Origin of the sequence: Sphingobium lactosutens DS20, assembly GCF_000445105.1 — a bacterium.
GTDB lineage: Bacteria > Pseudomonadota > Alphaproteobacteria > Sphingomonadales > Sphingomonadaceae > Sphingobium > Sphingobium lactosutens.
This window is the reverse complement of sequence record NZ_ATDP01000089.1, coordinates 112,095-168,232: the sequence shown is the minus strand read 5'-3', so window position 1 is coordinate 168,232 and position 56,138 is coordinate 112,095. Positions and strand designations below refer to the sequence as shown.

53 protein-coding genes and 5 pseudogenes (1 of these 58 only partly in view) are annotated in these 56,138 nt (G+C 60.6%); 29 read left to right on the top strand and 29 right to left on the bottom strand.

Features of this window, described 5'->3' with window-relative positions; genetic code table 11:
• Positions 1-112: 112 nt before the first annotated feature.
• From istA to RLDS_RS55970, 3 genes are all read left to right on the top strand, one after another.
• Positions 113-1,636, top strand: a complete 1,524-nt coding sequence (gene istA, locus RLDS_RS40770; protein ID WP_009823850.1) for an IS21 family transposase — start codon at positions 113-115, stop codon at positions 1,634-1,636.
• Positions 1,626-2,432 (top strand): IS21-like element helper ATPase IstB, encoded by an 807-nt coding sequence (gene istB / locus RLDS_RS40765; protein WP_009821099.1) that lies wholly within the window; start codon positions 1,626-1,628, stop codon positions 2,430-2,432. The genes istA and istB overlap by 11 nt, the downstream gene beginning before the upstream one ends.
• Positions 2,433-2,666: 234 nt before the next feature.
• The gene (locus RLDS_RS55970) at positions 2,667-2,924 is read left to right on the top strand and encodes a hypothetical protein (RefSeq protein ID WP_021226191.1); all 258 of its coding nucleotides are present in this window, start codon (positions 2,667-2,669) and stop codon (positions 2,922-2,924) included.
• On the opposite strand, the pseudogene RLDS_RS56995 reads toward RLDS_RS55970, so the two are convergent.
• A pseudogene (locus RLDS_RS56995) lies at positions 2,924-3,184 on the bottom strand (transposase); the annotation flags it as partial. The gene RLDS_RS55970 and the pseudogene RLDS_RS56995 overlap by 1 nt on opposite strands.
• Before the next feature lie 136 nt (positions 3,185-3,320).
• Here RLDS_RS56995 and RLDS_RS56990 point away from each other — a divergent pair.
• Positions 3,321-3,530: pseudogene (locus RLDS_RS56990) on the top strand (transposase); the annotation flags it as partial.
• Positions 3,531-3,957: 427 nt separating this feature from the next.
• On the opposite strand, the gene RLDS_RS40755 reads toward RLDS_RS56990, so the two are convergent.
• Entirely contained in the window at positions 3,958-4,410 is a 453-nt protein-coding gene (locus tag RLDS_RS40755; RefSeq protein WP_021226189.1) for an EAL domain-containing protein, read from the bottom strand.
• Positions 4,407-4,589: a hypothetical protein gene (locus tag RLDS_RS56690; protein ID WP_021226188.1), complete on the bottom strand. Its 183-nt coding sequence runs from the start codon at positions 4,587-4,589 to the stop codon at positions 4,407-4,409. The genes RLDS_RS40755 and RLDS_RS56690 overlap by 4 nt, the downstream gene beginning before the upstream one ends.
• 104 nt (positions 4,590-4,693) lie before the next feature.
• Here RLDS_RS56690 and RLDS_RS40745 point away from each other — a divergent pair, with 104 nt between their 5' ends.
• Complete coding sequence (locus RLDS_RS40745; RefSeq protein WP_031298193.1) at positions 4,694-5,587, top strand: LysR family transcriptional regulator; 894 nt, start codon at positions 4,694-4,696, stop codon at positions 5,585-5,587.
• Between the two features lie 23 nt (positions 5,588-5,610).
• Here the strand turns inward: RLDS_RS40745 and RLDS_RS56290 are convergent, their stop codons facing one another.
• Complete coding sequence (locus tag RLDS_RS56290) at positions 5,611-5,862, bottom strand: zinc-binding dehydrogenase (RefSeq protein WP_021226186.1); 252 nt, start codon at positions 5,860-5,862, stop codon at positions 5,611-5,613.
• An 81-nt stretch (positions 5,863-5,943) separates the two neighbouring features.
• On the opposite strand from RLDS_RS56290, the gene RLDS_RS40735 reads away from it, so the two are divergent.
• The 5 genes from RLDS_RS40735 (at position 5,944) to RLDS_RS40720 (ending at position 12,112) form a co-directional block, all read left to right on the top strand.
• Positions 5,944-6,426, top strand: a complete 483-nt coding sequence (locus RLDS_RS40735; RefSeq protein ID WP_236616855.1) for an RNA polymerase sigma factor — start codon at positions 5,944-5,946, stop codon at positions 6,424-6,426.
• Between the two features lie 104 nt (positions 6,427-6,530).
• A complete protein-coding gene (locus RLDS_RS40730; RefSeq protein ID WP_040603789.1) occupies positions 6,531-7,502 on the top strand; it encodes a FecR family protein in 972 nt (323 codons plus the stop codon).
• A gap of 120 nt (positions 7,503-7,622) precedes the next feature.
• Positions 7,623-10,043, top strand: coding sequence for a TonB-dependent siderophore receptor (locus tag RLDS_RS40725; RefSeq protein ID WP_021226183.1), 2,421 nt, complete (start codon positions 7,623-7,625; stop codon positions 10,041-10,043).
• Positions 10,044-10,045: 2 nt separating this feature from the next.
• The gene (locus RLDS_RS55325; protein ID WP_084514799.1) at positions 10,046-11,146 is read left to right on the top strand and encodes a PepSY-associated TM helix domain-containing protein; all 1,101 of its coding nucleotides are present in this window, start codon (positions 10,046-10,048) and stop codon (positions 11,144-11,146) included.
• A 228-nt stretch (positions 11,147-11,374) separates the two neighbouring features.
• A complete protein-coding gene (locus tag RLDS_RS40720; protein WP_021226181.1) occupies positions 11,375-12,112 on the top strand; it encodes an energy transducer TonB in 738 nt (245 codons plus the stop codon).
• A gap of 229 nt (positions 12,113-12,341) precedes the next feature.
• On the opposite strand, the gene RLDS_RS55315 is transcribed toward RLDS_RS40720, so the two are convergent.
• Positions 12,342-12,503 carry a transposase gene (locus RLDS_RS55315; RefSeq protein WP_201767486.1) on the bottom strand — a complete coding sequence of 54 codons (162 nt, stop codon included), beginning with the start codon at positions 12,501-12,503 and terminating at the stop codon, positions 12,342-12,344.
• A 124-nt stretch (positions 12,504-12,627) separates the two neighbouring features.
• Here RLDS_RS55315 and RLDS_RS40715 point away from each other — a divergent pair, with 124 nt between their 5' ends.
• Entirely contained in the window at positions 12,628-13,029 is a 402-nt protein-coding gene (locus RLDS_RS40715; RefSeq protein WP_021226179.1) for a VOC family protein, read from the top strand.
• 295 nt (positions 13,030-13,324) lie between these two features.
• Here RLDS_RS40715 and RLDS_RS40710 read toward each other — a convergent pair whose 3' ends face one another.
• The 5 genes from RLDS_RS40710 to RLDS_RS40695 are packed head-to-tail and all read right to left on the bottom strand — an operon-like array spanning position 13,325 to position 19,796.
• A complete protein-coding gene (locus tag RLDS_RS40710) occupies positions 13,325-13,855 on the bottom strand; it encodes a lytic transglycosylase domain-containing protein (RefSeq protein WP_021226178.1) in 531 nt (176 codons plus the stop codon).
• The gene (locus RLDS_RS0128225; protein ID WP_021226177.1) at positions 13,852-14,427 is read right to left on the bottom strand and encodes a restriction endonuclease; all 576 of its coding nucleotides are present in this window, start codon (positions 14,425-14,427) and stop codon (positions 13,852-13,854) included. Before RLDS_RS0128225 ends, RLDS_RS40710 begins: the two co-directional genes overlap by 4 nt.
• Positions 14,428-14,437: 10 nt before the next feature.
• Positions 14,438-17,404 carry a MobF family relaxase gene (gene mobF, locus RLDS_RS40705; RefSeq protein WP_021226176.1) on the bottom strand — a complete coding sequence of 989 codons (2,967 nt, stop codon included), beginning with the start codon at positions 17,402-17,404 and terminating at the stop codon, positions 14,438-14,440.
• A complete protein-coding gene (locus RLDS_RS40700; protein WP_021226175.1) occupies positions 17,401-19,500 on the bottom strand; it encodes a type IV secretion system DNA-binding domain-containing protein in 2,100 nt (699 codons plus the stop codon). Before RLDS_RS40700 ends, mobF begins: the two co-directional genes overlap by 4 nt.
• Positions 19,497-19,796, bottom strand: coding sequence for a hypothetical protein (locus RLDS_RS40695; protein ID WP_021226174.1), 300 nt, complete (start codon positions 19,794-19,796; stop codon positions 19,497-19,499). The genes RLDS_RS40700 and RLDS_RS40695 overlap by 4 nt, the downstream gene beginning before the upstream one ends.
• A gap of 341 nt (positions 19,797-20,137) precedes the next feature.
• On the opposite strand from RLDS_RS40695, the pseudogene RLDS_RS40690 reads away from it, so the two are divergent.
• Positions 20,138-20,323: pseudogene (locus RLDS_RS40690) on the top strand (IS3 family transposase); the annotation flags it as partial.
• Between the two features lie 181 nt (positions 20,324-20,504).
• Here the strand turns inward: RLDS_RS40690 and RLDS_RS40685 are convergent.
• Positions 20,505-20,879, bottom strand: a complete 375-nt coding sequence (locus RLDS_RS40685; RefSeq protein WP_021226171.1) for a carboxymuconolactone decarboxylase family protein — start codon at positions 20,877-20,879, stop codon at positions 20,505-20,507.
• On the opposite strand from RLDS_RS40685, the gene RLDS_RS40680 reads away from it, so the two are divergent.
• Entirely contained in the window at positions 20,878-22,455 is a 1,578-nt protein-coding gene (locus RLDS_RS40680; protein ID WP_021226170.1) for a TonB-dependent siderophore receptor, read from the top strand. The genes RLDS_RS40685 and RLDS_RS40680 overlap by 2 nt on opposite strands.
• Before the next feature lie 19 nt (positions 22,456-22,474).
• Here the strand turns inward: RLDS_RS40680 and tnpA are convergent, their stop codons facing one another.
• The gene (gene tnpA / locus RLDS_RS40675) at positions 22,475-22,888 is read right to left on the bottom strand and encodes an IS200/IS605 family transposase (protein ID WP_052034127.1); all 414 of its coding nucleotides are present in this window, start codon (positions 22,886-22,888) and stop codon (positions 22,475-22,477) included.
• A gap of 34 nt (positions 22,889-22,922) precedes the next feature.
• Here tnpA and RLDS_RS40670 point away from each other — a divergent pair, with 34 nt between their 5' ends.
• The 5 genes and pseudogenes from RLDS_RS40670 to RLDS_RS57290 all read left to right on the top strand — a co-directional run bounded on the left by RLDS_RS40670 (position 22,923) and on the right by RLDS_RS57290 (position 28,430).
• Positions 22,923-24,287 carry a transposase gene (locus tag RLDS_RS40670; protein WP_013039168.1) on the top strand — a complete coding sequence of 455 codons (1,365 nt, stop codon included), beginning with the start codon at positions 22,923-22,925 and terminating at the stop codon, positions 24,285-24,287.
• Positions 24,288-24,599: 312 nt separating this feature from the next.
• Positions 24,600-26,153, top strand: a pseudogene (locus RLDS_RS56985) (M16 family metallopeptidase).
• A gap of 1 nt (position 26,154) precedes the next feature.
• Positions 26,155-27,495, top strand: coding sequence for a M16 family metallopeptidase (locus RLDS_RS56675; protein ID WP_201767484.1), 1,341 nt, complete (start codon positions 26,155-26,157; stop codon positions 27,493-27,495).
• Between the two features lie 52 nt (positions 27,496-27,547).
• A pseudogene (locus RLDS_RS57295) lies at positions 27,548-27,874 on the top strand (pyridoxal-phosphate dependent enzyme); the annotation flags it as partial.
• Between the two features lie 34 nt (positions 27,875-27,908).
• Entirely contained in the window at positions 27,909-28,430 is a 522-nt protein-coding gene (locus tag RLDS_RS57290) for a pyridoxal-phosphate dependent enzyme (RefSeq protein WP_330217101.1), read from the top strand.
• Here the strand turns inward: RLDS_RS57290 and RLDS_RS40655 are convergent.
• Positions 28,399-29,064 carry a TetR/AcrR family transcriptional regulator gene (locus RLDS_RS40655; protein ID WP_021226166.1) on the bottom strand — a complete coding sequence of 222 codons (666 nt, stop codon included), beginning with the start codon at positions 29,062-29,064 and terminating at the stop codon, positions 28,399-28,401. The genes RLDS_RS57290 and RLDS_RS40655 overlap by 32 nt on opposite strands.
• A gap of 93 nt (positions 29,065-29,157) precedes the next feature.
• Between RLDS_RS40655 and RLDS_RS40650 the strand changes: the two genes are divergently transcribed.
• On the top strand, positions 29,158-30,060 hold the full coding sequence (locus tag RLDS_RS40650) for an SDR family NAD(P)-dependent oxidoreductase (protein WP_021226165.1): 903 nt from the start codon (positions 29,158-29,160) through the stop codon (positions 30,058-30,060).
• Between the two features lie 39 nt (positions 30,061-30,099).
• Here RLDS_RS40650 and RLDS_RS40645 read toward each other — a convergent pair whose 3' ends face one another.
• Positions 30,100-30,363 carry a hypothetical protein gene (locus RLDS_RS40645; RefSeq protein WP_021226164.1) on the bottom strand — a complete coding sequence of 88 codons (264 nt, stop codon included), beginning with the start codon at positions 30,361-30,363 and terminating at the stop codon, positions 30,100-30,102.
• A 67-nt stretch (positions 30,364-30,430) separates the two neighbouring features.
• Between RLDS_RS40645 and RLDS_RS54550 the strand changes: the two genes are divergently transcribed.
• The 7 genes from RLDS_RS54550 to RLDS_RS40615 all read left to right on the top strand — a co-directional run bounded on the left by RLDS_RS54550 (position 30,431) and on the right by RLDS_RS40615 (position 36,015).
• A complete protein-coding gene (locus RLDS_RS54550) occupies positions 30,431-30,631 on the top strand; it encodes a hypothetical protein (protein ID WP_021226163.1) in 201 nt (66 codons plus the stop codon).
• Positions 30,632-30,691: 60 nt separating this feature from the next.
• Positions 30,692-30,838 (top strand): transposase, encoded by a 147-nt coding sequence (locus tag RLDS_RS57400; protein ID WP_161626728.1) that lies wholly within the window; start codon positions 30,692-30,694, stop codon positions 30,836-30,838.
• A 134-nt stretch (positions 30,839-30,972) separates the two neighbouring features.
• Complete coding sequence (locus tag RLDS_RS40635; protein WP_021226162.1) at positions 30,973-31,443, top strand: MarR family winged helix-turn-helix transcriptional regulator; 471 nt, start codon at positions 30,973-30,975, stop codon at positions 31,441-31,443.
• A 2-nt stretch (positions 31,444-31,445) separates the two neighbouring features.
• Positions 31,446-33,428 (top strand): FUSC family protein, encoded by a 1,983-nt coding sequence (locus RLDS_RS40630; protein ID WP_021226161.1) that lies wholly within the window; start codon positions 31,446-31,448, stop codon positions 33,426-33,428.
• Complete coding sequence (locus tag RLDS_RS40625; protein ID WP_021226160.1) at positions 33,425-33,637, top strand: DUF1656 domain-containing protein; 213 nt, start codon at positions 33,425-33,427, stop codon at positions 33,635-33,637. Before RLDS_RS40630 ends, RLDS_RS40625 begins: the two co-directional genes overlap by 4 nt.
• Before the next feature lie 10 nt (positions 33,638-33,647).
• On the top strand, positions 33,648-34,556 hold the full coding sequence (locus RLDS_RS40620) for an efflux RND transporter periplasmic adaptor subunit (protein WP_021226159.1): 909 nt from the start codon (positions 33,648-33,650) through the stop codon (positions 34,554-34,556).
• A 4-nt stretch (positions 34,557-34,560) separates the two neighbouring features.
• Complete coding sequence (locus RLDS_RS40615) at positions 34,561-36,015, top strand: efflux transporter outer membrane subunit (RefSeq protein ID WP_021226158.1); 1,455 nt, start codon at positions 34,561-34,563, stop codon at positions 36,013-36,015.
• Positions 36,016-36,403: 388 nt separating this feature from the next.
• Here the strand turns inward: RLDS_RS40615 and RLDS_RS40610 are convergent, their stop codons facing one another.
• The 9 genes from RLDS_RS40610 to RLDS_RS40570 form a co-directional block, all read right to left on the bottom strand.
• Positions 36,404-37,210, bottom strand: a complete 807-nt coding sequence (locus RLDS_RS40610) for a phospholipase A (RefSeq protein WP_330217100.1) — start codon at positions 37,208-37,210, stop codon at positions 36,404-36,406.
• Between the two features lie 397 nt (positions 37,211-37,607).
• Complete coding sequence (locus RLDS_RS40605; protein WP_021226156.1) at positions 37,608-38,888, bottom strand: NAD(P)/FAD-dependent oxidoreductase; 1,281 nt, start codon at positions 38,886-38,888, stop codon at positions 37,608-37,610.
• Positions 38,889-38,928: 40 nt separating this feature from the next.
• Positions 38,929-39,474 (bottom strand): HdeD family acid-resistance protein, encoded by a 546-nt coding sequence (locus RLDS_RS40600; protein WP_021226155.1) that lies wholly within the window; start codon positions 39,472-39,474, stop codon positions 38,929-38,931.
• On the bottom strand, positions 39,474-39,953 hold the full coding sequence (locus RLDS_RS54545; protein WP_021226154.1) for a CsbD family protein: 480 nt from the start codon (positions 39,951-39,953) through the stop codon (positions 39,474-39,476). Before RLDS_RS54545 ends, RLDS_RS40600 begins: the two co-directional genes overlap by 1 nt.
• Positions 39,950-40,618 carry a TetR/AcrR family transcriptional regulator gene (locus tag RLDS_RS54540; protein WP_084514790.1) on the bottom strand — a complete coding sequence of 223 codons (669 nt, stop codon included), beginning with the start codon at positions 40,616-40,618 and terminating at the stop codon, positions 39,950-39,952. Before RLDS_RS54540 ends, RLDS_RS54545 begins: the two co-directional genes overlap by 4 nt.
• Before the next feature lie 2 nt (positions 40,619-40,620).
• Positions 40,621-41,292 carry a TetR/AcrR family transcriptional regulator gene (locus RLDS_RS54535; RefSeq protein ID WP_084514788.1) on the bottom strand — a complete coding sequence of 224 codons (672 nt, stop codon included), beginning with the start codon at positions 41,290-41,292 and terminating at the stop codon, positions 40,621-40,623.
• Between the two features lie 7 nt (positions 41,293-41,299).
• A complete protein-coding gene (locus RLDS_RS40580) occupies positions 41,300-42,715 on the bottom strand; it encodes an efflux transporter outer membrane subunit (RefSeq protein WP_031298179.1) in 1,416 nt (471 codons plus the stop codon).
• Positions 42,716-42,992: 277 nt separating this feature from the next.
• A complete protein-coding gene (locus RLDS_RS40575) occupies positions 42,993-46,133 on the bottom strand; it encodes an efflux RND transporter permease subunit (RefSeq protein ID WP_021226150.1) in 3,141 nt (1,046 codons plus the stop codon).
• Between the two features lie 13 nt (positions 46,134-46,146).
• On the bottom strand, positions 46,147-47,214 hold the full coding sequence (locus RLDS_RS40570; RefSeq protein ID WP_021226149.1) for an efflux RND transporter periplasmic adaptor subunit: 1,068 nt from the start codon (positions 47,212-47,214) through the stop codon (positions 46,147-46,149).
• A gap of 249 nt (positions 47,215-47,463) precedes the next feature.
• Here RLDS_RS40570 and RLDS_RS40565 point away from each other — a divergent pair, with 249 nt between their 5' ends.
• Positions 47,464-48,027 (top strand): TetR/AcrR family transcriptional regulator, encoded by a 564-nt coding sequence (locus RLDS_RS40565; RefSeq protein ID WP_021226148.1) that lies wholly within the window; start codon positions 47,464-47,466, stop codon positions 48,025-48,027.
• A 135-nt stretch (positions 48,028-48,162) separates the two neighbouring features.
• On the opposite strand, the gene RLDS_RS40560 is transcribed toward RLDS_RS40565, so the two are convergent.
• The 5 genes from RLDS_RS40560 to RLDS_RS0128195 form a co-directional block, all read right to left on the bottom strand.
• Entirely contained in the window at positions 48,163-49,449 is a 1,287-nt protein-coding gene (locus RLDS_RS40560; RefSeq protein ID WP_021226147.1) for an NAD(P)/FAD-dependent oxidoreductase, read from the bottom strand.
• Between the two features lie 79 nt (positions 49,450-49,528).
• On the bottom strand, positions 49,529-49,846 hold the full coding sequence (locus tag RLDS_RS40555; protein ID WP_031298174.1) for a 2Fe-2S iron-sulfur cluster-binding protein: 318 nt from the start codon (positions 49,844-49,846) through the stop codon (positions 49,529-49,531).
• Between the two features lie 157 nt (positions 49,847-50,003).
• A complete protein-coding gene (fdhA, locus tag RLDS_RS40550; RefSeq protein WP_021226145.1) occupies positions 50,004-51,194 on the bottom strand; it encodes a formaldehyde dehydrogenase, glutathione-independent in 1,191 nt (396 codons plus the stop codon).
• Between the two features lie 45 nt (positions 51,195-51,239).
• Entirely contained in the window at positions 51,240-52,328 is a 1,089-nt protein-coding gene (locus RLDS_RS40545; protein ID WP_021226144.1) for a Rieske 2Fe-2S domain-containing protein, read from the bottom strand.
• 71 nt (positions 52,329-52,399) lie between these two features.
• Entirely contained in the window at positions 52,400-53,470 is a 1,071-nt protein-coding gene (locus tag RLDS_RS0128195) for an aromatic ring-hydroxylating dioxygenase subunit alpha (protein WP_201767481.1), read from the bottom strand.
• Positions 53,471-53,643: 173 nt separating this feature from the next.
• Between RLDS_RS0128195 and RLDS_RS40540 the strand changes: the two genes are divergently transcribed.
• Both RLDS_RS40540 and RLDS_RS40535 read left to right on the top strand, forming a co-directional pair.
• On the top strand, positions 53,644-54,561 hold the full coding sequence (locus tag RLDS_RS40540; protein ID WP_201767480.1) for a LysR family transcriptional regulator: 918 nt from the start codon (positions 53,644-53,646) through the stop codon (positions 54,559-54,561).
• Between the two features lie 232 nt (positions 54,562-54,793).
• On the top strand, positions 54,794-55,480 hold the full coding sequence (locus RLDS_RS40535; protein WP_201767479.1) for an alpha/beta fold hydrolase: 687 nt from the start codon (positions 54,794-54,796) through the stop codon (positions 55,478-55,480).
• Between the two features lie 140 nt (positions 55,481-55,620).
• On the opposite strand, the gene RLDS_RS40530 is transcribed toward RLDS_RS40535, so the two are convergent.
• Positions 55,621-56,138 carry the 3' portion of a zinc-dependent alcohol dehydrogenase family protein gene (locus tag RLDS_RS40530; protein ID WP_021226140.1) on the bottom strand. 490 nt of this gene lie beyond the right edge of the window, so the window shows 518 of its 1,008 coding nt (coding positions 491-1,008); its start codon lies beyond the right edge, outside the window; it ends in the stop codon at positions 55,621-55,623.

The window sequence follows — 56,138 nt, the reverse complement described above, 5'->3', positions numbered from 1 at the left end:
TGTTGATTTCCACTGAGAAGTGACCCGGGTAGGGCGTAAATTTCCACTGAGAATTGACCCATGTTGAACTCGTCCCTGGCTTTGACAAGCGAGGGTATATGGAGTGTTGGACATGGCGTTATTGAGCGTTATCCGGCGCTGGCATTTTCGCGATCATCTACCGATCCGGGAGATAGCGCGGCGCACCGGACTATCACGCAACACGATCCGCAAATATTTGCGGTCCGAGACGATCGATCCGCGGTTCAAGGTGCCTGATCGACCAAGCAAACTGGACCCATTTGCTGAGCATCTGGCGGCCTGGCTGCGGCGCGATATGGGCCGATCGCGCAAGCAGAAGCGCACGATCAAGCAGTTTCACGCCGATTTGGTGAGCCTGGGTTATGAAGGATCCTACAACCGGGTTGCCGCTTTTGCTCGGGACTGGCGCGAAGATTATCGGCGCCAGCAACAGATTGGCGGGCGTGGGACATTCGTGCCCCTGTCGTTCGCGCCGGGGGAAGCTTTCCAGTTTGATTGGAGTGAGGACTGGGCAATCATCGCCGGGGTTCGGACCAAGCTGCAGGTCGCGCATTTCAAGCTCAGTTACAGCCGGGCATTCATCGTGCGCGCCTACCTGCTGCAAACCCATGAGATGCTGTTCGACGCCCATAATCACGCCTTCCGCGTGCTGGGCGGCGTGCCGCGCCGGGGTATCTATGACAATATGCGCACGGCCGTCGACAAGGTCGGGCGTGGCAAGGAACGCACCGTCAACGCACGCTTCCTGACGATGGTCAGCCACTATCTGTTCGAAGCTGAGTTCTGTAACCCGGCTGCGGGATGGGAAAAGGGGCAGGTCGAGAAGAATGTCCAGGATGCGCGGCACCGTCTGTGGCAACCCACGCCGCAGGTCGAAAGCCTTGATGCGCTGAACCTGTGGCTGGAGGAGCGCTGCAAGGCGTTATGGGAGGACATCCCTCACGGGATCGAACCCGGATCGGTTGCCAATGCCTGGGCCGATGAATCTGAGTGTCTGATGGTTGCGGGCAGGCCCTTCGATGGTTTTGTGGAATATCGCAAACGGGTATCGCCGACGTGCCTCATCCACTTTGAGCGCAATCGCTACAGCGTACCGGCCTCTTTCGCCAATCGCACTGTCAGCCTGCGCGTCTATCCTGATCGCTTCCAGGTCGTCGCCGAGGGGCAGCCAATCTGCGCACATCAGCGCATCATCAACCGCTCTCACGACGGTCCAGGTCATACGGTTTATGACTGGCGCCATTATCTGGCGGTCGTGCAGCGCAAGCCCGGCGCCCTGCGCAACGGTGCGCCCTTCCTTGAGCTACCCGATGCGTTCCAGCGTCTGCAGCGACATCTGTTGCGCAATCCCGGCGGCGACAGGGAAATGGTCGAAATACTGGCGCTGGTTCTTCATCATGATGAGCAACTGGTGCTGACGGCGGTCACCATGGCGCTGGAGGCTGGCGTTCCGACCAAGACCCATATCCTCAATCTGCTCTATAGGCTGGTCGACGGAAAACCGATCTCCACGCCGCCGGTGACGGCGCCCCAGGCGCTCAAGCTGGTCAGCGAACCGATGGCCAATGTCGAACGCTATGATGATCTGCGCAAGGAGAAGCGTCATGCGTCATGACCCTGCCAGCGGCGCCATCGTCGTCATGCTCCGCAGCCTCAAGATGCATGGCATGGCGCAGGCCGTCACCGATCTCATGGAACAGGGATCTCCAGCGTTCGAAGCCGCCATCCCGATCCTCTCCCAGTTACTCAAAGCCGAGACAGCAGAACGGGAGGTTCGGTCTGTGGCCTATCAGCTCAAGATCGCGCGCTTCCCTGTCTATCGCGATCTGGCCGGCTTCGACTTTACCAGTAGCGAGGTCAATGAAGCTCTGGTGCGTCAGTTGCATCGCTGCGACTTCATCGACATCGCCGACAATATCGTGCTGGTCGGCGGTCCTGGCACCGGCAAGAGCCATGTGGCAACGGCGCTGGGCATCCAGGCCATCGAACATCATCGAAAGCGCGTCCGCTTCTTCTCGACGGTCGAACTGGTCAATGCGCTCGAGCAGGAAAAAGCACAGGGCAAGGCCGGTCAGATCGCCAATCGCCTCCTGCACTCCGATCTCGTTATCCTGGATGAGCTTGGATATCTGCCGTTCAGTGCTTCAGGTGGCGCGCTGCTCTTCCACCTGCTGAGCAAACTCTACGAGCGCACCAGCGTCATCATCACCACAAACCTGAGCTTCAGCGAATGGGCCACCGTGTTCGGCGACGCCAAAATGACCACGGCGCTCCTCGATCGGCTTACCCATCACTGCCACATCCTGGAGACCGGCAACGATAGCTTCCGCTTCAAAAACAGCTCTGCCAAGCAGGCCAGAACCCAAAAGAGAAAACCACGGGTTGACCCACCCGTGACACCCGAAACATAATCCGCAGACGGGTCACTTCTCGATGGAAAACCCGGGTCACTTCTCAGTGGAAATCAACACGTTGGCCTTTCGCAGGAGTGTCTCGAGTCTGGCGAAGCCCTAGAGCGGGTTCACGATGGGCGTAATCGCGAGGGATTTTTTTGCTGATCGTGTGATTCATAGTTGTCCGTCACAACGGAGGCAGCGATGGGTGGGCGATCTGGGCAGAGTTACTCGCAGGATTTGCGTGATCGGGTGCTGGCGGCGGTGGACGGCGTGCTGCCGGTTCGCGAGGCAGCAGCGCTCTTCAAGGTCAGCGTGGCCTATGTCTACAAGGCGCGGATTCGGCGGCGGCTGACCGGCGATGCCGGGCGCTTCTGCGCCAGCAGCCAGCCAGAACCGTCGATGCTCTTGTCCAGCGCATCGGCGAACTGCTTGATCACTTCCCGCCCTGCGAATGTGCCGCCTTCTTCCAGGCCGCTGGATATCAACCGTCAATGTGAATTGCTCTAATCGATCGGGTTGAAGTCGGGGCTATATGGCGGAAGGAACAGAAGCCCGGTCCGGCAATTGCGGATGGCCTGGCCTTTGTAGCTACCCAGATTGTCCATGATGATAACGTCGCCGGCAGCCAGCATGGGTGCGAGGGGAACTGCTCGACATAGGCGAGAAAGAGCAGGCCGTTGATCGGCGCGTCGAGCGCGCAGGGCGCGGCCATGTGTGCGAGTCATGTCGGTCTTGGCCCAGGTCTCGTCGATGAAGCCGGTTCTGGTACTTGCGCTATTGCATCCGCCTGCGGGTAATGACGGGGCGATTTGGTGGATACCGAGATAGAATGGGTCCACCTATCGGAGGTCCACGATGTAATGAAAGAAGTTCAGCCGCGAGTTCAAGCCTGAGGCGGCAAGGTTGGTGCGCGGGCTTTGTGTCGCAGTCTTCGAGGCCTCTCGCGATTCGGCTGTGCACGAGAACAGGCTGCGCAAGTAGGTGAAGGAGTTCGCTAACGATATAGGGGACGCATTTGCCAGGCCTGAGCATATGAAGCCGGAACAGTTGGAGATCGATCGTCTGCGTCGCGAAGCGGCCAAGCTAAAGGTGGAGCGCGACATCTTAAAAAAACATCCCCCAACGACAATCCATGTCGGCCCGGGAAGATGACGTGATGATGGGAGCCAGGCGCCTTGCCCAAGCTTCACAGGCGGGGGGCGGTAGACGCAGGAAAGCCGCCAGCGCTGGGCGTTGGCGGTATCGTTGTGATTGATGTTGGTTGCGGGGACTGGGTTAAACCGAGGCCGACATTCGCCCCAAATGTCGGTTCCGGTGGTTGCGGGGATGCGCAGCTACCGAAGCCAACTTTTGCTGCAGGTTCTCATTTAGCGGTACGATATCCCAGCACGATCGGCCTTTCAGTCCCAATAGCCTTTTACGTGAGCACGACCGCGTATCGACGGCGGGCAGCCATCGATACGGTCACTGGTTCGAAGCCATATTTGGATGGTGTTTTGCCGTCGTGGTGTGATTGGCTGCCTTCGGCGCACTCATGTGGTCATGGTCTTGCAACCCTTGTTCTCTTATTGTTCAGTTCGGTAACGATTGCCGCATCATTCTCGCTTGGCATTGGGCGGCTGAAGAAATAGCCCTGCACTTCAATACATCCTTCCTTTTTCACCCGATCGAAGTGAGCTTGGGTTTCGACGCCTTCTGCGACAGTGGTCACGCCAAGGCTCTTTCCGAGGTCGGCGATAGCCCTGACCACAGCGGCGCAATCCGGACGCTCGACTGCGTCTTTAACGAAAGAGCCATCGATCTTGATCTTGTCGAATGGGAAGGCGCGCAGATGGGCCAGTGAGGAATATCCGGTTCCGAAATCGTCGAGCGCCACCCTCACACCCATGTCGCGAAGCCGGCGCAGATCGCCGATGGCGTCGTGTTCCTCGTTGAGCAGCGCGGTCTCGGTAACTTCGATTTCCAGTCGATCTAGAACGAGGCCGGAACTCACCAGCGCTTCCAGTACGGTTGGCGCGAGCCTACCCTTACCGACGCACCGTTGTCGAGGAACGCATAATAAGGCGTCGCCAGTTCCTCGAACCAGAGGCCGGTCGGCTTGTCGCTGACGCCCATGGTGCTGGCGGAGGTGAGGATGAACAGGATTTTGATCTGGGAAATAAGTTCGGTCATGGGGCCGCTCCTTGAATGGGTCGCGTGAGCCTGCCCGATCCAAAGCCATGACAGAAATCGTTCCTTATGCTATCAGCCATAGATATTCCTATGGCTTGTCGAGCATGAACCACCTCATCTACCTGCGCACATTTCTTGACGCCTATCGCGCTGGTTCGCTGACGCGGGCGGCGCAGCGGCTCGGCATTACCCAGCCGGCCGCCTCGGCACATATCGCGGCGCTGGAAACGATGTTGGGCAAGCCGCTGTTTGTCCGGCAAGCGCGCGGCGTCGCCCCGACGCCGGCGGCCGAGGATCTTGCGCGTTCGGTCGCAGCCCATCTCGATGGGATCGAGGCGACCATGGGCGCGGCGCAGGCGCGCTCTTACCGCCTGAGCGGCACGGTGCATATCGTCGGCCCGGTCGAATATCTGTCGCTGCGGATTGCGCCCAGGCTCGCGCCTCTGACGTCCGAAGGCTTGCGGCTGCGCATCCAGACCGGGGATCGCGCGCGCATCTATGCCGCGCTCGATGAAGGCCATGCCGATCTGGCCGTCACCGCTTCACCGCCCGAAGGCAAAGCGCATGGGTTCGCGGAATTGGGGCGCGAACGCTTGCTGCCGGTGGCGGCTCCGGGTCTCGCCGAGCGGGCGAAGGCCAGGAGCGTGACGGCCGACTTTCTATGCGGCCTGCCGTGCATCGCCTATGGCGAGACCCTGCCGTTGGTGCGCGAGTTCTTCGAGCGGATATTCGACAAAACCCCCGACATGCAGGCCGTTGCGACCGCGCCAGACTTGCGCCTTCTGCTGGAGATGGCGAAGGCCGGTGCGGGCTGGACGATGCTTCCCGACTATCTCTGCGCGGATGCGGTCACGGCGGGCCAGCTCGCCGTGCTGTCGACGCCGGGCGGGATACCGGAAAACACGCTCTATCTCGCCTGGAACAAGCCTGCACTGCGCCATCCCCGTGTCGTCTATGTGCGGGATTTCCTGCTGAGGGACACCGATCGCCGGGCCTAGCGTCAGCGAGCGTGACCGTCGCATCAGGGCATCAGCAACAGGCTTCCAGTCGTGCGGCCCGCCTCCAGATCCGATTGGGCCTGTGCGGCGTCAGCCAAGGCGTATTCACGACCAATTTCGGCCGAGACGCCCTTCTGCATCATGTCGAGCAAGGCTTCGAGCGACTGACGGTATACCGACAGGTCAGTGGCATATGCTCTCTTACATGCGCGCGCGACGTCTCGGTGATTTTGACGAATATAAATCCATCTCGGCCATAGAAGGGCCGCAAACATCGATCGCTTTTTTATTGCGAGTAATTCGCAATTTGTTAAGGCTGTGCAGCAATGTCGTCGAACGCCGTTGCCCTGTCCCGAATGCTGATCGCCGAGCGCCCTTCGCTCGTGCGCCGGCTCGCGCGGTTGCTCGGCAGCGAGCCGGCGGCTGAAGACTTGACTCAGAACCTTTATTTCAAGGTCCAACGGGTCGAGGATGATCCACCAATCCTGAACAAGCGTGCTTTCCTCCATCGGCTCGCCACCAATCTCGCAATGGACTGGCTGCGCGCGGAAAAGCGCAATTATGCCCTATTCGATGTGATCGCCCCCGTGCCGGACGTGGCATGCGAAGCGCCGCTGGCGGATCGCCAGATGCTTGATCGCGAACAGCTTGAGCGGCTGCTGGCGGGCGTCGAGGAGCTAACGCCGCGCTGTCGCCAAGTGTTTTTAATGCGCAAGTTCGAGGAATTGCCGGTGAATGAGATCTCGCGACGCCTCGGCATCACCCGGAGCATGGTCGCGCGCCACATGGACAATGCGCTCCGGCATCTGTTGGCGCGGATTCAAGAAACCGACGAATGATCGATATTTCACGGTGGTCACGTCTACATGGGCCATTTCCAAACGTCATAGTCTATGAATGGCTCGTGCTGTCACGCTTGGCTGTGTGACAGGGGAGGCAAGACTTGGCAGCGGATCAACCCATATCGAAGGAACTCAGAGACGCGGCCTCGCGCTGGGTGACGGCGCGTGACGCCGGCACTATGACGGACGCCGATGAGGACGAGCTGGCGGAATGGCTCGCGGCCGACCCCCGTCACGCCAGCGCTTTCGCCCAGGTAGAATCTTATTGGCGGGCTATGAGCGGCAGGCAGGTCAAGTCTGCGCTGCGCGACCGTTATGGCATCGCAGCCTCACGTCCGAAACCACGGCCAAGGCGCTCACTACGTTGGATGGGGCCGGCGTTGGCGGCGAGCCTCGCCCTCATCGTGATCGGTGCTGCGGATGATTGGCCGACCCGGCTGCGCGCCGATGCCATGACTGCGACTGGCGAGCGGCGCACCATTCCACTTAGCGACGGATCGGTCGTCCAGCTCAATACCGACAGCGCGATCGCGATCGACTACAGCGGCAACCGCCGTGTCATTCGCTTGCTCAAGGGCGAAGCCGCTTTCACAGTCGCGCCCGATCGGGGCCGCCCCTTTACGGTCGAGGCGGGCGGCGGATCGACGACGGCTTTGGGCACGCGCTTCATCGTCCGCCGCGAAGGCGACGAAACGCAAGTGACGGTGACAGAGCATCGTGTTCGCGTCGCTTGGCCCGCGCCACCGGAAGGCAGCCGCGTCGTTCCCGAGGGCGAAGCGACACGCTACGGTCCAAGCGGTATCGAGCCGGCGCATGGCGTCGATGCCATCGCAATCGCGGCCTGGACGCACGGCACGCTGGTATTCGTTGATCGGCCGCTCGGCGAGGTCGTGGCCGAGTTGAACCGCTATCACCCCGGCTATATGCGGGTGCTGGGCTCGGACCTTCGGGCGCGTCGGGTAAGCGGTGGCTTCAGTACCGATGATCCGGTGAGCGCGGTGGATACTCTCCAGCGCACCCTTGGCATCCGCTCGACGCGGCTCACCGATCGGCTGATCTTCCTCCACGGCTGATGCCAGAAAAAAAGTGCGTGCCAACGTCTACATCGGACAGCCCCCGAGCGTCTGAGATTTGAGGATCGTTCTCAATAGCGAGAGTCGGTCCCCTCATTTCATATTGGGGGATAAGGAACGTTGCGGATTTTCAATGGCACGGCAGCCAATGGGCTGCGAGGGGTGATAGCGTCGAGCCTGTTGGCAACGACCGCGCTCGGGGTGAGCGTGACACTTGTGACGCCAGCGATGGCGCAGGAGACACGAAGCTATGACATCCCGGCAGGGCCTCTCCCGGCCGTTCTCAGCCGCTTCATCGAAGCGAGCGGTGTGGCCGTGGTCTATGATGCCCCGCTGGCGCAGAACGCGATCAGCGCCGGCCTTAAGGGCAGCTATGGACCGGCGGAAGCTCTGTCACGCGTTCTCGCGGGCAGCGGTCTGACCTATCGCCAGACTGGGCCCGGCGCGTTTACGCTGGAACCCGCGCCAACTGCGGCAGCCGGCACGATACAACTAGGAGCAGTACGCGTCGCGGGAGACGATCAGGGTGGCAACGCCATCGCAACTCCGAAGACGGATGTAGCCGCTACCGACCGTTCGCGCAGCTATGCAGCGCGGGCTGCAACCGTCGCCGGCAAGAGCGCGCAATCGCTGCTCGACATTCCGCAATCAGTGAGCGTTATCACGCGACAGCGGATGGACGATCAGAATATTGTCTCACTAGAAGATGCGCTTCGCCAGACCACCGGCGTAACCGCCGTGACTTACGGTGATGGCACGGCCTATTTTCAAATTCGGGGATATCCGGCCGAAGTGCAGTTCGACGGGCTGCCCGCAAACAGCGCCATCCAGTATCTGCGCCAGTTCGACCTTTCCATCTACGATCGCGTCGAAGTATTGCGCGGGCCTTCTGGCTTACTCCAGGGCTCCGGCGAACCGGCGGGCACCGTGAACCTCGTTCGCAAGCGCCCCCATGATAGGTTCGGATGGGCAGCCAGCCTAATGGGTGGCAGCTGGAACAACTTTCATGGCGATTTCGACGTGACCGGCCCACTCAACGCCGCAGGCACGATCCGGGGCCGGGCTGTTGTCAGCGGGCAGGATCGCGACTTTTTCACCGACGAAGCGCATGAGCGCCACGGACTGGCCTACGGCATCCTTGAATTTGATCTCGACCCGGCGACCATCTTCACTTTATCGGGCACGATCCAGGATCAAAAGCAGGCTCCATTCGATTACGGTCCCGGCGCCTATGTTAACGGAACGGCAGTCGAGCGCGATCGATCGACCTTCTTCGGTGTCGACTGGGCCCAAAGCTACACCAGGACCCGCGAAGCCTACGCGTCTCTGGATCACCATTTCGCAAATGGCTGGGCCGCCAAGATCAGCGCTAACTATCGCTATCAAGGTGGAAACAGTGGTTATGGTTATGTCGGCGGCCTAGTCAACCTGAACAACAGCGCCGCTTATACGCTACAGAGCCAGAGCGGCTCGCGAGAGTGGTTCGGTGCTGACGCCAATGTCAGCGGCCCAATCGATCTGTTCGGCCGAACGCACGAATTATTGATCGGCGCCAACTATGCCTGGACCGACAACCTTAGCCGCTCCGGATCGTTCGGGACGACGGTCGCGAATATATTCGACATCGCCGTGCCTGAGCGAGCCATCCCATTTACCTACGCGTCGGATGCTCGGACCGAACAATATGGCGCCTACGGCCAAGCAAGAATAAGTCTCGCCGATCCTCTGACGCTCGTGCTAGGCGGCCGGTTGACGACCTATCGCAGCAAGACCCGCACGGGCGTTGCACAGACCGGTCCGTATACGAATGGCGCGGAGGCCACAGGGCATTTCACGCCGTCCGCAGGGGTCATTTGGAAGGTGACGCCTGCCATCAGCCTCTACGGCAGCTATTCCAGCATCTTCGTGCCCCAGAATAGTCTGCGCTTCAGTGGTAGCATGATCGATCCTCGGGAAGGCGATCAATTCGAGGTTGGCGCCAAGGGCGCTCTGTTCGATGGCGCCCTCAATCTCTCGGGCGCGCTCTTCCGCCTGACCGACAACAATCGAGCTTATCTCGATCCAGATCACCCCGGGACACCGGCTTATTACATTGCAGCCGGAAAGGTGCGCAGCCAGGGTATCGAGTTGGAGGCCAGTGGCGAACCCTTGCCGGGATGGAGCCTGTTTGTCGGATACACGTATCTCGAAAGCAAGACGCTGAAGGCAGTAACCGGACAAGGCAATATATTCGACACGGAGGAGCCCAAGAACAGCTTCAAGTTCTGGAACACCTACCGAATTGGCAATGTCGACAGGCCGGGATTCCAGATTGGTGGCGGCCTGCGCGCCCAGAGCAAGACATCGCGTGGCGGTCCGGTCCAGAGCTCATATGCTGTCGCAGATGTGCAGATCGGCTACCGGCTTGATCAGCAATTGTCGGCTACGCTTAGCGTCACCAACCTCTTCGACAAGACGTATTTCGCACGGGCGCCTGCCCGCTTTTACAGCATATACGGCGAGCCACGGGCATTTACCCTCACTCTCCGCAAGGGCTTCTGATTATGTCAGGCAGGTCTTTGCGGCGGTGGCGATGGATTCACGAGTGGAGTAGCCTCGCTTGTACGCTGTTTCTCCTGATCCTCTGCTGCACTGGCCTGCCACTAATCTTCAGTGACGAGATCGAGGGGAGCGGGAGTGCGATGGTTGCCCCGGTAACCGCCTCGCTTGACGCAATCGTTCGTCGAAGCGGAGTGGAGCCGTCCTTCGTTCGTGCCTCCGAAGACGAGGGGGTGGTTTATCTCGGTCGCATGGGCGGGGGCAGGCCGCTTCTGTTCGACGGGCAGAGCGGCCTCCCAAAGGATGCTGGCCAGTCCAAACCGCCGGGCATAACCGGCCTTCTTCTCGCCCTACATGGTGAATTGTTCGCGGGACTGCCGGGACAATTGTTCATTGCCGGTGTAGGACTAACGGCTCTGCTGTCGGTCATCTCCGGCATCATGGTCTACGCGCCGTTCGCAGGCAGCAGGCCATTTGGCGACATTCGAGGGGGACGCAGCCGCCGTCTTGCATGGCTCGATCGACACAATGTCATGGGAATTTCATCAGCTGCTTGGCTCTCGGTCGTAACCGCAACGGGATGCATGAACGCAATCGAACGTCCGCTGTTCAACGCGTGGCGAAATGAGATCAGCCAGACGCTTCCCTCTGTCGAAGCGAAGGCCTTGACGATCGGTCCGGATCAAGCGTTGGCGTCGGCGCGGCGGGTCGCGCCGGATATGCGGTTCGAAACGGTGATCTTCCCCGGGAGGGCGCCTGGCATTCCAGGCTATTATCTGGTGTGGGGGAGCGGCACCACGACGCTCACGAAGCGTCTGACGGCGCCCGTCGCCGTCAACGCACTGACCGGGCAGCAAAACGGGATAGGTGTGTTGCTGATGCCTTGGTATCTGCGCCTCCTCGATATGTCGCGGCCACTGCATTTCGGGGACTATGGCGGGATGCCGCTCAAAGTCCTGTGGGCGCTGCTCGACGTGATAGCCATCGCCGTTTTGGGTAGCGGCGTCTATCTCTGGTTCGGCAAGCGCAAACGCGCAGGTTGTAACGCGCCGCGCGAACTTTACTCGGCTCCCCAATCCGTCGATCTACTGAAAGCTACCGAATGAAACGGCGCACCTCTATTTTTTATCAGCAATGGAGCTGGCCGATCAGTCTCGCATTGCTGACAGTGTTCGGTCTGCTTTTTGCTTTGGTCGGTGATGATGGTATCTTGTGGTGGCTATCCTGGGCGGCGCTCGCCGCTCCACTGCTGGTAATAGTCAATCATATTCGCCGCGTTCGTCCAGGGAGGCACCATGCTCGCGCTCGTTCGTCCTGAACCACAGGAGGATGCGATGGCAGACGACTACGAGCCTGATACCGCGCCCATCGTCCTGTCGCTCCCCGCCGAACGGTATGGTTACGCTCCGTCCTCTGGCCGGCGTGTACTCGGCTTCTTGGGCACAAGCGTCATCTATGCGCTGGTAGGGGCGGCCCTATTCCTGTTGTTCGAGTCCCCCCCGCCAATACCCAAGCCTAGCGCGTCGCTGGTTGTGACGCTGCTCCCCCTCGCCTCCCCTCCCGAGACGCCTCCGAAACCGAAAGAAGCACCCAAGCCGGTCGAGAAGCAGGAAAAGGAGCCGACCCCGTCAAAAGTCGATTCGATCATCCGGCCGATCCCGCTGATACCCACTGTCCAGACAGCACAGCTCCAGCCCGTCGCGACACCCGCACCAGCGCCATCGCAGCCCGTGACAGCGGCGCCTAAAACCGCGCCGGCACCCCCAGCGCCGCAGGCGGCCAGTAATGCCCCCGACACTTGGGAAGGGCGTGTGCTGGCACGATTGGAAAAGTTCCGACGATATCCAGGTTCTGCGCGTAGCGCGCGCCAGCAGGGCGTCGTCTATATCCGCTTCCGCCTCGGCCGCGATGGCCATGTTTTATCATCGGCGTTGGTGCGCAGCTCGGGCTATACGGTGCTCGATCAGGCTGCGCTCGAGACGCTACGGCGCGCCGGTCCGATGCCCAAAATCCCTGCCGATCGGCCCGACGAAGTCGAACTGTCGGTCCCGATCGAGTTCTACATGAAATGACGGTCCATTCGGTGCCACTGCGCCGGCGACCGAACGCCACGTAATGGCGATACTTGCTGTGGTCGCCGGTCACGATCCCGCGGCTTGGTCAAATTTCGGGCATGCACCGAATTTTTAGCCTTGAAGTCGACTAATGAGACCTGTGCGCGGGTGGGCGTAGAGCTTTGAAATTCGCGCAGATATTCGATGAGTTATCGATCCGGCCTGCGCTTGGCGGTCGAATGCGATATCATGCTGGAACGGAGAGAATATTCATCGTGCGCTTGAGGTTGTAGGCAATGGCGGTGAGGTGGATTTGGACGGCGGCTTTGGCGAGACCTCGCCATCGCATTCGGCGCAGGCCGTAGCATCGCTTCCATGTATCGAAGATCTTCTCGATGCGGGCGCGCACGCGCACAGGTCTCATAATACCTAGGACAAGCTACTGGCCGGAGCACCGATCCGTACCAACGTGGCAAACCGCCTCATTGAGCGCTTCGGAAGAAGCGCAGAAATCAACTGAAGGAGCACAAACAGTGGCAGTCATTTCCGGTGATGACATCTTTTCGCATGTGTTTATCGGCGCAGCCGACGCCGATCTCCCGGCGAAGTCCTACGATGCCACCCTTGGCGCGCTGGGCATTCAAAATCTTGGCCCATTCGGCCCCAGCTGGATTCTCTACGGAAAAAACAAGCCTGCGTTCATAATCGCACGACCAGGCAATGGCGAAGTGCCCTGGAGCAACGGTGTCACCATCGGCTTCGCCGCAGACGGCCCGGCAGACGGCGACGCCTTTCACGCCGCCAGCCTTGCCGTTGGTGGTGCGGACGAAGGGGCACCCGGACCAAGCAACCACCTTCCCGGAGCCTATGCCGCTTATCTGCGCGACCCGGCTGGCAACAAGATCTGCAGCTACACTTTCACCGGCGACGACTGATGTGGTGATCTGCGGTTTGCTCGCAGCAAGCGTGACAAGGCAAGGGCGTTGGTGGACTGGTGTCACGCATACACCATTTTGCGAATCAAGCGCAACAACAGCACTGGAACTGGCGAGTGCTGAACTTCGCCGTTCCTGGCGAGCGTCGCACTTCGTTACAAAGTCCGAGCAGGTCGCCATAGCGCCTTGCGTGGCAAAGTTGGCGAAGCGCCAAGATCGCGAGGAAGTACCCTCCGGCTTACAGTGACCTCTGGGATCAGGAGCGAGGCAGCTCTGAGACTGGTCTGGAAATATGCTATTCCTGAACATCGATCTTTTGCGGTGAGACGAATATGTTTGCGCCGAAGCGGCTTCGGAGATGGTCGACAACCGAGGCCGTGTAACGGCGTTGCCGCCAGGCCGTGGGACTGTGATAGACGCCCACGGCTTTCCAATAATCGCCTGTCGCCCGTAAAGCCGACAGGAATACCCAGCGAGCCGCTTCTGCGTTGAAGCAGGCGTCAAACTTTAACCAATGGCGGACTTGGGCTGCAGGCTTCCCGACTTGCGCTGCAAGTCGCGTGATCCACCAACTATTCACCTGCATAGGTCCGAGATCATGACTTCCGTTCGTGTTTTCGACCTCCGCGCCGATCCAACCTCCTTCTTGGTCGCGCAGTCCCCAAAGGGTTTTTTCCAGCCAAGGTCGCCCCAGCGACGCATGGTGGATGCATGCTGCAATGACGCGCTCATCCTGCGCACTTCGCGATTTCGCCGAAGCGGGTTGCGGTAATAGCGCCGCTAAAAGCATGGCCGGCCACAAGAGTTTGGATATGGCCCACATCATATCTGTCTCCTGTTCGGGTATTTTGGGGAGCGTAACAGCTGCGGGGCCGTCAGATCTGGCATGGGGCCGCCGGTCACAAGAGACAGGAGCGTGCGGCCGGAGACGATAGCAACCCGGTCGCTGCCGGCCGTCATCACGCGGCTTTGCGGGCCTGTGCGGCCGGTATGGATGAACAGGCCTCGTCGCCCTTTCGCACGGCACAGTGCTTCGAAGGCTGCGACATGCTCCGGACGGATAGCGTCAGCATAGCGTTTGGCCTGGATCAGCCAGATCTCGCCCTCGATCATGACCTGCCCATCAATTCCGCCATCACCAGTGTAGCGGCGGCCTCGAACAACCCCATGCCCGCGTCGCTCGAAACATTCGAGCAGTAGTTCCTCGAATGCCAGGGGATCCATGGCCCGTAGGCGCGCATAGAGAAGCTGGGGTGGCTGCAGACGATCTTTCCCACTGAGTTGAAGCGCCATGGTCCTCGCCTGTCGACGGCGCCAGCGATGGCGTATCGGCACGCGGGCGCGGTGGAGCAACAGAACCAGCAGGGCGACGACAATAGCGGAAAGGGCAAGCAGCATGGCGGTGACCTTATCGTTCGGGCCCATGGGCAGGTTCGGAATGAGGCTGTGGTGATCGCGGTTGCTCTGCCACCGGGGCCGGCGCCTCGATGTGAGGGGCATCGCGCTGCGCACGCGCATGATCGAGGATGCCGCCCAGAAACCGGTCAAGTACCTGCGCGATACTTCGGGCGCCTTCGGCGAGATGTTCGGCTGTCCCTCGCGGCGGCGCATCCCGACGGTTGAGGTAACCTTCGAGCGCACGATCGCGACGCTGCGTGCGCATCTGTTCCTGTTCGGTCTTGAGTGTTGCGAGGCGTCCTTCATGGCGCGCACCGAGGGCAACGACCTGATTTTGCTTCATACGCCCCAGCCCTTCGGCGGAAGAGGTCTTCTCCCCGGACTGGCGTTCCAGCTTGGCGATCAATTCCTTGACGTCATTGGTCCATAGCCGCACGCCGTACATCGCGCGGGTAATGGCGGTGTAGAAATTCTGGGCATTGACCAGCGGCGACTCAACGGGTGCCAGAACGAAAACGCGCGGATAGGTCTTCGACTGGGAGGAATAGACGGTCTCGGCATAGCCATGATCCCAGGTTCGGTGTTCAGACAGATTGACTTGCTGGACACGCCCGCCGCGATCCCAGCGGATTGTGGCCATGTCTCCGTCCAGCTTCTCCACCGTGCCGCGCTCGGCGTTGCGCAGATCGAGATCGCGATTGACGAGACGCCATTGGATGCGGTCGCCTTGTGCCAGTTCCCGTTCTTCGGGATTGAACACATTGATATGCCGCGCCTTGGTGGTCTGCGGATCCCATTTGATGGTGCGTCCCTGCTCATCGACAAGACGGACGACCTGGCGGCCGTTGCCGTCCCGTCCCAGTCCGACCACACGATAGTCCGCGCTGCGCGCTACACCCAGGCTGGCAATGTCGCGGTCGAACCGTACAACCTGCCCTGCTCCGTAGAAGCGGGCCATATGCTTCTCGATGTCGGTAAGGCCGGCAGGGGCGAGGATGGAGAGCCGGCTATCCTCGGCAGCGAGCGCGCTTTCATTTCTCAGCGCCTCGCGGATCTTGCTGTTGACGATCAGCCGCGTCGCGTTGTCGAGAACCAGAATGTTCGTTCCGGTCCGTGTTTCCGCCTTGAGGCGGACCCATGCGTTAACGACCTGGGTGGCCATCTCTTCGTTGTCGCCGGCCGTGTTGACGCTGTCGAGTTTGCCGAGGGCAACCGCGAAATTGCCTGCGCGGGCCGCCGTCACGGCCGATTTGATGGTCCTGGTTTCCTGTCGCACCGCCTCCGTCAGTTCGACGGTCGGGAGACCGAGGCGACGCATCAGCCAGAAGGGTTTGCCCTGCTCGATGGCGCCGGTCTGTTTCTCGTCCCCCAGCAGCAACAGCCGCGCGCCTGTCGCCCTGCTGATCTCCAGCAAGCGCCGAGCCTGACGGTTACCCAATTGGCCCGCCTCGTCGAGCACGAGGACATGACTGTCGGTGATCCCCTGCCCGCCACGGGCAACGAAACTCGCAACGGTATGGGAAGCGATGTTCGCCTTGGTCCCCAGTTCCGCCGCCGCTGAGGATGTGGGCGCTAGTGCGATCAGCGTCGTGCCGGGTTCGGCCGCCTCGCCGAGAATCTTCACCAGTGTCGATTTGCCGGAACCCGCGACGCCGTGGATACCAGTGATCCGGTCACGCGTCAGCGCCGTTTCGACAAGCGCGCGTTGCTGTTCCTGATTCAATATGGTGTCCTTGAGGGCACGCAGAACACGGTCGCTCGATGCGATGGGCCGGGCATCGCCAAGGCCAAGGGCGATATGCTGGGTCAGGGCCAGTTCAAGCCGCCAGGACTTGCGGCTGGTCCGCCCGCGCGTCAGAATCTTGTCGCCAGTTTGCTCGTGCGTCGGCAGCAGTTTGCGGATCGCTTCGTGGTTTTCGATCCGCGGCCGCACATCCTCCAGCCGAACCTCTCCGACATGGGCGGCAAGACCGGTGCGCAAGATATCGCCCAGGTTGTTGACCGCTTCGGTGGTTTCCAGTTGCCGCAGCCCGAAGAGCGCTGCGCGGGACGCTTCCCTGTCCGTGGGAGACAGGTGCTCTCCTTCGCGCTCCCTGCCGGCGGCAACGATCTTCTCCAGCACGTCGAGCAATGCGCCGGTACGCTGGTGCCACTGTGCGAAGAGTTCGTCATGACCGATCTTCACCTTGGCCTTGCGCGTCGCATAGAAGGAGGCGCGCTGCGCCTTCTGGCCGACCAGGCCATGCTCGCGTGCATGCTCCTCGATCTCCTCGGCGCGCTGTGAGAATTTTTCGATCAGGGATTGGGGAACGCCGCGTATCTCGAACAGGCCGGTGCGCGGATCAAAATCGATCTGGTGCCCCGCTTCGCGCAAGGCGAAGGCCAGCGCATTGCGGTAGATCTGTCCGGCAACGCGCTGCTCGCCATACATGACCCTGCTTTCCAGGCTCGCCATCGGATCGCCATCCTGGCGGTTGGTCATGTTGAGGACGACGACATGGGTGTGGAGATGCGGGTCGAGTTCGCGGCTGCCATGTTCGGTGAACCGGGCTACGAGGATGCGCCCGGTCGTTTCATGGACGATCTTGCCCTCCTCACGGCGGCGCAGTTGCGCCTGTTCCTCCAGATAGCCGATCGCTGCCGTCACCGCCTGTTCATGAGCTGCCAGCACACGCTCATCGCCGGCGACCAGTGCCATGATAGAAACGGACTTGGGCGCATTGACCGCGAAGTCCCAGCCTGGATGATGCTGGATTGTTCCGTCGGCGCGGTAACGGCCTAGTTGTTGGTCGCCGACCTTGCCGGCCAGGAGCTCGCGGAACATTTTGGGATCGACCGGCCCGGAGAGACCGAGATCGGCGGCGAGTTTTCCGCCCCATTCGGAAGGCTCATCGCCGCCCTTGGTGTAATAGTCCCCGACCGTATAGTAGCGGGCGATATTGGCAGGCTTGCCGTACAGACGCTGAGGCTGGATCATGCCGGCTTAGCTGGTTCACGTGGCCCATCATCGCGGCCATGCTGGACAAGATCGGAGCGGATTTCCCCCTGCTTGCCAGCGAGGATAGTCCAGGCCTCGCGGGGCGGGACGGGCAAGTCGTCGCCTTCCCTGGCATGCAGGATATCTTCCACGAGCTTCGGATCGACCTTCGCCTGTGGCGGATTGAAGAGGTCGGGTTGCCGTGGTGACGTACGGGGAGCCTTCGACGACGGCGCCGACTTCTCCGGCACGTCTGCAGCCGCTTGCGGATGTGTCGGAGGTGGCGGATTCTGTGCGCTTTCTCGCTCGATGGCTTGCCTCACCCGGGCTTCGGCATGGGCGATACGAACCAGATCTTTGGCCTTGTCGACTAGCACCGGTGGATCGATGCGTTCGAGAAAGGCCGGTCCCAGCGACGGAACAGCGTTGAAAGCGCTGTCGAAACGCACCACCGGAAGATTGCGGCCAAAGCGAAGGAAGCCGACAAGATTGGGAAGGTTGGTGACCTCGGTCGGCATGACCAGCGGCCGGGTCACCTGCATGCGTGACAGGTTGACGCCGTCCCGCATGTCGTTGACGCCATAGGACATGCCCTCGTTCGCCTCGACCTGTTCGACCTGGCCGAGATTTTCCGAGACATGTTTTGCTGTCGCTGTGTCATTGGCTCGCAGCGCGACCCAGGTCGAGCAATAGCCGGTGATGGCGGCAGCATCCTGGATGCCATAGGTCGCTTCGAGTTGCGGATAGGACTGGAAGCCCAATATGCCGCACCCGCCATATTTACGGGCACGGGCAAGGAAGTCCGAGAGCGATGGCAGCTTCTGCAGCGTCGGCAATTCATCGATCACGCAATAGAGGCGGCGGTCGCGATCGGGGGTCAGGCTCATGATCGCGCTGATCGCGATATCGAGCCAGACGGTGATGAGCGGGCGCAGCGAGGGAAGCTGATCGGCTTTCACAGTGATGAAGAGCCAGCTTCCCTCTTCGCCCTTCTCGACCCAATCGCGGATCGAGAAGCCGTCGTCAGTATCGTCAAGATAGCCGAAACTGCGCATCACCGAGGCGAGTTCGGCCTGAATGCCTGCGGATGTGCGCTCGCCCTCGGTGCTGATGAAGGCGGCGGCATCGGTACCGCTGACAAAGGCTGCAAGGTCCTTGAGCTTCGAGCGGAGCAGCCTGTCGAGCAGGACGGAGACATAGGTGTGCTTCTGGCGGGCGAGCTTGCGCATCACCGCGACCAGCGTGCCTCTAGCTGCCTTCGCCCAGAAGGGATCGCCATGCTTGTCGGGAATGGTGGATTCGGCGATCTGGTCATAATGATAGTCGCGTGGCACATCGACCCAGGGCGACCAGCGCGCCGTCCGCTGATCGAGCGGGTTGAGGAGCATATCGGTGCCCTGCCGGTAGAATTTCTCGACGAAGGTGCCCGCGGTGTCATAGACGATGGCGCGCCGGCCTGATTTGCGGATGCCCTCGAGCATGCCGATGATGAGGTTGGTCTTTCCCGTGCCAGGCGCCCCGCACAGGAGAATATGTTCCGGTTCATAGGCTTCCGGCACGGGCACTTTGCCGATCTGCAGCGGCCCTTTGGTCTGGCGCCAGAGTGCACGCTTAACCTGCCGGATCGTGCCGAAGCGCGCCCCGCGCAGATATTCATTGGAGCCAAGGCCCCTGCCCGTTCGGGTGAAATAGAACCAGGCCCAGGCGAGCATGACGAGGCTGAACAGTCCCGAGATCAGCGCTCCGTGGAGCAGATAGACCTCGAACGCGTGCAAGGTCTTTTTGGCCAGGCTGGATGCAACGAGCCAGTCCGCCGAAGTCCAGTAGGCCTGGCCTTCGGGCGTGCGGAACTGAACGGGATCGTTGGTACCGGCTGCCGCGTCGACCTTGATCATGGCCTCGGCGAGCTTCAAGAGGACGAAACGTTCATACTCTGTCGACTTCTCGAACGCGTACCAGAGGGTGCCGATGATCCAGATTATGAAGCCGGCCAACAGGGTCTGGTAGAAGACCTGCGTCGTCATTCGGACGTTATGGACGATCGCCTGTCCGCCGCGTGTCCATGAGCCCAGCGTGTCGTTGCGGAAAATGCTCATGGGTGATCCCCCTCACCTAGGAGACCGCGTTCCAGGAGTATCGATCGCGCCTGCGTCATGCCTTGTTCGAGGGCCTTTGGCGACTGCTGGCCCACGGAAGTTGCCAGGATCGAGAGAATCTGGATGGCGGTAGCGAGGATTTCGTCCTGAGAGGAGAAGACGTAGCGCTTGCGCTCATCGACGGCCTGCTCGAGCACTTGGCGGATGAAGACCGACAAGGGGAGGTTCGCGCCGCGAGCGCGACGCATCAGTGCGGTGTGCAACGCCTCATCGAGACGAAAATTAAGCTTGGGCAAGCGAAGCGTCTCCTAATTCGGAGACCTTCCCAAGTGTCATGAAGCGCAGCCACCATACCGGAACGGCGATTGCAGAGCAAGCGGTGTTGATTCTCCCAATTCCTGGCCGGGCGATTATATGAACTGGGGGTGCCCCCTCGCTTCTCCGAGACGCAACCATCGTGAGGTGGAAGATGCTTTTTCAGGATAAATTGTTCTTGTTGGGGTGCCAGAAGAGGAGCATCGCGCTGCTCATACAGCATCCGTTTCTGTTGGCCCCTGTGAGCGGGACCGTTCGCCGTTAGCGCCAATGGCACAGATCCTCCAATGCGGAATTGCCGGTGAAGGCCCATACAGAGTGAATGATGAAGGACATTCGACGACAGACCCGGCGCCATTGTTTGGCCAAGGACAAGATCCGTGTCGTGCTGGATGGATTGCGCAGCGAGAACAGCATCACCGAACTGTACCGCAAGGAAAGGATCGCGCGCAGCCTCACTCCACCTACGCTAAGGTTTATGGAACCGGAAAAGCGCCGCTTGACCGGCAAAGCGGTACTGTCAGTAATTTTGTGCGCATGGCTGTAGAGATAGATAGGAAGGACCATCGATCTGGCGATCGACAAGGATATGTCGGACCAGCTGCTGGCTGGTCTTGGTCCGCAGGATTTGTTCGCGAAGAACGGGCTGCTCGACGAGGCAAGGAAGGCGGCGACCTGTCGGCAATGGATTATTTCGCTGAAAATACATCGCGCGCTATTGTCACCGCGTTCAGGGCGGCAGGGAATCCCGCATAGGGGATCATCTGCATCACTGTTTCGATGATCTCCTCCTGGCTTGCGCCGATCCGCAGCGCCGCTTGCATATGGACTTTGAGTTGAGGGGTCGCGGTGCCCATCGCGGTTAAGGCTGCGACTGTTGCCAATTCGCGAGTCTTTACGTCCAGGCTCGGTCGCGTGAAGATATCGCCATAGGCAAACTCGACTATGTAGCGGCCGAGATCGGGGGCGGTATCTTTAAGGCTGTTTACGACCGCAATCCCTTGCGCGCCGGCCACTGCCTCGAGTTGCGCGAGGCCGCGCTGATATCGGATGTCAGGCGCCATGGGCTGCTCGATTTCCGGCGTTTTCGTCAAAGGCAGCGCTATTGTTGCAATCTACGGCATCGTCGAATTCTTTCCGGATTCCGTAACGACGCTGCGCGCCGGCGGCAGCTATGAGGCGAATGATCACACGTTCGTGCCCTACGGCGTTCCCCATTTCGACGATGGTTCGGATGCCGGGCTTGCGCGTTCGACCGCGCTGGCCGCGCCGTGGAACCGCGCCGACACCGAGAGCGTGGAACTATTCGGGCAGTTGGAGCGGCGCTTCGGCAGGGACTGGGTTCTCAAGGTCAACGGCGCTCGGCTGCACCAGACTAACGATTCCAAATATGCTTATGTCCTGGGCACGATCAATCCGGTGACGCATCTGGTCGGCGGGCCGAGTGCGATTGAAAGCGACACGGTGGGCCGTAACCTAACCGTTGACGCGACCCTGACCGGCGCCTTCGACCTGTTCGGTAGACGTCACGAGATCACCCTGGGCGCGGACCACTCGCACATCTCGTCCGACATCCCGCTCAACTTCCTGGACGGATACGTCCCGCCCTTCGATCCCTTCACCAGCGATCTGAATGACCTGCAGGAGCCGACGACCTCATCGTTCGGCGCTGTCGCGAAGCTTCGCCGCAACCAATATGGTGTGATGGGCGCCCTGCGTCTCCATCCGGCTGACGGCCTCTCGCTGATCGGTGGCGGGCGGTTCAATTGGCTGGACGAAACGCTGAATAGCCAAACGTTCTTTTTCGGCGAGTTGCTCTTCGAGGATATGATCCAAACCAAAACCAAGGGCAAGTTCGTCCCCTATGGCGGGATCGTCTACGAATTGAGTCCTAATTATTCGATCTATGTCAGTTATGCGGATATCTATAATCCTCAGATGTCGATGCTGCGGCAGGACATGACCCGCCTCCCCTCGGCGCTCGACGGCGTGAATATCGAAGCAGGGATCAAGGGCTCATGGCGCAACGGCACGCTCAACGGATCACTCGCTTTGTTCAGGATTCGCCAGACCGGCGGCTCCGTCCAGGATCCGAGCATCGTTTCGCCGCTGCCGGATTGCTGCTATCTTGAAGAAACCAATCGCAGCGAGGGAGTCGAACTCGAGCTCAGCGGCAAGCTAGCGGCAGGTTGGTGGCTGACAGCGGGTTATACTTACAACAAGAATGAGACCGTCAGCGAGCTGGCGTCAGACGGTCTGATCCTGAGTTCGCAGACGCCCAAGCATCTGTTCAAGCTGTGGACCAGCTACGATCTGCCGGGCGCGCTCAAGTCCTGGACCATCGGCGGCGGCATCGTCGCGAAAAGCGCCAGCTATGTGGAAGGTGCCGGCTGCCCGCGCTTCGACGCGCTGGGCAACTGCGCACCAGGCGAGAATCCCGCGACACCGTTCAACGTGACGCAGAAGGCCTATGCGGTGGTCGATCTGCGCGTCGCCTATGAAATCGACGCGCACTGGTCTGCGGCGCTGTCGGCGAACAACATATTTGACAAACGCTATTACCAGAATATCGGCGAGAACAGCGCCGGGTATAGTAACGCCTGGTACGGAATTCCGCGCAATATCCTCCTGAATGACTGACCGGCTGACGCCGGTAGGATCATGAGGCGGGGCTGAAGCCATCCTTGTGGGTATGCTTGTCGAGATACCGCATGATGATGTCATCGGTGATGTTGCCGGATGTGGTCGAGAAGTAGCCGCGTTGCCAGAAGCGTTGCCCCCAATACCGCTTGCGGATGTGCTCGAACTCCTGCTGGATTTTCCGAGATGAGCGCCCCTTGGCGCGGCGAACGAAGTCGCTGACGGAAACGTGCGGCGGGATTTCGACGAACATATGCACGTGGTCCTTCGACAGCGCCCCATTGATGATCGTCACGCCCATCTCGGCGCAAACCTGCCTGATGATTTCCCGGACCCGCAAGCGCACGTCGCCATGGAGCACCTTGAAGCGGTACTTCGGCGCCCACACCAGATGATAACAGGCCGTTGACGAAGTCGGCGGTGGCTGATTCAGTGCGGCAGTGGGATTGTCTGGCGGGTTAGCGGCGATGGCGATGGGGCGTGATAGCGAGGTCCAGTCCGATTTGATCGTGACGTGGGCGGAGATACCGCGTTCACCGGGGCATGTTTTCTACGACAAGCTCCAGAAGCTGCTGGCCGAGGCGGGCTTCGATGGCTTTGTCGAGAAGACGTGCAAGCCCTATTATGCGCCGCGGATGGGAGCCCCGTCGCTGCCGCCGGGCCGCTATTTCCGCATGCTGCTGATCGGCTATTTCGAGGGCATCGACAGCGAACGCGGGATTGTCTGGCGCTGTTCGGATTCGCTGTCGCTGCGGGAGTTCCTGCGACTGTCGAGCCGCGACAAGGTCCCTGATCATAGCTGGTTGTCGAAGACGCGGAGCCGCCTGCCGCACGAGGTACATGACCAGATCTTCGGCTGGGTACTGGCCCTCGTCGCCGGGCACGATCTGGTGAAAGGCGAGCGGATCGGCGTCGATGGCTCGACCATGGAGGCGAACGCCGCGCTGCGTACCATCGTGCGGCGTGACAATGGCGAGACCTACCGCGAGATGCTGGTGCGCATGGCGCAAGAGAGCGGCATCGACACGCCGACGATCGACGACCTTGTCCGGCTCGATCGCAAACGCAAGGGCAAGAAGCTGTCGAATGCGGACTGGGCGAGCAAGACCGATCCCGACGCGAAGGTCGCGCGGATGAAGAACGGCTCGACGCGTCTGGCCTACAAGCCCGAACACGCGGTCGATCTCGACACGGGTGTTATCGTGGCAGCGCCGATCCACCCGGCCGACAAGGGCGACACGACAACGCTCGACGCCACGCTGGAGACGGCAGCACGCAACCTCGCCGACATTGGCCTGGCGCCGACGTCCGGGGATCCCTGCGATCTTGTGACCGATAAAGGCTATCATTCGCGCGAGCTCCTCAAGGGTCTCGACGGCGACATCTGGAAGACGCGCATCGCCGAGCCGGCACCGCCGAATGGATATCTGCGCTGGCACGGCGACGAGGCTGCCCAGAAGGCCGTCTACGCCAATCGGTCTCGCCTGAAATCCGCCGTCGGACGCAAGGCGATGCGCAAGCGTGGTGAGATGGTCGAGCGTAGCTTTGCCCACGTCCTGGATCGCGGCGGCATGCGCCGCGCGTGGCTGCGCGGGCGCGAGAATGTTCACAAGCGTTATTTGATCCACGTCGCCGGGTTCAATCTTGGCATTCTCATGCGCGCCCTGTTCGGTTGCGGCACTCCGAGGGGCGCCAGGGGCGCATCCAAGGCATTCTTGTTCGTAGTTCAGACCGATGTTGCGCTCGTCATCGCCCTCGTCGCCGAGTTCGACGGAGAAAGGGCCATGCTCCTCATCGTTTTTACCCCTGAAGGCGCTGACAGACCCGGCTGAAAACCGACTTCGTCACCGCGCTGATAACGGTGATGGAATGTTGTGTGACAACCGCTCTTGTAGCGCATAGCCTGTAACCTCGGGGAAAACGGAAGACTTACGCCCTTCAGGCGGTCTTCCGTTTTCCCCGAGGTTACAGGCTTGCACGCGAGTCTAAGGCTGAAGCCAGTATCCGACTGAAGTCGGAGGGGTTCCTCCTCGGAGGAGGACTCTAAAAATATCGGCCGTTTATTGATCCGGTCTTGATCCGTCGCTGGCGGTCAGCGGTGGCTGCCCGACAAATTCTATTTTTTAATATGGGGATTGCCGACAATGCCTGCTCTACCGTACAAGTCATTTCCCACAGCTCTGATGATCAGCGCTGCCCTTTTGGCCGGATCACCCGCTGTTGCCCAGCAGCGCGCCGTGAAGCTGGCGGAGGCCGCGCCTGCGATAGCCGCACATTCGCTGGCAAATTCGCTTCCCGAGATCAAATTCGAGAAGTTCGAGCTCGGCAACGGCCTTACGGTGATCGTGCACGAGGACCACAAGGCGCCAGTCATTGCGATTTCGGTTTGGTATGGGGTCGGCTCCGCCGACGAGCCGGCCGGGAAGACCGGCTTCGCGCATCTTTTCGAGCACCTCATGTTCTCGGGCTCCGAGCACAACAAGGAGTCATTCTTCAAGCCCTTCGAACGGGTAGGGGCGACAGGGCTGAATGGAATGACGACATTCGACCATACCCAATATTACGAAACCGTCCCGACGACTGCGCTGGACATGGCGCTGTGGATGGAATCCGACCGCATGGGCCACCTGCTCGGCGCGATCGATCAAGGCGAACTCGATGCCGAGATCGGTGTGGTGCAGAATGAAATCCGTCAGCGCGGCAGCGGGCCCTATGGCGGCACGCAGCGCAATGTGCTGCGCAACATCTTCCCGTCTAACCATCCCTACCATCACGACACGGGCGGCTCGCTCGCCGATCTCGATGCAGCGCGCCTGAGCGACGTTCAGCAGTGGTTTCGTGACTATTACGGCGCCGCGAACGCCACGTTGGTACTAGCGGGCGACATTACGCCCGCACAGGCTCGGGAAAAAGCTCAGCGCTATTTCGGAGACATCCCCTCCGGGCCACCGGTCGCCCGGCAGCAGCCTTGAGTCGCGCCGCGCACGCAATCGACGCGAGCGGTCGAGCAGGACGATGTCGAGGCGACCCTCATCACCCGCGTTTGGAACGTCCCCCAGGCGGACGATCCCGAGAACGCGCTGCTCAAACTCGCCGCGGAAGTGCTCGGCGGCGACCGGACATCTCGCCTGCAACTGCGGCTGCGTGACAGGGATGGTGTTGCTGATTCGATTTCGGCAGATGTCCAGAGCCTGGCACTCGCTAGCCTGTTCGAGTTCGCCGTCTTCGTGCGGCCCGGCACCCAACCGGCCCGCGTGGAGGCCGCGATCACCGAGGAATTGGCCAGGTTCCTCAAGGACGGACCGACCGAGGATGAACTCGAACATGCTAAGAACCGGCAGCGTCAGCGCTTCGTGCGCAATTTGGACGGTGCCGGCGCGATTGCGAATATTCTGGCCACCTACGAAGCCGGATGGGGCGATTCCGCCGCTTACAAGGAGGAGTTCGCAAGGATCGACGCGGCAACACCGGCGCAGGTTCTCGCGGCGGCGCGCAAATGGCTCGCAAGGCGATTACACCCTGGTCACCGAGCCCCCCAAACCCAACGCCGATCGCCCGGCGAAGGATATCGCGCAGGGAAGCAGGCCGGAACTGCCGGGCCGGCCGGCCGCCATGCGGCCACCGACAAAAGCCTATACGACCGTTCCCAGTCAGGTTGGTCGCAGCAAGGGCGTGCCCGAGGTCACTATTTTCCCTGACGTGATCTTCCCGGCGGTCGAGCGCGCCCGGCTCGCGAACGGTATCGAGGTGGCTCTCGCCCGGCGTGCCGACGTGCCCCTTACCTCCATCAGCGTGCAGTTCGACGCCGGGTCTGCCGCCGATCACGGTCGCAAGCTGGGCACCGAGATGTTTGTCTCGCATCTCCTCGACGAAGGCACCGAGGAGTTGGATTCAATTGAACTTGCCAATGCGGAGCAACGGCTGGGCGCTGAGATCGGCGTGCGGTCAAATCTCGATTCGACCGTTATCTGGCTCCGCGCGATGAATGCGCAGCTTGTGCCATCGATCGCGCTGTTCGCGGATATTCTTCGCAAGCCTGCGTTCCGGGAAGAGGCCATAGAGCGCCTGCGCCAAAGCGGCTTTGCCCAGATTTCCTACGAGCGGACCGCGCCTGCTTTGCTGGCCGAGCGGATACTCCCTACGTTGCTTTACGGGCCCGGCCATCCCTATGGGATCCCGCCCTCCGGCATGGGCACTGCAGAATCCTTCGGCAGCATCACTAGGGCGGACATCCTCGCTTTCCACCGCGATCACTACCGGCCGGATAGCGCGACGATCTTCGTCGTCGGAGACACCACGCTCCCGGCGATCACGGCGCTGCTGGAGCAAGCGTTCGGCGACTGGGCGCCGCCCCAATCACCCCTGCCGCGTAAGAATCTGGCCCCTGTCGCCCGGCCCGACGTACCGCGCGTGTTCCTTATCGATCGTCCCGGCGCAGAACAGTCGACGATCAACGGCGGATTACTGAACACACCCACGTCGGCGCCGGGCTATATCGCGATGCTGCTCGCCAATGACGTCTTCGGCAGCGGCTTCACCTCGCGGATCAACATGAACCTGCGTGAGGACAAGCACTGGACCTATGGTGCCTACAGTTCGCTGAGGGACGCCGTAGGGCAGCGAGCTCTCATCGTTTCTGCCGCGGTGCAGTCCGACAAGACCGCCGAAGCAATGCGCGAAATCCTCAAGGAAGTCAGCGCAATCGTCTCCCCCACGCCGCCGACCGACGCAGAGATCGACATCGCGCGGAAATCGCGCGTGCGCTCTCTCCCCGGCATCTACGAGCAATCCGACGCGGTGCTCCGGGCGCTGGAGACAAACCACACATATGGCCGTCCGGATGCTTATGTGGCAAATCAGAAGCAGGCGCTGGAAAGTCAGACCGAAGCGGACGTCGTCGCGGCGGCCAAGCGGATGCTCTCGCCCGACGCGCTGACCTGGCTCGTCGTCGGCGACCTCTCGAAGATCGAGGATAGCATCCGGGCCTTGAACATCGGGCCGGTAACCGTCCTCGACGCTGACGGCAAAGTCATCCGGTAGTCTCTGGCGAACGCAGTCCCGCCAAGCAAACTCGACACCTGGAGAGCACACGATGATAGCATCCTCCGGCGGCGGCCGGGTCGATCGGCATTGGCTCTGCAAAGCGATCCGGCTCGTTGAGGCGGACTACAACCGCTCGGCCGACACCCACCTAATACGGGTCGAACTGCCGAAGGTGCCGGGCATTACACTCTACCTGAAAGACGAGAGCACGCATCCCACCGGCAGCCTTAAGCATCGGCTCGCCCGCTCGCTTTTCCTCTATGCTCTGTGCAATGAGCAGATCGGCCCCGATACCGTGCTGATCGAGGCGTCCTCTGGCTCGACGGCGGTTTCGGAAGCTTATCTCGCCAAGTTGCTCGGATTGCGCTTCATCGCAGTGGTGCCGCAAGCGGCTGCCCCGGCTAAGCTTGATGCCATCCGGTTTCATGGTGGCCAATCCGCTCGCGGTGTACGACGAAGCCCGCCGGCTCGCGGCGGCGACGGGCGGGCATTACCTGGACCAGTTCAGCAATGCCGAGCGCGCGACCGATTGGCGCGGCAACAACATCTCCGAGAGCATTTTCCAACAGATGCGCGAGGAGGAACTCCCGGTCCCGGCGTGGATCGTCTGCGGTGCGGGAAACGGCGGCACGTCGGCCACCATAGGTCGCTACATCCGCTATTGCCGGCACGGTACACGCGTCTGCGTCGCCGATCCCGAGGGTTTCCGTAGCGCAGTAGGTGCGAACGACCGTTGGCTTCTGTTTCCTCGACGAACGGCGTTGGCGCATAACTACGACGTGATCCGTGTCACAGACTTGCGGGAGATCCGGCCTTGCCGAGGACGATCGAAGGTGTTTCGCCCACCGCAAAAGGATCGAGCCCATATATCAAAGACCTGCCTAATGGGTCGCGGCTCGCTCAGTCGCGCGGCAGAGCGCCCAGGAATGTAAGGGCGATCGATGCGCGAAGCACATTTGCGAACTCCATGTGAAGTGCGCCGAGCGCAGGTTCCTCTTCGTAAGCGGCAAGGAGGCTGGGCGGTGGCGGCGTATAGGCTGACAGCGCGCCGGCCGACAAGAGAGCCATCAGGCAGGCCATTTGCGCCCCCTCCCCCAGCTCCGGGATATGGCGCAGTGCCAGGTCCGTCATCACCTTCAGGTTCGTTTGGGACGCGCGCTTGTGCCGCTTGATGACCTCGACCGAGACATTGTGCTCCAGCACTCCCCCTTGCGCGCCGAAGAGATCGCACAGCACCGGGCGGGTCGCCAGGGACCGGCTGAGCACATCCGCCATCTGGCGCGTCCGCATGAGAGGAGCAGCCTCCATCTCGACACCGATCGCGAGCTCTGCCGCCAGGTCCACCAGCCAGCGCTCAAGATAATCACTGAGCAATTCAAGCAGGACCGCCTCGCGCGATTCGAAATAGCGCATGACATTCGATTTGGCCAAGCCCACCCGGCGACTGAGTTCGTTGAGGCTGACCTCGGCCACCGGCATCTCATTGAGCATCGTCACCGTCGTATCGAGGATCGCGCGTCGCCGGGCCTCTCGTTGCTCTTCATTTCGCGCTCTCTGGAACGTCATGCCCACCTCAATTAAAGACCTTCGGTCTCTTGACAAAAGACTGTCGGTCCGTAAATCCTGCATTACAGACTACCGGTTTCATAGGAAACTGTCATGAGCGGTAATTGGACGGAACAAAGGATCCCGGATCAGCGGGGCCGCATCGCCATCGTCACCGGCGGTAATACCGGGCTGGGCTTTGAAACCGCACGAATGCTGGCCGGGCATGGAGCAACGGTGGTGCTGGCGGTCCGTGATGTCGAAAAAGGCAGGCAGGCGGCAGCGCGGATCACAGGCAATACCGCTGTGCAGCTGCTGGACCTGACCTCGCTGGACTCCATCCGCACGGCGGCGGCGGATTTGCGCGCCGCCTATCCACGCATTGATTTGCTCATCAACAACGCCGGGGTGATGTACACGCCGAAACTGACCACGGCTGACGGGTTCGAGTTGCAGTTCGGCACCAACCATCTTGGCCATTTCGCGCTGACCGGCCTGTTGCTGGAGAGCCTGCTTCCGGTTCCCGGCTCCCGCGTGGTGACTGTCAGCAGCACCGCCCACCGCATCAATGCAGCGATCCATTTCGACGACCTGCTATGGCAGCGCAGCTATAGCCGCAGCGGGGCCTATGGTCAGTCCAAGCTTGCCAATCTGATGTTCACCTATGAATTGCAGCGCCGCCTGGCGTATCACGGCAGCACGATCGCGGTGGCGGCGCATCCCGGCGTGTCCAATACCGAGCTCGCCCGCAATCTGCCGGGCTGGATGCGTATGATCGTCACCGGGCTTGCGCCGCTGATCACCCAGAAGGCAGCAATAGGGGCCCTACCCACATTGCGTGCGGCAACCGATCCTTCTATCCTCGGGGGAGAGTTTTACGGTCCTGACGGATGGGGCGAGATGCGCGGATATCCCAAACTGGTCACCTCCAGCGCCGCCTCACACGACCAAAAGATCCAGCAACAGCTCTGGGCGGTGTCCGAGGAGCTGACCGGCGTGACCTTTCCCGTCAAATGAGGCCTGTGGCGGCAAGGTTCAGTCAGATGTAAAGCGGAATTATCGCATCCTGCCTAGGGCCTCCTCGCCAAAGCAGCCGAGGCCGAACACTATACGCGCGCTGTCGACATCATCCGCCTGATCGCCATGTCGGGCTGCCGACGCGGTGAGATTATCGAGGTTAGAAAGGCTGAGATCGACACGGTTGGGAGCGCTTTCCGGTTCGAGGACACGAAGGACGGCCAGTCCGCTTGTCCGATGGGCTTGCCCATCGTCGAGTTTTTCGACGAGCGGGACATGGATGGCGACAGCCGCTATGTGCATACGCTCGATGTTGCCCTCGTCATGGCGGCCGACACAGTATCGGGCTGTCCACGTATTCAAGGCCCACATGGGCGCCGATGCCGATACCGCGTTGGTCGAGGAAGTGTCGATCACATCGGCAAATATCAATGATGGCAAGGCAGGTCCCGATGCCTTGCCCGACAATCCCGGTGAGGTGTTTGCCGATAGCGCCTATCGCGGCAATCACTTCTGTGGTGCCTTGCTGGCAAAAGGCGGTATTCCCCGGATCGTCGCCACCGGCATGTAGGGCCGCGACGAAGCTGAAACGGTCTGCAAGCTCCACGAATGGAATCAACCGATCCATCGCGTGCGCGCCCTCATCGAGAAGATCTTCGGTACATGGAAGCGATGCTACGGCCTGCGCCGAATGCGATGGCGAGGTCTCGCCAAAGCCGCCTTTGAAGGCATCGGAAATAGCAGCCAGCCGAAGGCGCGATTTTCGATGCAATGTTAGCCAGGGAGACGTTGACACTTTCCCTGCCCCCGGCCGCACCTGGCCGTGCAACTTACGGCGAAATATGGCACTAATCAGAGCCAAAGCAATAGTTGCCTATTGAACTATAATGAAGGGCGCGCTATGGAGCCACCATGGCCAAATCGCCCGCGCTCTCCTTTCTCGCCTTCACGACCTCGCTGCAGCCTGTACGTCGCGTCTGGATTCAGGCGGTGACACTCGTGGCCGCGAATTTCGATGTACCCGTCCCCATCAGTTCGGCCGTCATCATGGTGACCCGCGCGGGCGAAGACGGGATCCGGCAAGGCGCGCTGGCGGAGGAAGTGGGCGTCAACCATGGCGCGATGGTCCGCATCGTCGATCAGGCGGAAGCAGCGGGATATCTGGAGCGACGCGGGTACGGGCAGGATCGGCGCATACGGATCATCCACGCGACTGACAAAGGGCGCGCGCTGGGCGCTCGACTGGAGGAAGAGTTTGTTCGACTAAGGAAGTCACTGCTCGCCGACATTCCCCTCGAGGAGATCGAGACGGCGACCAGGGTGCTTCGCCTGTTCGAAAGGCGCATCACCGATTTCCTCCAGAGCGGGGAAGCCGATCGGTGAAAATGGCCCTGACGGCCGATCAGGCGATCTTCGCAATCAAGCTCTACCTCGCCGGCATGATCGCCTTCTCGATTGCCGCATGGATCGGGCTGCCGCAACCATATTGGGCGCTCGTCACCTGCGGCGCCTGCATGAACCCTACATCCGGCGCGATCCGGTCAAAAGCGGCCTACCGCTTCTTCGGGACATTCTCGGCCGGCGTGGCTACGCTGCTTCTTGCCTCGGTCTTCGGCAATGTGAGCGGCCTGTTCATCCTGTCGCTCGGAATAGCGATCTGTACGGCGATGGGATTGTCCTTCATCGACAGAACGCCCCGTAGCTATGCTTTCTGGCTCTTCGGACTGACCCTCGCGCTCATCGCTGTTCCCGCATTCGATCATCCCGAACGTCTCTTTGACACGATGGTGGCGCGCGTTAGCGAGATCGGGCTTGGCGTGATCGTCGTGACCATGGTCGACAGTGTGATCGCGCCACGTTCATCCGAACATATGTTGCGGGCAAGCCTGGCTCGCTGGCTGCCATCCATGAAGAAATGGGCGATGGATGTTGTCGAGGGTCATCCTGACGATGCCCAGGCAGCGCATGACCGGCTCAAATCCCTCGCCGATATCATCACCCTGTCGCAGACGACTGCGCAATTGCGCTACGATCCCGCCGTCAACAAGGGCGTGCTGAACGGCGGACTGGCCATCCAGCAACGGCTGATCCGCATGATCCCGCTGCTTTCGGCCATAGGAGACAGGATCGCCGCACTCGATGCACAGGAACGGGAGGCGATCGCTCCGCCCCTCGCTCTCGCGACCGAATGTCTGGAAGTAGGCCGGTCGGCCCCGCCGCGACTGATCGAAGCCCTGCACGATCTGCCGAAGCCCGACGGCCCGCGCGCAGCCTGGCTGAAACTCGTCCATGGGGCGCTCGCCGACATGATGGCTGATATGCTGATGATCTGGAGCGAGATACATGCCATCGATCGCTCGTTGAACGGGTCCGGCGATCTCAGTCCCGCCCTCGCCCGGGATGTGGCGAAGGCCCGCAATTTCCCGCTGAAGCCGGATATTGGCCTCGCCGTTCAGGTCTCGCTTGGCCTGTTTGCCGGCTATCTGCTGCTCTGCGGCTTCTGGTACGCTACCGGTTGGCGCCAGGGCGCGAATACATTTACCCTCGCAGTCGCGCTGGTGGGCTTTTTCGGCATGATGGACCAGCCCGGACGGATCATGGCGGTGACCGGCCGCCTCCTGATGCTTGCGCTCGTGCTGTCCATAGCGCTGAACTACGGTCTCCTACCGCTGGCAACTGACTATCCGACCTTCCTCGCGGTGATGGCCATCTTCATCCTGCCGCTCGCCGCCTGGATCGCGGTCAATCCGATGGTGCTGCTCATCTTTCTCTTCTCTCTGAGCGGGATCAACCTTCAGGCCAGCTACACGCCAGCGGCGTTCGATACGTTCCTAGAGGCGAATCTGGCTCTCATCCCAGGCTTCATGGTCGCCACTTTATGCATGAACCTCTCGCGTACGCTCGGCGTCGACTATCAGGTTCACCGGGTATTGCGCATGGAGATTGCCGAGATTTCCCGGCTGAGCCGTACCGCCACGTCCAGGGAAAGAAACGGCTATGTCGAACGCGCGCTCAACCGGATTGCCGCGCTCTCGACGCGGCTGGCCGCAAATGGTCAGATCGAGCGCTCAGCGACGCTGCTTGTCCGCATGCGTGCGGGTCTCAATATCGGCGATCTGCGGATGGCCGCGGACAGGCTGGGAGCGGCCGCCCGGGAAAAAGTCGAGCAGGTTCTGGAAAGTGCGCCCCGGCAAATCGACGCGGATGATCCTTCGCCGCAATTTCTGACCGTCATCGACACCGCGATGGACACGGTTCGTGCCAGCGACGGCACGTCGAACGACGACCGCCATGCGACCCTTCATAGCCTCGCCGGGCTCAGGCTGGCGCTCTTCCATCGCGCACCGGCCTGGGAGCCGGCCCCATGATCGGCGAGGTCAATATCGTGGGGATTTTCCTCTCGCCGCTCCTGCTGTGCATGGCGGCCGCCCTGCTCGTCCGGGCCGTCCTGTCGCGGCTGCTGGATGCGGCTGGCCTCTATCGGTTCATCTGGCAGCGCCCCCTGTTCGACACGGCCCTGCTGATCACCCTGACGGGACTGGCCTTCGCCGTCCTGCGCCTCATCACCAAGACATGAAGTCACGCCCATGATCCTGACCAGAGACCGTCTGAAACGATTGATCAAACCGCTTCTCACACTCTTCGTGGTTGCTCTTGCGATCTTCGTCCTGTGGCAGCTCTATACCTACTACACCTTCGCCCCGCAAACCCGCGACGGCAAGATCCGGGCGGACGTCGTTCCGCTGGCGGCCGATGTCTCGGGCCGGGTCGAACAAGTGCTCGTCCGCGACAACCAGGTCGTGAAACGGGGCGATGTCCTCTTCGTCGTCGACCATGCCCGGCTCCGCAACGCGCGCGATCAGGCCGAGGCGGCGGTGGCGACGGCGCGCGCGACGCTGACGGCGGCCGAACGGGAGGATCGCCGCTATCGTTCGCTCGGCGACGTGGTGTCCGACCAGGATCGTGACAATCGCAGAAGCGCGGCCGAGGAGGCGCGAGCCCGCTACGCGCAGGCGATAGCGGCGCTCGAGCTTGCCCGGATCAACCTGGAGCGGTCGCAGGTACGCGCATCGGTCAACGGCATCATCACCAACTTCTCCCTGCGCCCCGGCGCCTATGCCACCGCGGGCCAGCCTGTGATGGCGCTGGTCGATTCCGACAGCTTCTACGTCGCCGGCTATTTCGAGGAAACCAAGCTGCCCCGCATCCATCCCGGCGCGCCGGTCACCATCCAGGTCATGGGGGAAGACCGGCCGATAAAGGGCCACGTGGAGGGTCGCTCGGCGGGCATCGACGACCGGGAGCGGACCACGACGGCAGGCACGCTGCTGGCGAACGTCAATCCCACCTTCAACTGGATCCGCCTCGCCCAGCGCATTCCCGTGCGGATTGCGATAGACAAGGTGCCCCGGGGGCTGGACCTTGTCGCAGGGCGCACGGTGACGGTGACGCTTGATGGCGCCGACGAGAATTTCAGGTTCGCCGGGAGCAAGTGACGCGATGGCCATGCGCAAATCACTCGCCTCGATCGTCCCGGTCGCTTCCCTCCTGATCGCGGGATGCGCGGCTGTAGGGCCGGATTATGCCCCGCCCGTGCCCTCGGCGTCGAGAGAGGGCGCGCGATCGGCTTTCGTGGAAGGCGGGGCGGCCGCGTTCAAATCCGAACCTCTGCCGGATCGGTGGTGGCAGCTTTATGCGGACCAGCGCCTCGATGCGCTGGTCGAGGAAGCGCTCGGGGCTAATACCGATCTGAGGGTAGCCGCCGCCAATCTCGAACGGTCCCGCGCCATCGTTGCCGAGGCACGGGCGCGTGCCGGTGTTCAGACCGGCCTGGATGCGCAGCCTTCGGTCGGCGAAGCGTCGAACCTTGGCATCGGTTCCCCGGCCGGCGTTCACACGACCTTCGACATGGGCGCAAGCATATCATATGAAGTGGACGTTGTCGGGCGCATCCGCCGCGGCATCGAAGCGGTCGAAGCCGACGCCGGCGCACAGGCGGCGGCTTATGACCTGGCGGTGATCACGGTCGTCGCCGATGTCGTCGACGCATATAGCGGAGCGTGTGCGGCAGGCGCTCAGATCACCGTCGCCAATCGCTCCGTCGCCTTGCAGCAGCAAAGTCTTGCGCTGCTGGAGCGGGGCAGGCGCGCGGGGGTTGGCACACCGCTCGACATCGCGCGATCCGCAACCCTCCTTGCCCAGTTGCGTGCCGCTGTGCCTCGACTGGAGAGCAGCCGGCGGGCCGCTTTATATCGACTGGCCGTGCTCCTTGGCCGGGAGCCGAAGGATTTTCCGCCGGAACTGGCGACATGCAGCACGGTCCCGACGATACGGCAGGCCTTGCCCATCGGCGATGGCGCCGCCTTGTTGCGGCGTCGACCGGACATCAGGGAGGCGGAGCGCCAGCTCGCCGCAGCCACGGCGCGGATCGGGGTCGCGACTGCCGATCTATACCCCACGATCAGCCTTGGCGCGTCGCTCGGGTCGACTTCGCGCAGCCTTGACGGCCTTATGGACAGTGCCGCGTTCCGGTTCAGTGCTGGCCCGCTCATCTCGTGGAGCTTCCCTAACCGGCGCGTGGCGCGCACGCGGATCGAGCAGGCGAATGCGACCAGTCGCGCCGCGCTTGCAACGTTCGACGGGCGGGTGCTGGGCGCCTTGCGCGAAACAGAGACGGCGCTGGCGACCTACGCGCGTGACATCGAGGAGAATGCGCGCCTCGCTACGGCCCGCGACGAAAGCCGCAAGGCCCTGGTCCTCCAGCAACGGCTGGCGCGTGGCGGGCTGGCCTCTGGCCTCGAAACCCTTGATGCGCAGCGGACGTTCGCACAGGCCGAAGCAGCGCTTGCAGCCTCGCAAACGACGATCGCAACCGATCGGGTCCGGCTCTTTCTCGCACTGGGCGGAGGGTGGGGTGATCCAGCGGCACGTCGAGCGACTGGCAATGGAAACTGATGCCCATAGCAATAAGGCTGATCCGGCCGGAGTCCATGCGTGTTTCGGTATCGCAGACTCCGCCGCTTCGGGAGGTTGGAGCCGATCCTGCGTTTTCCGTTATAAATGAAGCGCCAGGAAGATCGATGGCCAGTTATCGGTCCATTTTACGGACGCGCGCTTCATTGTGCGAAGATCTGGCTCGTAGAGGGTTGCGGGAGAGAATAAGCCGTTCGGTCGGCGGGCCGGACGGAGCGAACATCACGCGGCGAGCACGAAACTGCCCGCGCGTAGCGGCCGCAAGGTATCCGGGTCGGGCCGATCTGCGATATTGCAGCTATAGGCGCCGGTGAACGAGATAGACTTCCAGCCCACTGGTCGAAGAAGAGCGCACGAGCGAACGCGTTGCTCAGCGTACCAGGGCAAATCCAATGCGCAGCCGGCTGGTCCGCCGATTATAGTCGAGAAGATTCTCGCCATAGCCATGGAAAGACTGGACAAAGAGGTAGACGTCCGGCCCTCCGCCCAGCAGCCGCGGCAGCGGATAGGAGAGGTCGGCGTTTATCGCCCCCTTCCCTGACCCGAAGTTGAGCCTGGCGGAGGTCGAAAGACGCAGCCCTTCATCATCCCCCACCTCCATGAACAATCCGGCATGCCCGCGGTAGCGGACAATATCCGGATTGTCGGATTTGTCGCCGACATAGATTGACAGCTTGGGCGCGACGACGAGGCTATAATTGCCCATCAGTGGAAGCGCAGCCATTGGCATGACATAGATGCTGTTGATGCTCCGGGAATCAGAGCCGTCGCGGCCGTTGGATTCATGACGAATACCGGCTTGCGCTGCGACGGAAACGCCACTCGTCAACATGCTCGACGGCGTCGTGTAGATCAGCTCCGGCTGAAAGTCGATGTTTCGGAAAGGTGCGGAATCGCTTCCGAGATCCCAGAACATTCGCTGCGTGTAGGCGAAATACAACCCGTTGCGCCACGATGGTCGCGCGTCTTCGCCATGCTTCACGCCAAACAGACGATATTTGAAACTGATCTGGAGCCGCGCTTCGCTATTCGTGCCTGGACCATAAACCCCATAAATGGGTTCGTAGGGGGCGAGATTGGCGATGAACGCGTTGCCCGGCCGCCTGTCGAAGGGGGGCTGGACTGAAGTGATCTGGGGCTCTTCATTTTCGGGGACAGGTTCGGCGGCGACCGCCATGCGTGTCAGCCTTGGTTCCTGAAATTTCACGGTCGAAGTGGACCAGGCAGGAATCGTTAACAGGGCGCCGGAATGGGTTATTTGCGTTTCGAGTTGATAGCGAGCCTGAGCAAAACCCGAAGCTGGGACCGTCAGGTCCGAAGCTGTACTGGCGGATCGTGCAAGCCATACGGAACGCGAGCGCCCAGCTTCTTCGATCCGTGCCTCGACACGGTCCGGCAGGATCATATGCTCGGCGGATCCGCCGGCATTGAGTAGGCGTAGTTCGATGATCGATCGCCCCTCAGCATCCTTCTCGATCGCTCCTTTCAGCAGGACTTCGACGGTAGATTGGGCGGCAGCCGGGCTCGGCACAGCAAGCAGCAGGGCGCAAGGTCCAAGCATCAGCTGCCTCATCTCAGCCCAACCTCTGTGTCGGCCTGATCGCGCCGCTGATGCAATCGGCGAGCCAGAGCAGGCTCCCGCGCAGGGGGCCGTAGAGACGTGCCTGATGTCGCCGATAGAGAAACGCATGGCCTAGTTGGGCCACGCGGCCCTTGAGGAAGCCGCCTCGATACAGACCAAACCGTCCCAAAGTACCATAGGCGTCATATCCTCCGAGTGAGACCAGCGAGCCGAAATCACGATAACGAAATGGCGGCACCTGATCGTCGTTCAGCATTCTGGGAAGCTGGCGGCCCAGATAGACGCTCTGCTGGTAAGCGACCTGTGCGGTCGTCGGCAATGGACCGGCCCGGTCAGGCAAAGTCAGGCTCGCGCAATCACCCAGGGCAAAGATCGCCCGATCCTGGGCCGACATCAGCGTCGGGCCGACGACCACCTGCCCCTGCCGGCTATGCTCCAGGCCCTCGATACCGGCTATAAACTCGGGAGCGCGCACGCCCGCTGCCCAGATCCTCAGTTCGGCGTCGATCCGCCGCCCATCGGCTAGCACGAACCCCTGCGCATCCGCCGACTGCACCCGGGCATGGGTATGAATATCAATGCCCAGTTCCTCAAGTACCTCAGCCGCAGCTGCGGCAATCTTGTCGGGAAAGGGTCCTAAAATGCGGGATTGCGACTCGATCAAACTGACCTTGAGGCCTTTCCGCAAGCCGCTCGCACCATGCTGCTCCAGGATGTCGGCCAACCGCATCAGCTCGGAGGCGAGCTCAACGCCGGTAGCGCCCGCCCCGACGATCGCGATGGAGAGAGGGGTTCCCGATGCGATCGCCTTGAGCATGTGGATTCGCAGATGATCGTTGCAAGCGATAGCTTCGCACCGGGAGTCGATCGTCATGCAATGTTCCGATACGCCGGGCGTCCCGAAATCGTTGGCGCGACTGCCCGCCGCCAGGACAAGGGTGTCGTAGGCAATTTTTCGGGCAGGAACGAGCTCGCAGCCTTCACCATCTACCATCAGCGCAATCTCGACTTGATTCGACTGCCGATCGACCCCCACGACTTCCCCCGGCTCATACCGAAATCCACGTTTGCGTGCTTGCACGAGATAAGCCGTCTGGTTCGGGAAGGTATCAGCCGTGCCGGCGGCAATCGTGTGGAGCATCGGCTTCCACACATGGGCGGGCTCACGATCGATCAGCCTGACATCCAGTTCAGGATGCTTGTTCCCAGCCAGCTGACTAGCCAGATCGAGGCCGGCCACGCCTCCGCCGACGATGACGACACGGTGCTTCATAGTCATATCAAACTTTCCAAACTTTCAGACACCCGCCGCCTCATCGGTGAAGAGCGCGCACCCTGAGGGCTGTGACCAGCAGGAAAGACCCGCGAAAGAGCAGGCTGAACCCCAAAAGAAACGCGGCATAGGCGAGCGCGCTCAGCGGGTCGGCAAAGAAGAGAACCGCGCCAAAGACGAGATCCAGCAAAGCGTTCAGAAAGAGCCAGGTCCGGCCATCATCTGCGCGAAAGGCGCTGACAAGGCCGAAGATCGCAGAAACGATGAACCAGGCTCCCGTCATCCACATCAGGGTCACGGTAGCCGTGAGTGGCATGGTCAACGTCACGCTACCAACAAGCAGACCAAGAAACCCCAGAAGGATATCGCCCCAGTCGGTTTTCCGACGCACAAAGCCAGTGATGATGAGCAATATACCATAGACCATAAGCGTCATTGCCAGCAGGATCCCGACGGACAGACTGGCCGGAAACGGAAAAACCAAAGCGAGGATACCAATCGCGATGACTGCCAGCGAATGCAGAAGCATCCAGATCCAGTCGTTGCGATTGACAGGCTTCCTTCGGGAAAATTCGACAGTGTTCATCACAGCTTTTCCTCCGGTTTGCGCCGATCATTTGGTGAAGGATGAGCGAGCCAGCTTCGCGCCATGGTCAACCAGTCATTGACCTGTCGGGCGACGTCATCCTCGGAAAGTTTATAATGCGTGGCGAAACGGCTCACGAGTTCTTCTGCATGGCTGATGACGAGTTGCCGTTTGTCCTCCAGTTCGTGACTGAGCAATTTGCGTCGGATGCGCAGGACATCCCATTGGTCCCTCATCGCCAGGTCGAAACGATCCCATTGTTCCTTGAGCAATGCCGTTGGAAGTTCCTCCTCGCGCCATTTCTCGATCGCCTGCTTCGCCTCCTCCTGCGCCAGGCCGAACTCCTTCTGGATCAGGCCGGCGATTTCGCGCAGATTGCCGTGCACGGCGGCGCGATAATCTCCCAGGCTTTCAGCCCATATCCGCTGGATTTTCCCCGAAACGATCTTCCAGTTTCCATGTATCTGGTGCTTGTTCATTCCCGTCCTTCCTGGTCAGTCGTGGCGCGCTCGAAAGCAGCGATTAGCGCGGAAAGGTGTCGGATGACCTGGCGCGAGAGCGCGGCCTCGTCACCCTGTCCGGCAAGGCCAGTGAGTTTGAACAATTGAGCTTGTGCGATGCCCATCATGAGCGCGTCGGCGAGGGCCTGACGCATAGGCTCTGGCAGCTGAGGAAAATCGACACATGCCCATAAATGGTTGACGATGAGAGTTTCCAAAATCGGTATCGTCTGGCGAAAGATATCCGGGATATCATCATGCTGCTCGCATCGGACGATCACGAGACGGATGAGCGCAATCGCCTCTTCTCCGGTCGCGACGTCCATGACTGCCGTCAGGAAGGAACTCAGCCTGGACGCATCACTAAGAGCAGCAGACAGCGCTTCTACGACACGCACTGCTTCTCGTTTGACGACAGCTTCGTAAAGGGCCGACTTGCCGCCAAAATAGATATAAAGCGTACCGCGTGAACCGCCAGAAACGCTCACGATGTCATCGATCGTTGTCGCGTCAAAACCCTTCGTCAAGAAGGCGCTTCTTGCAGCTTCGATCAATCGTTGTCGGCGTGCCTCTTGCTTGGCGCTGTGGCGTCTTTGCACGGTGACATGGCCATCCGGTTTCGAAGATCGACCCCTGCGGCGCATGCTTACTTCTGACCGCCCTGCATGTATGGCGCATTGCCAAAGTCGATGATTGCGCGGATTTCTCTTGTTAGTCGCTCCGAAAGTGTCGCCAATTCATCCGGCTTTGCAAAGCCGGTAAGCAAGGCAAGTTGTACATTGGCAATGCTCGACACGAATATGCCGGCTGTCACTGCGGCACATTCAGGAGATAATCCCACCAGTTCTTCGCAATGCTGGAAATGCCTGGAAATAAGGAGTTGAACGCGCGGGCCGGTCTTATGGAAAATCGCTTCGATGCTGGGATATCGCCGATACTCGGCAATTACGAGGCGCAAGAAGCCGATCATCTCCTCATCGGCGACAATATTGATCACCGTCGCAATGAAGGATCCCAGAGGCACCGGTATGCATGTTTCCGCCGGCAGAACAGTCAGAAGCCGGTTCCAAATCCGCTGCGCTTCATCTTGCACCACCGCTTCGAAGAGAGCAAATTTGCTGGTGAAGTGAGCATAGAGCGTCGCCGGCGACGTTTCTGTCAATCGAAAAATATCCTCGATCGTCGTGGCAGCAAATCCTTTCGCAAGGAAAGCGATGCGGGCTGCAGCGACAAGCTGAGCCCGCCTTGCTTCACGGCGGTCGCCACGCTTTGGGGACTGGCGGTTGACGGCCTTCGCCTTGATATGCCCCATTGCCATTGTACACTCACCCAGTGCGTTTGGCGGATGTGTCGGGGTCAGCGCGATTGGAAAGGCCTGGATCCCATCCGCCTCCGAGTACTTTGTAAAGCGTGATGAGGTTCATTTGCCGCGCCAGATCGGTCTGGATGAACGATTGTCGTGCCGCATAGGCTGTCCGCTGGGCATCGAGTACCTCAAGATATCCTGCGACTTTTTCACGGTAGCGGCGCTGGACGAGATCATTCGAGATTGCGGCGGCGTCGCTTCGCCTGCGCTGTGCGTCGAGCCGGGCGTCCATGACGGCACGTTGGGCAAGCCCATCGGCGACTTCCCGAAAAGCCGTCTGGATCGACTTTTCATATTGCGCGACGGCGATATCGCGTTCGGTCCTGGCGACGTCGAGGTCAGCCTTGAGCCGACCGCCGGTGAAGATCGGGAGATTGATCTGCGGGCTGAAGCTCCATGTGTGATTGCCGCCGTCGAACAAATCCTTGAGTTCCAAGCTCGCGCGCCCGACGTTGCCGGTAAGGCTGATGCTGGGGAAGAAGGCCGCTCGCGCCGCACCGATATTGGCATTGGCGCTCATCAGGTCATGTTCGGCCGCCAGAATGTCCGGCCTGTTGCGCAACAGGTCGGACGGCAAGCCGGCCGGCAGTTCATCGCGGCCAAGCATCGCGGTCGTGGCCCCCGCCACCGGCAACATGTCGGGTGCAAGCGGCGTCCCCACCAGCAGTTCAAGAGCATTGCGATCGAGGGCCACCTGACTGCTCGCGGCCAGAGCCGTGGACTTGGCATCTTCCAGTTCCCCGTCCGCCTGGCGCAGTTCAAGAAGTGACGATGTACCCGCAGCGTAGCGCCTGTCCTGGATGTCATAGGCTTGCTGCCTCGTGCGCAGCGTGTCGTCGGCCAGGCGGAGAAGCTCCTGATCGGCTGCAAGCGTGACATAGGCGCTCGCCACCTCGGCAACCAGGCTGATGTGGGTCGCGCGCCGGGTTTCCACAGTCGACAGATAGCTTTGGAGCGCCGCATCCTTCAGGCTGCGCACGCGGCCAAACAGATCCAGTTCATAGGCGCTCACGCCGACGCCCAGGCTGTAGGAGCTGTCGAAGAAGGCGAGCCCACCGGGCTGGCGCTGCTCGGTGCCACTCGCGGTGACATTGACGTCCGGGATCAGGGCGGCACGCTGAATGCGATATTGCGCCCGCGCTTTTTCGATGTTGAGCGCCGCGACACGAAGGTCGCGATTGTTGTCCAGCGCCATTTGGATAACTGCACGCAACTTTGTGTCGACGAACATCTGCTGCCATTTGATCTCAGCGGCGGATGCACCAGCAGAGGCCGCACCGTTCGGGTAAACGGGCGCCACAGGTGCTGCAGGCCGTTCATATTTTGGCGCCAGCGTGCAGCCACCAAGAAAAGCAACGATGCCGCACAGGAACAACCTTCGCCCCCTGAAGAGTGCCTTTCGATGCAACGGCGTTCGGCCAAGGGGTCGCAGCCCGGCGCGTTGGGACAAGACGCCGGACTGCAACCCGCCCGGGGAGTGATGGCTCACATCTCCGGGTTGGCCGCCGCTCGGGGCGGCCGATCCGCAACCCGCATCGGGTGACCAGTCCCGGCGTGCGACTGTCTGGCTGGCCATATTGTTTGCCTCCGATGAAGCGTGACGGATCATCTGTTTACTGGGTGAGGAAGCCCGCGCGACGGGCAGTGTGCTGTCAATCATGAGCGATCTCCCCGGTGGGCTGTTCGGGCGTCTCGCCTTTCTTCTTCGAGAAGAAGCTCATCACGACGACGAAGAACAGCGGCACGAAGAAAATCGCTAGGATCGTCGCGGTGATCATGCCGCCGACGACGCCGGTGCCGATCGCGTGCTTGCTGCCCGCGCTGGCGCCCGACGCGACCGCGAGCGGCAGCACGCCCACGGTAAAGGCCAGCGACGTCATGATGATCGGTCGCAGGCGCAGGCGCGCGGCCTCTATCGCGGCCTCCATCAGCGGCTTGCCGTCCCGTTCGACCAGATCGCGCGCGAATTCCACGATCAGGATCGCATTCTTCGCTGACAGGCCGATCGTCGTCAGCAGCCCGACCTGGAAGAAGACGTCATTGCTCAGGCCACGCGCCAGCGTCGCGATCACCGTGCCGATCACACCCAGCGGCACGACCAGCATAACCGAGAAGGGAATCGACCAGCTTTCGTACAGCGCCGCAAGGCAGAGGAACACGATCAGCAGCGACAGGGCATAGAGCGCAGGAGCCTGCGATCCCGACAGGCGTTCCTCATAGGAGAGGCCGGTCCAGGCAACGCGGATGCCTGGGGGCAGCTTGGCGGCGATTTCCTGCACTGCCGCCATCGCCTGGCCGGAACTTTTCCCCGGTGCCGGCTCGCCAAGAATCTCGACCGCGGGCAGGCCGTTATACCGTTCCAGCCGGGGCGAGCCATAGACCCATTTGCCCGTCGCGAACGCATCGAACGAGACCATCCCGCCCTTGTCGTTACGCACATACCATTTGCCGAAATCCTCAGGAGATATCCGGGATTCGGGAATGCCCTGGATATAGACGCGCTTGACGCGGCCGTTGTCGATGAAGTCGTTGACATAGGACGAGCCCCAGGCGGCCGACATCGTGTTGTTCACGTCGTCCAGGCTGAGACCGAGCGCGCGTACCTTCTCATCGTCGATCTCGATCTGATATTGCGGTTCGTCGTTCATGCCGTTGGGGCGGACCAGTTGCAGCGCGGGGTTTTTCGCCGCCATGCCCAGAAACTGGTTGCGCGCCTGCATCAGCCGCGCGTGATCGCCGCCGCCGTTGTCCTGCAGGAACAGGTCGAACCCGGTCGCATTGCCCAGTTCCTGAACGGCGGGCGGCGCGAAAGCGATGACGGTGCCCTCCTTCAGGCCCGCGAAATGCTGCATCGTCCGGCCCACGATATCGAAGGCGCTGGTGGTGCGGTCATTCCACGGCTTGAGCTGCACGAAGGCAAGGCCGGACCCCTGCCCGCGGCCCGCGAAGTTAAAGCCCGACACGGTCATGACCGCCTGTACCGCATCGCCCTCGGATTTGAGGAGGAAGTTGGCAACCTGGCCCAGCACATGCTGCGTCCGTTCCGAACTGGCATTGGGCGGCATCTGCACCTGGATCAGCGCCATGCCCTGATCTTCGTCGGGCAGGAACGAACTGCGCATCATCGGGAACAGGACGACCAGCAGCGCGACGATCAGGCCAAAGGCGATCATGCCGCGCTTGCGCGCGCCCAGCAGGCGACTGACGCCGCGTTCATAGCGGCCGGCCGATCTATCGAACCAGCGGTTGAACCAGCCGAAAAATCCCTTCTTCTCGTGATGATCATGGGAAACCGGCTTTAGCATCGTCGCGCACAGGGCTGGCGTGAAGATCAGCGCGACCAGCACCGATAGCGCCATCGCCGATACGATCGTGATCGAGAACTGGCGATAGATGACGCCGGTGGAGCCGCCGAAGAACGCCATCGGCACGAACACCGCCGAAAGCACCAGCGCGATGCCGACCAGCGCACCGCTGATCTGCTCCATGGACTTGCGGCTCGCCTCCAAAGGAGACAGCCCTTCCTCGCTCATCAGCCGTTCGACATTTTCCACCACCACGATCGCATCATCGACTAGCAAGCCGATCGCCAGCACCAGCCCGAACATCGTCAGGATGTTGATGGTGAAGCCGAACGCCGCCATCACCCCGAACGTCCCGAGCAGCACAACCGGAACCGCCAGCGTCGGGATCAGCGTGGCTCGCCAGTTCTGGAGGAACAGGAACATCACCGCAAAGACCAGCACGATCGCTTCCAGCAGCGTGTGAACCACGCCCTCGATCGAGTGGCTGATCACCGGCTCGGTGTCATAGGGATAGACGACCTTCACGCCCTTGGGGAAGGTCGGCTCGAGATCCTTGAGCCGCGCACGTACCGCCTCGATGGTCTGGAGCGCGTTGGCCCCGGTGGCGAGGCGCAGCGCGATACCGGCCGCCGGTTGATTGGCATTGTAATTTGCCTGGATCGAGAATTGCTCGGCGCCAAGCTTTACCTCGGCGACGTCACGCAACCGCACTTGCGAGCCGTCCGCATTCACCTTAAGGAGGATGTCCCGGAACTGCTCCGGCGTCTGGTACCGGGTCTTGCCGATCACCGTCGCGTTGAGTTCCACGCCCTTGGTCGTCGGCAGGCCGGCGAGCTGGCCGGACGAGACCTGCACGTTCTGCGACTTGATCGCGGCGCTGACATCGGTTGGCGTCAGGCCGAAGCTGGTGAGTTTGGTGGGATCGAGCCAGATGCGCATCGCGTTCTGCGACCCCAGGACCATGAAGTCGCCGACGCCGGGCGTCCGCGCCAGCGGGTCCTGCAATTTGGAAACGATGAAGTCGCCCAGGTCATAGGCGCTCATCCTGCCGTCGGTGGACACCAGCCCGACGACGACCAGGAAGTTAATCTGGAACTTAGCGACGCGCATCCCCTGCGCCTGCACCTCGGCGGGCACCAGCGGCGTTGCCAGCGACAGCTTGTTCTGCACCTGGACCTGCGCGATGTCGGGATCGGTTCCCTGTTCGAATGTCGCGGTGATCGCGAAGCTGCCGTCGGCGTTGCTTTCCGACTTGATGTAACGCAGGTTGTCGAGACCGTTGAGCTGCTGTTCCACCACCTGCACGACGGTATCCTGCACCGTCTGTGCCGATGCGCCGGGATAGGTACCGCTGATCTGGATCGCGGGCGGCGCGATATTGGGATATTGGTTGATCGGCAGCGCCCGGATGGCGAGGACGCCCGCCAGCATGATGACGATGGCGATGACCCAGGCGAAGATCGGCCGGTCGATGAAGAAGCGCGACATGGCTTTCGTGCTCCTACTTCGCGGCAGCCACGGCCTTCACCGCGGCGCCGGGCTGGACGTTCTGGCCGCCATCGACGACCACCCTGTCACCCGCGGCCAGGCCCGCGCTTATGAGGGAGCGTGATCCGACGCTTCGCTCGACCGTGACCTTGCGTGCTTGCGCCTTGCCCGCCTTGTCGACGATCATCACGCTGGCCTGCCCGCTCTGATCGCGGGTGACGGCGCGTTGGGGCACGAGCAACGCATTGCTGCGCATGCCCTGCGGCAACTGAGCGCGCACGAACATGCCCGGCAGCAGAACGCCATCAGGATTGGGGAATTGCGCGCGAAGCGTCACTGCGCCCGTGCCCTGATCAACGCTCACCTCGGAGAATTTGAGCCGACCCGGCTGGGGATAGGATTTGCCATTCTCAAGGATCAGGCGAACCTCCGCTTGCCCATCCCCACCCGCCTTCAGGCGGCCGCTCGCAAAATCCTCCCGCAGCGTCAGCAACGCCGTGGAAGGCTGGACGATATCCACATAGATGGGATCGAGTTGCTGGATGGTGGCGAGCGCGTCCGGCTGACTGGCCGTTACCAAAGCGCCCTGGGTGAAGGCCGATCGACCAATCCTACCTGAGATGGGCGCGCTGATCCGCGTAAAGCCCATGTCGATCTGCGCAGAATGGACAGCGGCGCGAGCTGCGAGATATTGCGCGCGGGCATCATCGCGATCCTGCTGGCTGATCGCGTTGTCCTTGATAAGGCGGTCATAGCGTTCCGAGAGCAACTGGGCGGAAGACAAGCTCGCCTGCGCTCTTTCGAGCGTCGCCCGATAGGGCGCGGGATTAACCTGATAGAGCGGCTGACCGGCTTTGACGAAGCTGCCTTCCTCAAACAATCGCCGCAGGAGAATGCCACCAACCTGCGGACGCACTTCGGCCACGCGAAAAGGGGTCGTTCGCCCCGGCAACTCGGTCGAGAATGTCACGGCTTCGGGACGCAGCGTAATGACCGAGACTTCCGGAGTTGCCGGCGGCGGCGGTGCCTGCTCCCTTTGACAGGCCGCCAGGAGGAGGCAGGACGCAACCATCACTGCCATTGGGATCGCCTTGCCCCCCACTACCGCCATAAATCGCAACTCCATTATTAGGTCGAATGATCGACCTAGTTTATCGCAAAAAACAAATCGCGCTTGCGACCCGACGGGTGAAACGCGACTCGGCGAATGTTTAGATTGAATGACCAAACCAATCAACTATAATGTTCCGTGGTTGCAAGCGCGCTATGCAGCCGGAGAGGAAACAGGAGACAGGTAATGCCCAGAACGGCCCAAAGGGGTGATGACAGTATGAACGCGCAGCGTCGGCGTGCGCAGGTCCTCGAGGCTGCGAGTCTGTGTTTCCGCGAAAAGGGCTTCCACGGCACCAGCATGGCCCAGATTTCAGCGGCCGCCGGCATGAGCATCGGCCACATCTATCATTATTTCAAGAGCAAGGAGGACATCATCGCGGGCATCGTCGAGCGCGAGCGCGACGAGGTGGAACTGCTTCTGGCCGGCATGCGCGACGCAGCAAATCCCGAGGATGCTATCGCGGCCTTTGCGAACGGAACGGAACGCAGCGTGGAGATGAACAGGGACATCTCTCGCGCGGCGTTGAAAATGGAGATTTTAGCCGAAGCAGCGCGTAATCCCGCCATTGCGGAGGTCGTCCATCGCCACAATGCCGAAATCAAGGCAGCCCACCAGAGAATCTTCGATGCCGCTGATCCAAAGCTTGAAGCACGTATGGAACTGACCGCCGCGCTCATGGAGGGCTTGTCCGTGCGCGCATTGCGAAATCCGGATCTGGACAAGCAAATCGATCTGGATCTGATGCGGGATGTCGTTCGATGCATCTTTTCTGCGAGTTAAGAGCCTTCGAGGTGAAACCGCCCGCAAGCTCCGGTTCGAACGACGCGGTTCAAACCGCGCGCGGTCACAGCGCGTCGCCAGATATCGAGCAGTTTCTCCTGGGATCGCCTCGATCCTTCTATAAGCTATTCAAGTTCAGCCTTCGTCATCCAGTGCCTTCTTGATCGAGCGGATGTTCGTCTTAGCACAATGGCTAGCGACCACATCCTTAAGCGGACGAGTGGCGTCCGTCAGATCTGCAGCATCCAGCAAGAACCCGTCGGTAACAAGCATTTTGCCCTGAACATAATCCTTCATCGCATTCACAGTATCGATTGCTACAACCTTCCCCTTTCGCCTGTAAATAACAGAGAAGGATTCGGTTTTGGGGTCCCCGCGAACCAACTCCTCGTCATATCCTCCCAATATACCTACGGTCTGGAGGCGCATGTCGTATTGATTGGACCAGAACCACGGGACATTCTCATATCGCTCCGGCGTACCCAAGATGCCCTTGGCCGCAATTGTCGCCATATCGTTTGCGTTCTGAACCGATTCGATGCGCATTTGACCGCCACCGGCAAACTTGTTGTGATGGAGGGCGCAGTCCCCGACAGCCCAGATGTGTGGCAGCGCCGTCTGACAATAGTCATTGACGGGCGCGCCTGCCGCGACGGCAGCGCCGACATCAATGAGTGGCTGCACCGCTGGCACGATGCCAATTCCAACGATGACCATTTGGGCAGCGACAGTGGTCCCATCGGTCAGTCGGACCCCACTCACCTTTCCGTCGGTTCCCTCGATCGAGGCCACGCTCGCGCCAAGGCGTACATCTATACCGTGCGAGCGATGCTTGTCTTCCACATATCGGGACAGCTCCGGTCCGGTCACTCTGGCGAGCACACGACCCAAAGCTTCCAGGATCGTCACCTTTTTGCCGAACTTGCTCAACGCAGCAGCGGCCTCAAGCCCGATATATCCTCCGCCAATGACGACCACGTCCTCGACCTTGAAGATATCTGCCAACATTTGGTCGACATCATGAAGGTTCCTGACGGTGTGAATACCTTCGAGTCCATCTCCTTCGCAAGACAGCGATCTGGCATGGCCGCCTGTAGCCCAGACTAATTCGCCGTATCGTATAGTGACGCCTTGAGCAAAGCGCACTTCCTGCGCCTCAGGATCGACTGCGACGGCCTTGTGACCAAGGAGTATCTCTATGTTCCGTTCATCCCAGAAGGCTTTGGGACGAATGAGGAGCCGTTCGAAATTCTTCTCGCCAGCAAGATATTCTTTGCTGAGAGGCGGGCGCTCGTAGGGCAGGAATGACTCTTCTCCTGCGATGGCGACTGTTCCCTCGTATTTCCTCTGGCGCAGGGCGATTGCAACCTGCGCCCCGGCATGGCCCCCGCCTACGATCAGCGTATCAAATCTGATATTCATACGGTCTCGCCTAATCGCCTGATGGATTTATGCCGGCTGGAGGGCCCCGGCTCGGAAATGCTGCGTGTCCCTTTCTGCATCAGTCTTCGGGCGCTAGCGCGATACGAAGGCCCGACAGCTCCGCACTCAAGAAGATCTGACAGGCGAGCCGGGACAGCAGCGTACGATGATCCGACCCGTCCAACAGGTCATCCTCTTCTGCCGACATGGCAGGTAGGCGACCAATAGCGGCTTCCTCGACATAGACGTGGCACGTAGCGCACGAGAGGCACCCCCCGCATAACGCTAGCATCTCATCTATCCCAGCGTCGCGGATTGCCTCCATGAAACTGGCGCCCTCGGCCCCTTCGACCTCGTGACTGTTGCCTTCCCTGTCGATTACCAGAAACTCGGTCATTTCAACCTCGATAGCTTGATTAGGCGCGATGGTCACCGCCATCGACCGACCTGGCCGATAGCGGCGATTTTTCAGGCAGCGATGTTTACGACCCCTGCCCGGACACGGCTCATTAAATGTTGGGAGAGGCTGGAGAACTGCGTAGAGGACACGCATATCATGCCGCGTCGAGCAATTGCCCGGTCGGATCGAGTACAAACTTCTGCGCTGCTCCTGCATCGAAAGTTTGATAGCCTTCAGCGGCATCTTCGAGAGAAATCACCTTGGCGTTGACGATATCGGCGATCGGAAGCCGATCGTGCAAGATTGCCTGCATTAGTTGGCGATTATACCGGACGACGGGCGTTTGCCCCGTGTGGAAGGACTGGGCTTTTGCCCATCCCAAGCCGAATCGCAGCGAAAGGCTGCCGACCTTGGCCGCACTGTCGATGGCCCCCGGATCCTCGGTAACATAGAGACCTGGTATACCAATCGAGCCAGCAGGCCGTGTGATTTCCATCATCTGATTGAGCACGATGGCAGGCTGTTCGCCGCCTGCATGGCCGCGAGCCTCAAAGCCCACCGCATCAATAGCTGCGTCGACCTCGTTGACGCCAACGATATCTGCGATTAGCTCGCCAAGCCGATCAGTTTTCGAAAGATCGACCGCTTCGAAGCCGACTTTCTTGGCATGGGCGAGACGATCCTTGTTGAAGTCTCCAATCATGACGACCGCAGCGCCGAGAATCCGAGCGGACGCAGCGGCGGCAAGTCCGACTGGACCGGCGCCAGCCACATAGACTACCGATCCTACACCTACGCCCGCCATCACGGCGCCGTGGAAGCCAGTCGGAAGAATATCGGACAGCATCGTAAGGTCGCGGATTTTCGCAAGCGCGCGATCGCGGTCGGGCAGTTTCAGCAGATTGAAGTCCGCATAAGGCACCATCACATATCGCGCCTGGCCGCCGATCCAGCCCCCCATATCGACATAGCCATAGGCGCCGCCAGCCCGTTCCGGGTTTACCGTGAGGCATACTCCAGTGTCCTGCGACTTGCATGTCCTGCAACGTCCACACGCGACATTGAACGGCACCGAAACGATGTCCCCAATATCGATCATCTCGACATCCGAGCCTTTCTCGATCACCTCGCCAGTGATCTCATGGCCCAGAACGAGTCCGGCCGGCGCAGTGGTCCGCCCGCGCACCATATGCTGGTCTGAACCACAGATATTGGTCGACAGAACCCTGAGGATCACCCCATGCTCGATCTTGCGGCCATCAGGCGCGTTGAAAGTCGGATCCGCGATATCACGCACCTCGATCTTGCCGGGTTCAAGATATACAACGCCTCTGTTCTTGGTCATTCCATGCTCCTCTCACTCGCTAGCGATATTTTCTTTCCAGCGTTATCACGCCGCTTCGGTCACCTGAGTGCTGGAATTCTCTTCGGCGATCGCCCTTTCGATCATCATGCGCGATCGCACGCCGCCTGCATCGATGTTCAGCTTGAGCAGGCGTCTATCTGGATAGAGCAGCAGATTGTTCTGCTGCTGCTCAAGCATATCGAGATCCTCACTGAATATCTTGCCCTGGCCCTCACGGATCGTATCGGTGAGAGCAGGATCGTCGACCCCGAACCGCCGCGCCATTCCCCAGAAATAATGATGCGAGGTTTCAGTTTCGGGGGTTATGAAGTCAACGACAATGCTTGCGGCCTTCATCGCATCGTCCGCCTCGTAACCACCCTGCCCTTCGAGAGCGACGCCGACCTCGATCATTACATGACTGGGCAGCGAGAAACGGCATATCTGCCAACGGTCCACCAACTGATCGTCCGGTAAGCCCGCACCCCGCAAGGCTAGTTGCCAGAAAGGCGGCGCCATCACTTTTTCCATCGTACGACTTGTGATGATTTCGTCCGGCTCGGCTCGTGTTTTCACCGGCGCTTCGTCGATCTCCTTCTGGCCGATGCTGCTCGCATGGACATAGGTTTCATGGGTCAGATCCATGAGATTATCTACCATCAGGCGATAGTCGCACTTGATGTGATACAGGCCGCCACCATAAGCCCATTCTTCACTCTCCGCCCAATGGAGATGATGAAGTTTCTCTGGATCGACTTGCTCTTGATCTCCAGGCCAGACCCAGATGAAACCGTAGCGCTCGATAGTGGCGAAGGACTTGATCGGCGGAAAGCCTTTGACCTTCTGCCCCGGCATATCGATGGCATGTCCCGAGCACCCCATCACAAGGCCGTGGTAACCGCAGACGAGATTTCCATCGCGAACGAAACCCAGGGACAGTGGCGCACCGCGGTGCGGGCAGAAGTCCTCGATCGCGGCGACCTTGCCGCCCTCTGCTCTGAAGAACACCATTCGCTCGCCGCAAATCATACGACCAAGAGGCTTGCCTTCGATTTCATCGGGCGTGCACGCGACATACCAGGCATTGCGCGGCCATAGCGCCGCGGTCGCCACATCTTTTACCTTCGTATTCATGTCTGACCCTGATCCTATCTGGCTGCCTGTCAACTTTTCCGCCTGCGCAAAGCCAACCCCGAATTCCGAAATTATGCGGCGTTCTCGATTTCCCGGTCCTGCTCCTCGCGGATGAGACGACGGATAAGCTGCTTGGCCTGCCGCGCACCGACATCACTTGCAATGTCGATCATTATCCTGTCAGGGTCGGCATTGATCCGTTCCTGTTGCAGTTCCAGCACTTCCTGATCTTCGCGGAATGTGTCGGCAGTCTGTTGATAGACGAGGTCGGGAATCCCGTTTTGCAACGCGTTGGTTGAGATCGACCAGAAATAATGTGTCGTGGTGGCAGTCTCCGGGGTGATCCCGTGGAAGCCTATCATCGAAAATCCATGATCACGATTTCCGTCGTAGGCTCCCGTGCCGGCATCGCAAGCACCGGTGTGAATGCGAATGAGGACGGGTTCGAACTCAATTTCCTGCCAGCGATCAACAAGCCCTTCGAATCCGCGTGCAGCTACATAAGTTGGAGGCGGCGTCGAGGAGGGCATCCGCCGCACAACGCGCACACCGTTGGGTAGCCGGGTCGTTTCTGTCTTGGTCTTGAAATGCAGTTCCGGATTGCCACCGATCGTCTTGGGATGAATGTAGGGCAGGTGCGATAAATCCATTAGATTTTCGACGAGCAACTGCCAATTGCCATTCACCGCGAAATGCGCACTGCGCCAGGCAAAGCGTGGATCCGAATGGATTGGGTGGCGTGGGATTAGATTTTCGTCGGCCAGCGCCGGGTCGCCCATCCATATCCACAGGAGACTATCCTGCTCTACAATCGGATACGAACGCACGCGCGCCGTGGCGGGAACCTTGTCTTGCGCCGGAATACGCGTACAAATCCCGTTCCTGCCGAACTCGAGGCCGTGATACGTGCACCGGATCTGGTTTCCGCAGACCTGGCCGTGGCTAAGTTGCATTGCCCGATGACAACATCGGTCCTCTAATGCTCCGACCTCACCAACTTCGGTGCGAAAAAGCACAATCGGCTGCTCGAGAAACGTACGGCCGACACGGTCGCCCGCAGCGAGGTCGCTTGCCCAGCCCGCCACATACCAAGCGTTGTATAGAAATTCACGCGATGGCGTGAAGTTCGACATACCCTTCATCAATCCTCATCCCTTGCCCAAGCTCAACTCCCAACCGCGCTTTCGAGCGACGGTGGCGGCTTCATTCCCGGCGAGCGGTGTTGCAGTCATATCAGCGAGAACAATTATTGACTTGATGGAATTTTTCGATACTCACTATAAGTAATATGGATATTAGAGATCTTGACCTCGACATGCTTGTCCTGATCGACACGCTGCATACCGAAGGGTCGGTCTCAGCGGCGGCCAAGCGAATGAAGACCAGTCAGCCCAATGCCAGTTTCATGCTTGGCAAATTGCGTGAGTTGTTCGGCGATCAACTATTTGTTCGCACGGGGGGCGCAATGAGGCCCACCGCTCTTGGCAGTGCTTTAAAAGATCCTGTCCAGCGGGTGATTGCGACCATAAAGGGCGAAATCCTTCAACTGCCCACGTTCGATCCGCTTTCCGCAGAGCGCACTTTTACGATCAGTTCATCCGATCTGGGTGAAATCGTTCTGCTGCCGGATTTGCTCGATACTCTACGCACCGAGGCACCTCGATGTGGAATAAGCATGCTGTCCATGCCCTTCGAAGCGCTTAAAGACGCGATGGTTTCAGGCGATGTCGATCTTGCGGCAGGCTATTTTCCAGACTTTTACAGCCACGATTTTTTCGAAAGGAAGCTGTTTGAACATCCGTTCGTTTGCTTGGCGAGCGCGACGCATCCAACAATTCAAGGAAGCATTACGCTTCAGCAATTCCTCGACGCCGAGCACGCTGTAGTGATCCAAGAAGGACGTACCCAGGAGATTTTCGAGAAAAGTGCGGCCATGGCTGGTCTGCAGCGTCGCATTTCCCTCATCACTCAGCACTTCATGAGCCTTCCAGCACTGATTGCGCGCACTTCTCTCATCACCGTCGTCCCGCGTGCCGTTGGCAGATGGTATCAGGATAAGGAGGATATTCAACTCCTTGAGCCTCCCGTTCCTGTCCCGCTCATCGAGATCAAGCAATTTTGGCATCGCCGTGTGCAACATGATCCAGCGGTTGCTTGGTTCAGGAAACTGATGGAGCGCCAGTTTCTCAACCGCGATCCAACTAACGATCCTTCTTCGACGGTTTTTCTCTGATCGTTCAGAGCAGATAGCCAGAGACGCTGGTTGGCGCGCAGGGTACCCGAAGGCGACTGTGGTCACACACAATCTGATCGCTGGCACAGCGCTGCAGAAGCGGACTCCTGCCGCAAGGGAAATGATAGCGTGAAAATGTTGCCGTCAATGTGTGGCTGAGTGTCGATCACCTGTGGCGGGTTGACGCGGGCGTCGGTATTGTCGCACGTCCCAACTACCACGGACTATGAGCTTGCGACTTATACTTGTTCCCGGTCTTCTAAACGATGCAGCGCTCTGGTGTGACCAGATCGATCCGCTTTCAGAAACATGCGAGCCTGTCGTCGCCGATATCACCCGAGGCGAGACACTGGCCGAAATGGCGGATGCTGTCCTTGACGCTGGCGGCAAAACCTTCGCTCTGGCAGGCTTTTCTCTGGGTGGTATCGTCGCGCAACAGGTAATAGCTATCGCACCCGGCCGGATAACACATCTGGCGCTGCTCGACACGACAATGAAACCCGACAGTGCGGAACGTGCCGAAGAGCGCGCCTTTCTCACATCGCTTGCCCGAAATCCGGGTCGCTTCCACGGGTTCGGCGAGAAGCTTCTGCAACGCTACCTTGCCCCGGAAAATCTTGGGAACGAAGCGATGGCGGATCGTATCCGCGAAATGACGGCGCGGTTGGGACCGGAGGTCTTCATCCGTCAGAGCCGTATCCCGAGGCCGGACAGTCACGACATCCTGCGAACGATCAAGGTGCCGACGCTGGTGCTTTGCGGCGCACACGATCAACTGACACCGCCCGATGTCCACCGGGAGATGGCCTCGCTCATCCCGCAAGCCAAACTGGCGATCGTCAAGCATGCCGGCCATATGACGCCAATCGAAACCCCCGATGTCGTTTCGGTCGCACTGAAGAGGCTCATCGAGCGTTGACGGTATGGGCCATGCAAAGCCGAAGTTTTTTGCGCGGTACTTGAGATATCCTTCTCAGTCTACGCGGCGACCTGGACAGGCAGACCTTCTCGCGGCGAGCCAATGAGACGAGCAAATGGCATTGTATCGGACCTGATTGTTCAGATCACGATACCGATCTTGCCGAAATGCGCCCCACTTTCCTGATAGCGAAAGGCTTGCGGAAGCTGATCCAAAGTGAATGTCCGGTCGATCACGGGTTTGAGGCCGGTCGTCTCGATCGCCCGCACAAAATCCTGCTGCTGACGACGGCTGCCGACGATCAGCCCTTGCACCACCGCCTGACGGGCGAGAATGGCTGCGGTGTTGATCTCACCGGAAACTCCGGCCAGCACGCCGATCAGCGAAATATGTCCCCCCACCTTGATGGCCAGTACGGATTGATTGAGCGTGGCGCCGCCGCCGACCTCGATAATATGATCTACGCCTTCCCCGTCGGTCAGCTCGAGCACTTTCGAGCCCCAATCGGGAACCTTCCGATAGTTGATCGTGCAATCGGCACCGAGTCCCCGGAGCCGTTCCAGCTTCTCGTCGGAGGAGGAGGTGGCAATGACGGTGGCGCCCATGGCCCTGGCGATCTGCAGGGCAAAGATCGAGACCCCGCCAGTACCAAGCACGA

Coding starts and splice junctions, on each gene's coding strand:
- RLDS_RS40710 (WP_021226178.1), bottom strand. CDS start 13,855: ATGATGTGGGCCATATCCAAACTCTTGTGGCCGGCCATGCTTTTAGCG.
- istB (WP_009821099.1), top strand. CDS start 1,626: ATGCGTCATGACCCTGCCAGCGGCGCCATCGTCGTCATGCTCCGCAGC.
- fdhA (WP_021226145.1), bottom strand. CDS start 51,194: ATGACCAAGAACAGAGGCGTTGTATATCTTGAACCCGGCAAGATCGAG.
- RLDS_RS40735 (WP_236616855.1), top strand. CDS start 5,944: ATGCTGATCGCCGAGCGCCCTTCGCTCGTGCGCCGGCTCGCGCGGTTG.
- RLDS_RS40575 (WP_021226150.1), bottom strand. CDS start 46,133: ATGTCGCGCTTCTTCATCGACCGGCCGATCTTCGCCTGGGTCATCGCC.
- RLDS_RS40670 (WP_013039168.1), top strand. CDS start 22,923: ATGGCGATGGGGCGTGATAGCGAGGTCCAGTCCGATTTGATCGTGACG.
- RLDS_RS40650 (WP_021226165.1), top strand. CDS start 29,158: ATGAGCGGTAATTGGACGGAACAAAGGATCCCGGATCAGCGGGGCCGC.
- RLDS_RS56690 (WP_021226188.1), bottom strand. CDS start 4,589: ATGACCGAACTTATTTCCCAGATCAAAATCCTGTTCATCCTCACCTCC.
- RLDS_RS0128225 (WP_021226177.1), bottom strand. CDS start 14,427: ATGCTGCTTGCCCTTTCCGCTATTGTCGTCGCCCTGCTGGTTCTGTTG.
- RLDS_RS40635 (WP_021226162.1), top strand. CDS start 30,973: ATGGCCAAATCGCCCGCGCTCTCCTTTCTCGCCTTCACGACCTCGCTG.
- RLDS_RS0128195 (WP_201767481.1), bottom strand. CDS start 53,470: ATGAAGGGTATGTCGAACTTCACGCCATCGCGTGAATTTCTATACAAC.
- RLDS_RS54545 (WP_021226154.1), bottom strand. CDS start 39,953: ATGAACAAGCACCAGATACATGGAAACTGGAAGATCGTTTCGGGGAAA.
- RLDS_RS40600 (WP_021226155.1), bottom strand. CDS start 39,474: ATGAACACTGTCGAATTTTCCCGAAGGAAGCCTGTCAATCGCAACGAC.
- RLDS_RS55325 (WP_084514799.1), top strand. CDS start 10,046: ATGTCAGGCAGGTCTTTGCGGCGGTGGCGATGGATTCACGAGTGGAGT.
- RLDS_RS40540 (WP_201767480.1), top strand. CDS start 53,644: ATGCTTGTCCTGATCGACACGCTGCATACCGAAGGGTCGGTCTCAGCG.
- istA (WP_009823850.1), top strand. CDS start 113: ATGGCGTTATTGAGCGTTATCCGGCGCTGGCATTTTCGCGATCATCTA.
- RLDS_RS40720 (WP_021226181.1), top strand. CDS start 11,375: ATGGCAGACGACTACGAGCCTGATACCGCGCCCATCGTCCTGTCGCTC.
- RLDS_RS54540 (WP_084514790.1), bottom strand. CDS start 40,618: ATGCGCCGCAGGGGTCGATCTTCGAAACCGGATGGCCATGTCACCGTG.
- RLDS_RS40565 (WP_021226148.1), top strand. CDS start 47,464: ATGAACGCGCAGCGTCGGCGTGCGCAGGTCCTCGAGGCTGCGAGTCTG.
- RLDS_RS40745 (WP_031298193.1), top strand. CDS start 4,694: ATGAACCACCTCATCTACCTGCGCACATTTCTTGACGCCTATCGCGCT.
- RLDS_RS40605 (WP_021226156.1), bottom strand. CDS start 38,888: ATGAAGCACCGTGTCGTCATCGTCGGCGGAGGCGTGGCCGGCCTCGAT.
- RLDS_RS40680 (WP_021226170.1), top strand. CDS start 20,878: ATGGGCTGCTCGATTTCCGGCGTTTTCGTCAAAGGCAGCGCTATTGTT.
- RLDS_RS40655 (WP_021226166.1), bottom strand. CDS start 29,064: ATGACGTTCCAGAGAGCGCGAAATGAAGAGCAACGAGAGGCCCGGCGA.
- RLDS_RS40620 (WP_021226159.1), top strand. CDS start 33,648: ATGATCCTGACCAGAGACCGTCTGAAACGATTGATCAAACCGCTTCTC.
- RLDS_RS54535 (WP_084514788.1), bottom strand. CDS start 41,292: ATGGCAATGGGGCATATCAAGGCGAAGGCCGTCAACCGCCAGTCCCCA.
- RLDS_RS40625 (WP_021226160.1), top strand. CDS start 33,425: ATGATCGGCGAGGTCAATATCGTGGGGATTTTCCTCTCGCCGCTCCTG.
- RLDS_RS40560 (WP_021226147.1), bottom strand. CDS start 49,449: ATGAATATCAGATTTGATACGCTGATCGTAGGCGGGGGCCATGCCGGG.
- RLDS_RS40630 (WP_021226161.1), top strand. CDS start 31,446: ATGGCCCTGACGGCCGATCAGGCGATCTTCGCAATCAAGCTCTACCTC.
- RLDS_RS56290 (WP_021226186.1), bottom strand. CDS start 5,862: ATGTTTGCGGCCCTTCTATGGCCGAGATGGATTTATATTCGTCAAAAT.
- RLDS_RS40545 (WP_021226144.1), bottom strand. CDS start 52,328: ATGAATACGAAGGTAAAAGATGTGGCGACCGCGGCGCTATGGCCGCGC.
- RLDS_RS57290 (WP_330217101.1), top strand. CDS start 27,909: ATGCCATCCGGTTTCATGGTGGCCAATCCGCTCGCGGTGTACGACGAA.
- RLDS_RS40570 (WP_021226149.1), bottom strand. CDS start 47,214: ATGGCAGTGATGGTTGCGTCCTGCCTCCTCCTGGCGGCCTGTCAAAGG.
- RLDS_RS40685 (WP_021226171.1), bottom strand. CDS start 20,879: ATGGCGCCTGACATCCGATATCAGCGCGGCCTCGCGCAACTCGAGGCA.
- RLDS_RS54550 (WP_021226163.1), top strand. CDS start 30,431: ATGGGCGCCGATGCCGATACCGCGTTGGTCGAGGAAGTGTCGATCACA.
- RLDS_RS40610 (WP_330217100.1), bottom strand. CDS start 37,210: ATGGCGGTCGCCGCCGAACCTGTCCCCGAAAATGAAGAGCCCCAGATC.
- RLDS_RS40615 (WP_021226158.1), top strand. CDS start 34,561: ATGGCCATGCGCAAATCACTCGCCTCGATCGTCCCGGTCGCTTCCCTC.
- RLDS_RS40555 (WP_031298174.1), bottom strand. CDS start 49,846: ATGACCGAGTTTCTGGTAATCGACAGGGAAGGCAACAGTCACGAGGTC.
- RLDS_RS40645 (WP_021226164.1), bottom strand. CDS start 30,363: ATGCACATAGCGGCTGTCGCCATCCATGTCCCGCTCGTCGAAAAACTC.
- RLDS_RS40700 (WP_021226175.1), bottom strand. CDS start 19,500: ATGAGCATTTTCCGCAACGACACGCTGGGCTCATGGACACGCGGCGGA.
- mobF (WP_021226176.1), bottom strand. CDS start 17,404: ATGATCCAGCCTCAGCGTCTGTACGGCAAGCCTGCCAATATCGCCCGC.